We start from the raw sequence: 57,671 nt of genomic DNA, 5'->3' as shown, positions 1-57,671 counted from the left end.
ACCGCAGGAGGTCCTCTCGGCGCTCAGGAGCCGCCGGGCGCGGTCGACTCCGGCACGCGCACCCGGAACCCCACCCCGCGCACCGACTGGATCCACTCCCGGTGGCCGAGCTTCGAGCGCAGCGTCCCCACGTGCACGTCGAGCGTCCGGGTCGAGCCGTGCCAGTGGGTGTCCCACACCTCGTCGAACAGCTCCTCCCGCGACCGCACCGCCCCCGGGTCGGTCATCAGGGCGGCCAGCAGGTCGAACTCGCGGCGGGTCAGCTCGACGGGCGAGCCCGCCACCCGCACCTGCCGGGTCCGCAGGTCCACCCGCAGCGGCCCGGCGCTGCGGACGTCCGGCGGGGTGGTGTCGGCGGGCGGCTCCTGCGCGGCGGCCAGGCCGTGCGTGCGGCGGCTGACGGCGTCGATGCGCGCGATCAGCTCCCGCGTGCTGTACGGCTTGGCGAGGTAGTCGTCGGCCCCCGACTGCAACAGCACTACCCGGTCGACCTCCTCGGACCGGGCGGTCACCACCATGATCGGCACCTGCGAGGCGGCCCGGACCCGCCGGCACACCTCCTGCCCGTCCAGGTCGGGCAGACCCAGGTCGAGCAACACGAAATCGGCGTCGGCCGCCGCTTCGACGGCCCGCTTGCCGGTGGCCACGTGGTCCACCGCGTGCCCGAACCGCTCCAACGCCTCGGATAACGCGCCCGCGACGTGGGCGTCGTCCTCCACCAGCAGGATTCGCACTCCAGACTCCCCACAGCCGTCGCGCCCCCAGGTGGGATCCCCCCACAAGAACGATCTTAGACGATTTCATCGTCGGAACCTGATGATTACTGGCCGGTAACCGCTGTCGGGTGGTGGGGGGAGCCCTTTGTGGAAGACATCGTCATGAGGTGGTTATTGGTTTCACCACTCATGGCGATCGGGTGTTGCCGCTGGTGGGCGGGGTGGTGTTTGTTGCGGCGGGTGGTCCGGTTGTCCGGGTGAGTGCGGAGGTCGACTGCGGATGTTCGGTGAGTGGTCGACCTTCTCCGCAGTCGCCTGCGGAGGCTCATCGACTCGTCGGCTCATCGACTCAGCGGAAGACTTTTCGGACCTTTGCGGACTTGTCGGACTGGGTGCTGCGGTTCGGGCAGAGGGTCACTGCGTTGCCGGTGGCGGTCAACACCCGTTCGGCGGAGGCCAGCAACTCCAGCAGTTCGGGCCGTGCCAAGCTGTAGAAGACCTGCCGCCCTTCCGGACGGCCCACGACGAGGTCGCAATCGCGCAGGCACGCCACGTGCGCGGACACCGTGGACTGGGCCAGCCCGAGTTCGGCGACCAGGTCGACCACCCGGGCCTCACCCCCGGCCAACCGCTGCACGATGGCCAACCTCGTGCCGTCGGACAAGCTGTGGAACAACGCCACCGCCGGAGCCAGCACGTCACCGGCGGACACCAGCCAACCGTCAGGGCTCATCGGCATCCAGCGATGATAGCCGGCAGTGGTCGATGAATCGATAGCGAGAACCTCTCGACTTCGCTGATTTGTGTGGTGGGGGAGCGGCTTTCGTACGGCGGGGTGTGAAGTCGGCGCGTTGGCTCGGACGGCCCTGCACACCCCCGCTTGAGCGGGGAGGGCCCACCGTCATCGGCGTCCCAAGGCTTAGCCCGTGGACCACTCCCGCTCACGCGGGGAAAATGCCGCGTCCCTCAGGAGGCACTACCTCACGCCGGGACCACCCCCGCTCGCGCGGGGAAGACGGTCAGCGCATCCTACGGACCACGGTGTCCAGCGATCACCCCCGCTCGCGTGGGGAAGAGGTGATGGCGATCCACGAACGCGCGCCGCGACTGGGGCCCCCGCTCGCGCGGGGAAGACCGCCCTGGTCCTCGTCGTCCGCGCGCCGCGCGGCCGGACCACCCCCGCTCGCGGGGAAGACAGCATCTGGGCCGCCCGCTCGTTGTGCCTGCGCGGACCACCCCCGCTCGCGCGGGGAAGACACCGGCCGGGCGCTTGGCGATCGTCCGGGCGTCGGACCACCCCCGCTCGCGCGGGGAAGACCCAACCGCCTCCCCATCACAGCCGAGGAGGCTCCGGACCACCCCCGCTCGCGCGGGGAAGACACTCCTTGGCCTGGGAGTTTATCGGGCGGCGGACCAGTTCTCATTCGGTGCACGTCGGTCCCGGTCCGAGTCGTGCCGCTTGAGCCGAACACGAACCGCCCCTTGACCGCATCAGGTTTGCGGTGCAAACCTGTCTGCACCACAGACGCTGGGGGAGAGCAACGATGTCCGACGCGGCGACCGCCGGTCTGATCGATGAGATGAGCAGCCTGCGCAAGCGGACCAGGCGGGTGCGGCGGGGGTATTGGTTTCCGTTACTCGTGTTCGGGTTGCTGACCCTCGGGGCGCTTCCGCTCATGCGCCCCTTCGACTGGGAGAACTCGCCCGACACCCGGTGCGAGTACAACCCCGACGGCTCCATGAGCATTTGCCGGGTCTTCCACCCGAACACCGCGTTCGACGTCCCCGGGCTCGGGCGGGTCGATCCGCTCCGCGTCTTCAACAGCGGGTTCGTGGAGCCGGTTGCCCACCCGCTCGCGCTCGGGCTCTACTGGCTCGCCGTCCTGGTCTTCGGGTTTCTCGCCACGGTCTGGTGGTACCGGTGGCGGGCGTCGCGGGTGGGGGTGGAGACGTCGACCAGGGCGTACGCCCAAGTCACGTACTGCGGCCTGGCCGTGTTGCTGCTGGTGCCGCTGATCAGTGCCGTCTCCGGCCGCGCGCTGAGCCTGCACCACTGGGCGCACCGCTTCGGTAGCCTGGCGCTGATCGTCATCTCGCTCGGCGCGGTGCTGGTCGCGATACGCCTGTCGCGGGCCGAACACCCGCCGACGCGACGGCAGCGCGTGCTCCGGGCCGTGGGTGTCGTGGTCACCGTGCTGGTCGTCGCCACCCTCGCCACCGCCACGATCGACAAGACCGGGGGCCTGCTGCTGATCGCCGTCGGCCTGCTGACGCTCGCCGTGCTGGAGCGCAGTGCGTGGTGCACGGTCGTGGCCGTCGCGTTCACCGGGGTCGCGCTGCTGGCCAACATCTCCTACATGGGTACGATCTTCTACCGCCTGGGCTGGGAGATCGGCCCGAGGGAGACCAACCTCCTGTTCAACGGCAAGGACGTGGTGCTGCCCGGTGCGGTGCTGGTCATCGGAGGTGTGGTGGCGCTGGTCGGGCAGTGGCGGACGACCCGGGCCGGGCGGGCGGGGTGAGCGGGCAGCACCCGACCACCGGGCTCGACGACGTCGTCCACCAGCGCCACCGGCTCGGAATCCTGACCATCGCGGCCGAGGCGAAGCGGGTCGAGTTCGGCTACCTGCGGTCCACGCTGGACCTCACGGCCGGCAACCTCTCCCGCCACATCACCGTGCTGGAGGAGGCGGGCCTGGTCCGGGTGGACAAGGGGTACGACGGTCGCCGGCCGAAGACCTGGGTGAGCATCACCGGGCCCGGCCGCACCGCGCTGACCAACGAGATGGCCGCCCTGCGCGCGCTGCTCACCCGCCACGACGGCAGTCCGCCGGGCTGAGCCGAGGGGGCCGGGGCCGGCCCCCTCGTGCCGGTGCCTCAGCCGCACAGGGCCTTGGCGACGACCTTGTACTCGGCGGCCCTGATCTTCAGGTTGGCCGCCTGCTCCACGAAGTCGTACACGCCGTGGTTCTCCGACATCACCACGCGCCGGCCGCCGTCCACCGAGCTGTACATGTAGGTGGTGTAGCCCTGGGTGCCCCCGGTGTGGCCGATGCCGAAGCAGCCCGGCGCGAACTCGTGCAGCTCCAACCCCAGCCCGTACCCGTCGTTGCCGCCCGTGGGCGTCGTCTTGCGCATCTCGGCCAGCAGGTGCGGCGGGAGGAGCCTGCCGCCCAGCAGGGCGCCCAGGAAGCGGTCGAGGTCCTCGGTGGTGGAGATGATCTCGCCGGCGGGCCCGGCCCACGACATGTTCTGCCGGGTCACGTCGACCGTCTTGAGCCGGCCGCCGTCCGGGTAGCTGTGGTAGCCGTGCGCGTGCCGGCCGGGGATGGTCGCGCGGGTGCCCGGCAGGCTGGTGTCGTTCAGCCGCAACGGCTTGAGGATGCGCCGCTCGACCTGGCTCGCGTACGGCGTGCCGGTCGCCTTCTCGATCAGCATCCCGGCGAGCAGGTAGTTGGTGTTGGAGTAGGAGAACTTCTCGCCCGGCGGGAACAGCGCGGGCTTGGCCAGTGAGAACTTGATCAGGTCGTCGGTCCGGTAGGTGCGGAAGCGGTCCTGCGCCCACTCCTCGCCGAACGCCGGGATGCCGACGTCGATCGTCCCGTCCGCGCGCGGCGAGCCGGTGTAGTTGTAGAGGCCGCTGGTGTGCTGCAACAACATCCGGACGGTGATCCGCCGGTCGAGGCCGTACCGGGGGAGGTGGCGGGCCACCGGGTCGTCGAGCCGCACCCTGCCCTCGTGCACCAGTTGCAGGACCACGGTGGCGACGAACGCCTTGGTGGTGCTGCCGGCGCGGAACCGGCCGCTGGTGGACGGCTTGCCGGGCTCGCCCAGCTCTCGGACGCCCGCGCTGCCGGTCCAGCCGCCCGGCCGGTCGTGCACCCGCAGCTGCGCACCCGCGATGCCGGTCGTCACCAGCTCCGCGACGGCCTGCTTCAGCGGCTCGCGGGACGGGGTGGCGTGCGCCGCCCCGACCGCGCTCGTGCCGACCAGTCCGACCAGCAGCGCGGCCGACACGACCACCGCTGCGGCACGGCCGTTCTTCGATCCCACAGGAATGTCCCCTCATCGGTAAAGACCTGATCAGCCTTGCCGTGAGGACATTAGGGGCGGTTCGGGCGGAGCGGACATGACGCAGACGCCCGACCCGGGGTAGCGCCTGCACCACCGTTCGCCGCCACGGTTTCCGGGTCGGGTGCGACGCCAGGAGTGGTCGGGGGCGGTCAGCGCTTCCGGCGGCGCAGCAGGTAGGTGTCCATGATCCAGCCCTTGCGCTCGCGGGCCTGGTCGCGCAGCGGCGGGATGCCGGCCGCGACCTCGGCCAGCGGTCCGGCGACCGTCAGCTCGTCGGGCGTGCCGAGGTACGCGCCCCAGTAGATGTCCAGGTCGGGGTCGTCCAGGCCGGCGAACGCGCAGTGCGCGTCGAGCATCACCACCACGTCGTCCACGTCGTCCGGGAAGCCGTCCGCCGCCAACCGGCGCCCGGTCGTCACCAGCACCGGTCTGCCGATCTGGTTCAGGCTGATCCGGTGCGCCGCGACCAGCGCGGACACGCTGCTCACGCCGGGCACGACGGTGTAGTCGAACCCGACCCGCCCGCGCCGCCGCACCTCCTCGACCACGGCGATCGTGTTGTCGTACAACGTCGGGTCGCCCCAGCACAGGATCGCGCCGACCTGCCCGTCCGCCAGCTCGTCGCGGAACAGCCCCTCGTACAGGTCCGCCCGCCGCCCGTGCCACTCGGCCACCGTCTCCCGGTAGTTCTCCGGCGTCCGGTCCCGGTCCACGTCGACCGCCCGCACCACCCGGTAGGCCGGGTCCGGGACGTACCGCTCCAGGATCGCGAGCCGCGCGTCCACGAGGTCGCGCTTCGCCTCCCCCTTGTCCAGCAGGAAGAACACGTCGACCTCGGTCAACCGCCCGACCGCCTGGACGGTGACGTGCTCGGGGTCCCCGGCACCGATGCCGATGAGGTGGATGGTCCGCATGGCCGCAGTCTCCCACGCACCCGGCCCGGCACCGCCGTCCACTGTGGAGGTGGCGACCGGGATCACCCGCGCGCGAGCCGTCCGACCGGCGCGGACGGCGTGGTCGGCGGTGGTCGCGGGCGGCTTCGGGACGGCGCACCCCGGGCCGTGTGGGGCTGGTCACCGACCTTTGTCGGTGGTGTCTGGTCTACTGCGGGTGGACCGACCACAGTGGAGGAACCGATGGGTGTGCTGACCGACTACTTCCGGGCGACCGACGCCGGAGCCGTGGCGCGGACCATGGGCGAGGGGGACTCCGGGCCGTTGGAGCTGGAGGGTGCGCCCTTCGACGGCTTCGCGGACAAGGGGCTCGACCCGGCCGTGCGGCTCGGGGTGCTCGTGGCCGTGGTCCGGGGCGTGGAGTGGCGGCCGGACCTGGTCGGCTCGCGCCCGGTGTGGCCGGCCGTGCCGGAGGAGGCGGACTCGTGGGTGTTCGAGCTCGACGCCGGGGTGCGGGACGTGCTGGCCGCCGTGCCCGACGCGGCGGTGGCGGGGCTGGCGGCCGAGGTGGTCCTGACGGAGGACTGGGCCGGCACACCGGTCGAGGACGTGCGGGCGACGCTGGAGGACCTCATCGCCCTGTCCCGACGAGCCCGCGACGCCGGTGACCTCCTGTACTGCTGGTGCACGGTGTAGCCGGGCCGGTGCGGCGGGCCTGGCGGTCGAGCCGCACCGCTGCCCCGCCGGAGCCTCGTCCGGCGGGGCAGCGGTCGCGGTCGGCCCGGCCGGGTGGTCAGGCGTCGTGGTCGGGCATCTGGATCACCGGGCGGGCCGGGGCGTTCGGGTTGGCCGGGTCGGTGACGGTGAGGGTGTTCCAGTGGGCGCGGGCGGCCTGGAACTCCGGGGTGAGGCCGGTCCGGTCGGCCAGGGCGGCGATGTCGCGGAGCTTGACCCGGCTCGCGCCGGCGTCCCGCGACCAGCCCCACGACACCACGGCGAGGTACTTGTTCTTCCGGACGCCGGCGGTCGTCTGGTACTGCAGCAGCACCGCCGTCTGGAAGTCCATGCCCAGCAGGTCGGAGCCGAGCGGCACGTTCGGGTTGTCCCGGAGCGTGGCGCGGTTCTGCTTGGGGCCCGCCGTCTTCCAGTCGGTCGCGAACAGGGCGTTGCCGCCGGTCTGCTCCTCCTGGGTGGTGAACAGCGGGATGGTCTCGGTCAGCCGCTGCTGCGCGTAGCGGAAGTCCAGGCTCGCCAGCACCCCGTTCTGCGGCACCGGGCCGTTGACGAGGGTGTCGTCGGCGGTCTGCTGGGCCTGGTAGTCGGCGGCGTGGTTCGCCGGGTTGGCCAGTTCGGCCCGGCGGGCGGCGGCGATCTTGCGGAAGGACTCCAGGACCGGCCTCTTGGTGATCAGGTCGACGTCGAGCGCCCAGCCGGCGTGCGGCGAGTTGGCCGGCACGCACCGCTCGGCGTAGCCGATGTTGCCCTGCACCGGCTGCGGCCCGGCGTTGTGGCCGGGCTGCTGGACCTCGCGCGCGATCTGGACGAGGTGGAACTCCACCCGCGTGCCCGGCTGGTAGTCGGCGAACTTGTCCTTGATCTTGAAGGTCGCGGGCTGGTACTCCATCGAGACCTTCGCGCCCACCTGCCCGTCCTCGCCGTAGGGGTCGAAGCGCGCGGCGTAGAAGGTTCCGGTGCTGAGTTCGAGCGGAGCCAAGGCTTTCCTGTTCCTGACGCGTCGGCGGAGTCGGTCATCCGGGTGATCTCCCCCCGAGGGGGTCGCGTTACGCGCCCCGCGCCCGACGGGTTCGTGGTCGCGCAGGCGGCCGATCGGCGGACGGTCGCCGGGTCCGCGCGCCGCGACCCGGTGCGCCGGGTGGTCGTCGCGGTCAAGAACGCGCTCCTGTTAACGCGCGCGGGGTGCTGCCGGCGGCCTGCGCGAGCCGGCACGCTTGACCTGCTCCCGGAATCCGGGCACCGCCGTCCCGGACACCGCCCCCGCACCGCGCAACCCCTGCTCAGCCGGGTGGCGCACGGGGGGTGAGCCGGTCGGACCAGTCGGGTCGACAGCTTGACCCGGGACGATGATGACGTCTATGGTCTAGACCACTTGCCGGTGGTGTCCGCCCTCTCCCGGGCGGGCGCACCCGGTCGATCCGGTCGCCGCGGATTTGGACCCTGCCCAGGGAAACCCCCCTCGGGGTTCCTCCGAAGGAGCTGGACAATGAGTCTGAAACGGAAGCTCGCGGCGGTCCTCGCCGGCGTGGGCATCGCCCCGTTCATCGTCGTGGTGTCGGCGGGCCCGGCCAACGCCCACGGGTACATCACCTCCCCGCCCAGCCGGCAGGCGAACTGCGCGGCGGGCAAGGTCTCCAACTGCGGCGACATCATCTACGAGCCGCCGAGCGTGGAAGGCCCGAAGGGCCAGCAGAACTGCCACGGCGGCGACGCCCGCTGGGCGCCCCTGAACGACGACCGCAAGGCGTGGCCCGCCGCCTCGGTGGGCGACAACGTCACGTTCAACTGGCTGATCACCGCCAACCACGCCACCTCCACGTGGCAGTACTGGGTCGGCGGCAGCAAGATCGCCGAGTTCAACGACCACGGCCGCCAGCCGGGCCGCACGGTCCAACACGCCGTCAGCCTGGGTGGCCGCACCGGCCGCATCAAGCTGCTGGCGATCTGGAACATCGCGGACACGGCGATGGCGTTCTACAACTGCGTCGACCTCCAGGTCGGCCCCGGTGGCCCCGGCCCGACGACCACCCCGACGACGACCACGACCACCACCACGCAGCCGACCACGACGACCACCACGACCCCGCCCGTGACGGGTCCGTGGGCGACCGGCGTGACCTACCCGGCCGGCTCGCAGGTGACCTACGGCGGCTCGTCGTACCGCTGCATCCAGTCCCACACCTCGCTGTCCGGCTGGGAGCCGCCGAACGTGGCGTCCCTCTGGCAGCGGCTGTAGGTCGCCTGCCGGTGCGGGAGTGCGGCACCGGTGACCGACCGAGCGGAGGGCGCCCCCGGCACGCGCCGGGGGCGTCCTCCCGTCTCCGGGGCGGTCGGCCCACGCGGGCCGACGTCGCCGTAGCCGAGCGGTCAGCCCACGCGGCCGACGCCGCCGTAGCCGAGGGGGCGGGCCACGCTGTCGGCGTCCTCGACGCGGCCGTCGGTGGTCCAGTCCGGCAGGCACACCAGGCCCGGCTCCACCAGGGTCATGCCGTCGAACCAGGCGAGGATCTCCTCGTGCGTGCGGACGTGCACGTACTCGTCGGCCGCCGCGTAGGCTTCGACCAGCCGCGCCACCTCGGCCTGCAACTCCGGCGGGGCCTGCTCGCTGGCGATGTGCGACAGGGCGACCAGGCTGCCGGGCGCGAGCCGCCGCCGGTAGGCGTCGACCAGCTCGCCGGGCCGGTCCTCGTCGGAGATGAACAGCAGCACGCCGACCATCAGCAGGGCGACCGGCTCGGAGAAGTCGATCAGCCGCTTGGTCTCCGGGTGCTCCAGGATCGCGTCCGGCTCCCGGATGTCGGCCTGGATGATCGCCGCGAACGGGTTGCCCGACAGGAGCTGCTTGGCGTGCGCGTAGGCCACCGGCTCGTAGTCCACGTACACCACGCGCGAGGCCGGGTCGACCTGCTGGGCGATCTCGTGCACGTTGCCCACGGTCGGGATGCCCGACCCGAGGTCGAGGAACTGGCGGATGCCCTGGTCGAGGCAGTACTGGACGACCCGGCGCAGGAAGGCCCGGTTGAGCAGGGTCACGGCGGGCACGGAGGGCGCGATCCGGAGCACCTGGTCGGCGAACGCGCGGTCGACCGCGAAGTTGTGCGCGCCGCCGAGGAAGTAGTCGTAGGCGCGGGCCGCGGACGGCACGCTCAGGTCCACATCGCTGCGCGGCTCGAAGGAGGTCATGCGCCGGCCTTCCTGGGGTGGGGGTGACTGCGGGGACCCGCAGCTTAAGCCGCCGGGAGCGATTCCGGTCAGTTCATGGCGACCAAGATCATGCTGTTCCACCAGTAGCCGAGTTTGTCCAGTTCGTCCGGACCGGTCGCGGAGGTGGACAGCAGGCCGCCGACGGTCGACGTCCGGGTGTCCACCCACCACACCTGGCCCACGCCGTCCTTGACGAAGCACGTGGTGAACTCGCCGGGCAGCGGCCCGCTGGTGTCCCGGTAGTACAGCGCGTAGTGCGCCGGCTGGGTCTTGGGCCGGCAGCCGCCCCAGTCGTCGTCGCGCGGGATGCCGTTCGCCTGGACGATGGCCAGGAAGAACGCGTCCTGCGCGGCCCGGTCGGGGAACAGGTGGAACACCGCGCGCTGGGGCGGCGCGAACAGCGGGTGCGCGGAGTTGGCCTCGGTGCACACGACGCTCGCACTGGCACCCGCGCCCCGGTCCGGTTCGGACTTGCAGGACCGGTTGTCCCGGTAGACGCCCGGCAGGCGCTGCCGCAGCGCCACCTCGTTCGGATCGGGCTGCGTCGTGGTGGTCGACGTGGTGGTGGTCGTGGTCCGGCCGCTGGTGGTCGTCGCCGTGCTGGTGGACGCCGTGGTGCTGGTGCTCGCGGCAGCCTGACCCCCGGTCGACCAGTACTGCGACGACCACACCACCAGGCCCGCGACCAGCACGATCGCCACGCCGGCCACGATCAGCGGTGCGCGTCTGCGCCGGGCGGCGGTCGGCCTGGGCTGGTTCGGCGGCGGGAACGGGCCGGGTGGGTGGCGGTGCGGCGGTGGTGGGAAGTGCGGGCGGCCGGGGAGGCTCGCCGGGCCGAGGCGGGTGCCGGTCGGGCCGGACAGCCCCTGCGGTGGAGATGGCGTGGTGGACTGCCGGACCGCCGGGCCGGGCGGGGTGGCGGCAGCGAAGGGGCCCACCGGGGTCGCAGGCGGGGAAGCGGCTGAGGGGCCCGCTGGGGGCGCAGGCGGGGAAGCGGTGGTGGAGGGGCTTGCCGGGCTGGCGGGTGGGGCGGCGGCGGCGGTGAGGGCCGCTGTGGCGGCGGCGGCGAAGGCCCCGGCCGTCTGGTGGCGGTCGGCCGGGTTCTTCGCCATGCCCCGCCGGATCACCTCGTCCACGGCGGCCGGGACCGCCGGGTTGAGCAGCGCGGCGGAGGGCGGCACCTGGTGCAGGTGCGCCCAGATCTGGGCCGCCACCCCGTCCGCCGCGAACGGCCGCTGCCCGGTCACGCACGCGTAGAGCACGCAGGCCAGCGCGTACACGTCGGCCCGGCCGTCCACGGCCCCGCTCCCGAAGCGCTCGGGCGCCATGTAGTCCAGCGTGCCCACGAGCACCCCGGACGCCGTCGCGTCGGCCCCGCGCGGCAGCAGGTCGCGGGCGATGCCGAAGTCGACCAGGTACGCGAAGTCGTCCGGCGTGACCAGCACGTTCGACGGCTTCACGTCCCGGTGCACGACCCCGTCCGCGTGCGCCGCGTCGAGCGCGCCCGCCACCTGCGCGACGATCCGCACCGCGCGTTCCGGCGACAGCGGCCCGGCCGCCGCCAATTCGCCGAGGTCCTGCCCCTCGACCAGCCGCATGTCCAGGTAGAGCCGCCCGTCGATCTCGCCGTACGCGTGGATCGGGATGACGTGCGGTTCGCGCAGCCGCGCCACGATCCGGGCTTCCCGGCGGAACCGGGCGCGGTACTCCTCGTCGTCCAGCGCAGGGGACAGCCGCTTCAACGCCACCACCCGGTCGTGCGCGGTGTCGTGGGCGCGGTGCACCTCGCCCATGCCGCCGCGCCCCAGCAGCTCGCCGATCAGGTAGTGGCCGAACGACTCTCCCATGACTCCCTCGCGTCCGCCGGTGGCTCCGTTCCGAGTCGACGTGCGAACCCGGCTCCCGGTTCCCCCGATCGGCGGTGGGACCGGGTGCGCCGGCGGCGACCGGCTCCGGGCACGGCCGGTCGCACGGCGGGAATGCCGGTCTCAACCTGTTAAACCTGAAGGAACGCGCGGCCGGCGACGGGGGAGTCCACTGTGGATGTCCGAACGGGCCGGCGACCACGTGCGATTACCCGTCATATCGGACAAACCGTTGTGCAGCAGTGCAACTACCGCCGAGGTGGACTCGGAATTCGAAGCCGCGCACAGCGTTGCCGTCAACACCCCACCCGGTCGCACCCGACTTTGGTAGGTGGTCCACCACTGCGCGCCTACTTACAGTGCGTAAGGCCGGGTATCCAGACCGCGACGAACCGGCAGTGCGAGGTAACGCACATGAGTCATGAGGTCCACGTGCTCGCAGGAGACCAGTCGGCCCCCGTGCCGCCGGGCGAGCTCGCCCAGGCGCTGCGCTACGGGCCGTTCGACCGCGCACTGGCGACGGCCATCCGCCGGCGCGGGCTGTCGCTGTCCCGGCTGCGGGCCCACCTCAGATCCCACGACGTCACCATCGCCCAGTCCACGCTGAGCTACTGGCAGCGCGGGCTGCGGCACCCCACCGTGCCGCGCGCGCTGGACACCGTGCGGGCGCTGGAGCGGGTGCTCCAACTCCCCGAGGACAGCCTCGTCGTGCTGATCGGGCCGCACCAGCGCGGGCCGGAGGTCGACCAGCGCGTGCCGTCGATCCCCGACCTGACCGAGAGCTGGGCGGGCACCGGGGCGCTGCTGGCCGAGTTCGACGGCGTGTCCGGCAGCCCGTGCAACACCGACCTCGACATCGCCACGGTGTTCGACGACGTCCGGCTGACCGCCGCCGGGGAGATCGCCGAGATCTCCTCGACCATGGCGGTCCGCGCCCGCCGGTCCGGCCCGGACGGCTTCGTGGTCACCCACCAGAGCGAGCCCGACGCCGACATCGACACCGCCCGGGTGCTGGCCGGCGACGGCTGCCGGATCGGCCGGGTGCGCAAGCGGCCGTCCTCGGCGGGCATGGTGTTCGAGGTCCTGTTCGACCGCAGGCTCACCGAGGGCGACGTGCACATCTTCAGCTTCTTCCTGGCGTTCAGCACACCGGTCCGCGCGCCGACGTTCTACCGGGTGGTCCGGGGCCGGATGCAGAGCTACCTGATCCGGCTGTACTTCGACCCGTCGATGCTGCCGGTCCGCTGCACCAGGGTGGAGCGGGCGCACGAGGGGCTTCCACCCTCCGTCAGCGAAGCGCTGCTGTGCGCGCCCAACGGCTTCGCGTGCGCCTACTTCGAGGGGCTGGACTCCTCGCTGGCCGGCGTCGACTTCCTCTGGGAGTAGCGCCGCCGCACGACCAGCGCGAACGCGAGCACCACCAGGGCCGCCGCGCCGGCGATCGCCCACCCGGGCCACGCCGACCCGGGCGGCGCGGGTGCCGCCGGCGGGGCGGCGTCCTGCTGGGGGAACCCGATCCCCTGGTCCTTCTCGTAGTCCGAGCCGGGCAGCTTGTCGCCGTAGCGGGCCCGGACCTGCGCCTGGTAGTCGGCGATCGGGACGAACGCGCCGACCGGCGTCTGCGGCAGGCTCGCCTGGAGCAGCACCACGCCGGTCGGCGTCAGCTCGTACCAGCCGTTGATCTGCGGTTCGTTGAGCAGCACCGAGCCGTCCGGCAGCCGCCGGCCCAGCGTCTCCTCGTCGTCGCCGGAGAATACGCTGCCCACGGTCCAGCCGCCGGCACCCTGCGGGTCGGCGCGCAGGGTCGCGCGCTTCCCGTCGTCCGCCGTCGCGGTGACCGCGATGTACTGGAGCACCCCGGCCGGCGCGTCCGGGACGCCCCGGACGAAGTCGGGGTTCAGCACGTACGCCGCGACCCCGTGGTCGGCGACCGTCACGGTGGCCGGCTCGGTGCCGTGGACCTGCCGGAAGTTGGTCTTGGCGAAGCTGATCGCGGACGGTGCCCGCGCGGCGTCGAGCGCGGCGGCGAAGTCCTCCGGAGAGGGTGGAGGAACCGCCCCGCGCACCGACACCGCGCCGGGCACCGCCCCGCGCCCCGACGCGGTGTGGGCCGCCAGGCCCACGCGCACCGCGCCACCCGTCGCCGCCTGGCCCGCCGCCGCACCGGAGGCCGCCGGGCCCGCCGGTCCCGCGCCGGTGGCAGCCTCGCGGCCCGGTGCCGCGCCGAAGGCCGCCGGCCCCGCGCTGCTCGACGCCACGCCCACCGGCCTCGTGTCGGCCGACGCGGTGCCGACCGGTGCCGTGGCGAGCAGTGCCGTGGCGAGCAGTGCCGTGGCGAGGGCGGGGGAGGACCACTTCCGGCAGATCACGACCTCGACCCCTTACCGCGCCTTGGCGATGTTGACGATGGTGTCGTTCCAGCGGAACTTGGCGTTGCTCCGGTACTGGTTGTACGACCACGTCTGGTAGCGCTGGTAGGTCGGCCACGGGTCGCCGACCAGGATCGACTGGTTCGCCGAGTCGTAGCCGTAGATGACCTCGGCGTGGCCGCCGCCGGAGGTCCAGTAGATACCGGTCAGGTTCGGGATGCCGGCGTCGATCTGCTGGGTGATCGAGGCGAAGCTGATCGGGCCGCGCGCGTCCTGGGCGCTGAAGCCGGTGCCCCGGAAGCCGCGCACGATCTCCGGGATCTGCGCCGGCTGGTTCGGGCAGTAGCCGGGCGACGAGCCCTTGCCGGCGGCGCAGAACGCCGTCTGGCTGACCGTCACGCCGAGGGTCTGCTCGATGCTCGCCCCGGTCGCCGCCCAGCACCACTGGTTCTGCTGCTGGACCTGCTGGGTGTAGTTGAGCCGCTTCGCCGCCTGCGCGGTGAAGCCGCCCTTCGGGGTGACCACCGGGGCGATCTCGCGGACCTGGGTGTGGTCCTCGGTCTTGATCAGGCCGTGCGGCGTGCCCTGGTCGGCGGGCGCGGCCGTCGCCGGGGACGGGAGCGCGACCGACGCGCTGAACGCGGCGGCGACGGCGAGCAGGCAGGGCAGCCCGCGTCGGGTGGTTTTGCGGTCCACGGGTGTTCTCCTCGCAGGGGAAGAAGACGGGTGCGGTTCGCCGGCCGGGGCGGGACGGCCGACTGGCCACTACCGTGCGCGGAGTTCCACCCCCGGACAACTGCCCCGGGTTTCCTCGCGGGCCGTGCTGTGATCGTTCACCGGCGGCCGGCGGCGGCGCGAACGAGCGGCAACTGCCCCTGCGGACCGCGCCGGTCACGGGGGCGCGGCCCGGTCGAGAACATTCACCGGCCGTTCACCCCGCTGTGAACGCCACGCGCCGGCGGGACCCCTCGCCCCGCGCCGCCGGCGGTGCCGCGCGAGGATGGCCGTCGACCGCCCGACCAGCCGAGAGGACCCCCATGCGCGCCATCGAGTTCGCCGAGTACGGCGGTTCCGACGTCCTGCGCCCGCTGGACGTCGACCTGCCCGACCCCGGTCCCGGCCAGGTGCGGGTCGCCGTGCGCGTGGCCGGCGTGAACCCGTTCGACTGGAAGCTGCGCAGCGGCGCGATGGTCGGCGTCGTGGAGCTGTCGCTGCCGCACCGGCCCGGTCTGGAGCTGGCGGGCGTGGTGGACGCGGTCGGCGCGGGCGCGGGGTTCGCGGTCGGCGACGAGGTGTTCGGCTGGGCGCTGACCGGTTCCTACGCCGAGTTCGCGCTGGCCTCCGTCGTCGCCGCCAAACCGCCCGCGCTGACCTGGCACGACGCCGCCGCGCTGCCCTCGGCGGGCGAGGCCGCGCTGCGCGGCCTGCGGCTGCTCGACGTCGCCGAGGGGGACGTGCTGCTCGTCCACGGCGCGGCCGGCGCGGTGGGCGGGTCGGCCACCCAGCTCGCCGTCGCGCGCGGCGCGACCGTCATCGGGACCGGGGCCGACCGCAGTGCCGACACCATCCGCTCGTACGGCGGCACCCCGGTCCGCTACGGCGACGGCCTGGTCGACCGGGTGCGCGCGGTCAGCCCCCGGGTGGACGCCGTGCTCGACGCCGCCGGCAAGGGCGCGTTGCCCGACTCGGTCGAGCTGCGCGGTGGCGTGGACCGGATCGTCACCCTCGCCGACCCGGCCGCGTTCGAGCTGGGCATCACGTTCTCCGGCGGCGAACCCGGCGACCAGAACGCGGGCGTGCTCGCCGAGCTGGCCGAGCTGACGGTCACCGGGCGGCTGGTGGTGCGCCACGCGCGCTCGTACCCGCTGGCCGAGGCCGCCCGCGCGCAGGACGACAGCGCCACCGGCCACAGCGGCGGGAAGATCACGCTCGACGTGCGCGGCTGAGGACTGCCCGTCGTCCGGCCCCGGCGCGCGGTGCCCCGTGCGGGGAGGGCCTGCCGGGCGCGGGGCCCGGCAGGCGGGGCGCTACCAGCAGATGCTGCCCTTGCTGCTGGTCGTGAGCACGGTGCAGAACTCGTCCTCCTGCGCCACCTCAGCTTGCAGTTGCAGGGCTTCCTCCATGTCGGCCACTCCTTTCCCGTGGTGGTGGGACCTCTCCCGGCGCGGCGTCGAGCAGCCGGCGCAGGGCGAGCAGGATGCCGGCGGAGCCGGACCACAGGTCGGCGGACAGGCGGTGGCCGGGCTCGCCCAACCAGGCCACGCCGCGACCGTGCGGGATCGCGTGCCGGAACAGGCCGCGCGCGGAGGTGAGCGCCGCGTCCACCAGCTCCGGGCGGTCCAGTCGCCGGCCGACGTCGGCCAGGGCGCAGGCCAGTCCCGCCAGGCCCGGGAACAGCCCCGGGAGCACCGTGAACCGCACCTGGCAGGCGCGCAGGCACCGCCGCAGCACGTCGTCGGCGTCGAACCCGAAGTCGGTGTCCGGCCGGTGCGCGAGGTAGCGGGCGAGCACGGCCGCGTAGCCCGCGCTGCCCGCGTACAGGTAGGGGTAGACCCGGCCGTCCCGCAGCGCGACCCGGAAGCCCAGCCCGTCCACCGGTAGCGGCTCGGCGAAGGCGAGTTCCTCGCGCAGCATCCGCACGCCGCGCGCGAACGGCCGGGCGTCACCCGTCGCGCGGTGCAGCCGGTACAGCGCCAGCGCCACCCCGGTCCGCCCGCCGGCCAGGCCCGACCGGTTCACCGGGCTCAGCCGCGCGGTCAGCTCGTCGCCGTCCGGGACGCGGTCGAGCAGCCCGCACGCCAGGTCCAGGTGGCGCTGCTCTCCCGTGCGCCGGTACGCGGACAGCAGCCCGAACGCGGTCCCGGCCGCGCCGCCGCCCAGCGCCGCCGCCGTGTCGTTGAGCGGGTGCGCCGCCGCTGCGGTGAGCAGGGTTCCGGCCGCGTCGCCCTCGCCGAGATCCGCGAGCACGCACGCGATCCCGGCGGTGCCGTGCAGCAGGCCGGGGGCGCTCGTGCCGGCGTTCGCCAGGGCCTCGTCGCGCAGCCTCCGGACCACCTCCGGGTCGCACGCGCGTCCGGCGCGGTGCAGGGCGTGCAGCACGCCGGCGGTACCGGCGGCCACCGCGCGGGTGTCGGTCCGGTAGCCCAGCGGGGTGGTGGGGAAGACGCGGTCGGGGTGGTCCGGGTCGGCCATCGCCTCCAGCGCGTCGGCGGTCCGCTCGGCCAGCAGGCGCAGGGCGGCGATCGGCGCGGCGCGGACCTCCTGCGGCGTGGGGACCACACCGGGCGGGGGCGGGTGGTCGGCGGGCGGCCCGGGGCGCGGGTGGCCCCGGGTGGCCCGGTCCCACAGGCGGGGCTCCACCGGGGCGGTCTCGGACAGGTCCGCGTGCAGGTGGTCCAGCGCGCCGGGGTGCCGCTCGGCGGTCTCGTGCAGCGGGAACACCAGCATGAGCGCCAGCGCGGCCAGCCCGTACCGGTCCAGCGCCACGGGGTCGCGCTCGGCCACCGCGAGCGGGTCGGGGTGCTGGTAGCCGGGGGTGCCCATGATCCGCCGGACGTCCTCGACGCGTTGCACCGCCTCGAAGTCGACCAGCCGGACCCGGTCGTCGTCGTCCACCAGGACGTTGGTCGGGCTCAGGTCGACGAAGACGTGACCGCTCGCGTGCAGGCGGTCGAGCTGCTCGGCCAGCTGGTCGAGCAGCGCCAGGCCGCGCCGGTGGTACTCGGCGTGCTCCGCCGGGCCCGCCCCGACCCGGATCGCCGGGTGGTGGGTGACCATCCACCGGTACAGCGAGACGCCCGGCACCACCTCGGTGACCAGGTAGCTGTGCTCCCAGTGGTGGAACAGCTCGACGGGGCGCGGGCACAGGCCGGGCTCGCGGGCGTGGACGGCGCGCAGGACGAGGTACTCGGCGTCGAGCCGGGTCTTGGCGTCGGTGCCGTCGACCGTGTAGCCGTTGTGCGCCTTGGCCTCCTTGACGAACACCGGCTCGCCTTCGGCGGAGCGGAACCGGTACGCGCCGCCCGCGTTGCTGTGCTGCACGACCGACTCGAAGGTGTAGCCGTGCAGCGTGACCGGTCCCCGCGCGGGCTCGGCGGCCGGTGCGCGGAACGGGTCCGCGACGCCGGGCGGCAGCCGGAACTCCGGGCGGCGGTCGTCGTCGACCTCGCGGCCGTCCGGGCCGGTCATGGTGGGCACGGTGCCGCCCTCGGCGTCGACCCTGGTCCGGCCGGCGAACGCCCCGTAGCGGTAGGAGACGCACGTGCTCGCGCCGAAGCGGCGGTCGGTGAGCACGAACGGGCCGCTGATCCCGGCCAGCGCCGACTCCAACCGGCGCAGCACCCGCTCCGCGCACTCCGCGCCGGGCGGGTAGAGGGTGCAGAACTTGCCGCTCTGCACCCGGGCCGCGTGCTTTTCGTGCGCCAGCAGGAACGTCCGGCGGCCGGCCAGGTGCTTGAACGGCACGCCCGATTCCGCGCACACCGCCGAAACGACCGCCAGCACCGGGCGTGCATTGTCCAGGGAACTGGAGACGTGCACTTTCCAGCCCTGTTCGGGCAGCGCGCACCCCTCGGGCCCCCAGTGCGTCCACGCGCCGGCGTCGTGGCAGGCCCAGCCCGCCGGCAGCGGTCCGGCCCGGTAGCGGGGGCCGGGATCGGCGCTGTCCCACGGCTCGTAGAAGTCGTCGTCGGCGATGAGGAACGACATGTCCACTGCCATCCGGTCACCCCTCCCCGGTGGTGGGGCGATAGCGGCGCGCGGTCGGTGCGACGTTCTCAAATGATCTCGACGGCGGTCAAGAACCGCTTCCCGGCGGTCCGCCCCGGCCGAACGGGGTAATTGGTAGGAACGGTGGAGTGAATTCGGCGGGAATCGCGCCGAACGTCGGACGCGGGTTGTCCGGAGGGTGCGCGAAATCGTTCCAGTGCGGCCGGCCGGGCGTTCGTCGCCGACGTGCTCGTTCTACGGGGAGCCGAAGCCGACGCCCGGAGGACCCGGCCCGCCCGGCAAGTGCGCAAGGTGCTGTTCCCGTCGCGCAACGTAACACCAGTCCTCGGGCGGCGATGCACATCGGCAGACGCCCTCGTCGCGGCGAGGTTTCCGCTTTCGCCGTGGCGGAGGGCCTCTCCGGGCCACAATGGGTGATCGGGCGAGTACTCGGAGGTGCGGGTGCCGGACAGGTTGTCGAAGCTGCGCGTGTCGTCCAGGAGGACCGAGCACCGGCTGTCCACGTTCGCCGCCCTGGTCGTGGTGCTGGGGCTGCTCACCGGGCTCGTCGGGTGGGTGACCTTCGGTTTCCGCCAGGACCGGGTGGCCGAGGCGGCGGACCGGCGCACCGAGCTGACCACCCGGGCGCTGGACGTGTACCGGGCCATGGCCGACGCGGACGCCGCCTCGCTCAACGCCGTGCTGGTCGACCCCGAACGCGCGGTGCCGCTGCGCGACGGGTTCCGCGCGAACATCCGCGCCGCGACGGAGGCCCTGCGGGTCGCGTCGGCGCGCAACGCCGACACCGAGGACCGCGCCGCCGGGCTGATCCGCGACCTGTTCGACCTGCTGCCCCGGTACGAGGCGCTGGTCGAGGTCGGCTGGGTGGAGAGCCGCGCCGGGCACCCGGTCGGCACCTCCTACCTGTCCAACGCGTCCTTCCTGGTGCGGGAGAAGATCCTGCGCCGGGCCAAGGAGCTGCACGCCGACCAGGTCGACGCGCTGGTGCTCGCCCAGCGGGACGCCGGGGCACCGCCCTGGGCGGTGGTCGTCGCCGGGGCGGCGCTGCTGGCCGTGCTGGTCGTGGCGCAGCGGTTCGTGCGGCGGCGCACCCGCCGGCGGGTGAACCCCGGCCTCGCCCTGGCCACGGCCCTCACCGCGGCGGCGCTGCTGGGCGGGGTGGTCGTCACGGTGGTCGCCGCGAGCCGGGGCGACGAGGCCGGGCGGGAGATCGCGGTCGTGCAGGGCTTCGCCGAGGCGCGCAACCTCGGCCGCGAGGCGGACGAGGCCGAGGCCCGGATCATGATCTTCCCGAAGGAGGGCGACGTCGCCGCGCTCGGCCGGACCTTCGGCCGGATCGGCGAGGCGATCCAGGCCGCCGGCGGTGACGCGGAGGCGTCGGCCGCCCTCCAGTCGTGGGTCGACCACGACGCGGCGCTGCTGGCCCAGGCCAACGGCGCCAAGCCACTCGCCTTCACGGTGGTGGTGAAGACGATCACCGACCCGCCGGCGGGCCGGGCGCAGACCCACGGGGAGCTGCTGGACGCCCGGCTGAGCGCGCTGGTCGACCAGCACGCCGGGGCCGCCGCCGACGCCACCCGCGCGGCCAAGTCCGCGCTGGCCGGGTGGGACGTGCTCGTCCTGCTGCTCATGGCCGCCGCCGTGGTGTCGGGCGTGTTCGGCCTCGGCGTCCGGATCAGGGAGTACTACACGTGACCAGGTACCTCGCGCTCGTCGCCGTGCTGGCCTGCCTCGCCGGCTGCACCGCGCCCCCCGCCACGGACGGCCGCGCCGCCACGTCGACCCTCGCCCCCGACCTGCCGGAGGGGTACACCGAGGCGCCGGAGCCCAGCCCGCCCTGCACGAAGGCGCCGGGCGGCACCCTCGACCCGGCCGGGGGACCGCTCGGGCCCGACGGCCTGCCGGACGGGCCCACCGTGCGGAAGATCCGGGAGAAGGGCCTCACCGTCGGCGTCAGCCAGACCGCCCAGTTCCTCAGCAAGCGCGACTTGGCGACCGGCGAGCTGTCCGGGTTCGAGGTCGAGGTCGCCCGCGCGATCGCCGCCGCGCTGGGCCTGCCCCGGGGCGACGCGCCCGTCACCCTGGTCAGCCTGCCCACCGGTCGCCGCCTGCTCGCGCTGCGGACGGGGGTCAATGCGGCCAAGCGGTCGCTGGAGGTCCCCGAAGTGGACCTGGTGATCGCCAGCGTCAGCGTCACGTGCGGGCGCGAGCAGGAGTACGGCCTGAGGTACAGCCGGGCCTACCGGGCCACCAGCAGCGCCCTGCTGGTCCGCGCGGGCCTGCCGGACGTGGCTGGGCCGGACGACCTGGCGGGCCGCAAGGTGTGCTCGGGCGCCAAGACCACGAACGGCGACGAGCTGATCGCCATCCGGGACGAGCAGCGCCGGCGTGGACCCGACCGGGCCCTGACGGTGGTGACGGTGTCGGACACCAGCGACTGCCTGATGCTGTTGCAGCGCGGCGTGGTCGACGCGGTCTACTCGGACGCGGTGATCCTGCTCGGCTACCTGTACCAGACCCCGGGCTCGGTCCTGCTGGACTACCGGCACCCGAACTCGGTCAAGACGGCGGTCGCGGTGAGCGGCGACGAGGAAGACCTGGTCCGCTTGGTCAACCGCGTGCTGGACGACCTGCGCGGCGGCCGGTTGCAGGCCCTGTACGACGAGCAGTTCGCCGCGTCCCCGAAGAAGATCCCGCTCTCCGTTCCCGACGAGCCGTACGTGCGGTAGGCGAACGGAACGCGGGGCCGCGCCTGCGCAGGGGTCTCCCGACCCTGATCCTTCCGGACTCCCCGCCCGGACACCGGCTTCGGTCGGGGAAACCCGGAACGGGGGTGCCGCGCCGTACACTCCGCAGGTACCAGGACCGTTCACGCCCGGTGGACACGGGGAGCGCGATGACCGGCGGATTCGCCCCGCTCACCCCCGACGACCCGCGCGAGGTCGGGGGCCATGTCCTGCGCGCCCGGCTCGGCGTCGGCGGGATGGGCCGGGTCTACCTCGGGTTCAGCGCCGGCGGGCAGGCGCTCGCGGTCAAGGTGATCCGGTCCGAGCACGCCGAGGACGAGGAGTTCCGGCGGCGCTTCGCGCGCGAGGTCGCGGCGGCCCGGCGGGTCCGGGGCGCCCGCACCGCGCCCGTGGTGGACGCCGACCCGGACGCCGCGCTCCCGTGGCTGGCCACCGCGCACGTGCCCGGCCCGTCGCTGCGCCGCGCCGTGGGCGAGCACGGGCCGTTCCCGGCGGCGGCCGTGCTGCGGCTGGTCGCCGGGGTCGCCGAGGGGCTGGCGGCGGTGCACGCGTGCGGCGTCGTGCACCGCGACCTGACCCCGGCCAACGTGCTGCTGGCCGGGGACGGCCCGCGCGTCATCGACTTCGGCATCGCCCACGCCGCCGCCGCGACGTCGCTCACCCGGACCGGGATCACCGTGGGCACGCCCGCGTTCATGGCGCCGGAGCAGGTGCGGGGACGGCCGGTGACGCCCGCCGTGGACGTGTTCGCGCTGGGGAACCTGGCGGTCTTCGCGGCCACCGGCCGGCCCGCGTTCGGCGAGGGCAACCGGGAGGCGATGTTCTTCCGGATCCTGTCCGAACCCCCGGACCTGGACGGCTGCCCGGAGGAGGTCGCGGCCCTCGCCCTGCGCTGCCTGGCCAAGGAGCCCGCCGAGCGGCCGTCACCGGCCGAGGTCGTGGCGCTCGCCGGCGGGCCGCTGCCCCCGGGCCGGTGGCTGCCGCCGGCGGTCGCCGCGTCCCTGGACGCCTACGAGCCGTCCACGTACCGGTCCACCTCGCCGTCGACCACCCGTGTACTCGACACCCGAGCGCTCGACACCCGCGTCTTCGGCACGCAGGTCGACCACGGTGCCGAGGTGCCCGCGGGCGACGCCCGGCCGGGCGTCTCGGCGACGCGCACCCCCGGGTCCCGCCCGCCCGGCGTCCGGACCGGGTACCGGCCGCCCCGCCGGGGCGGTCGCGGCGCGCTGGTCGCAGGACTGGTGATCGTCGCGGCGGCCGTCCTGGTCCTCGTCACCGGTCCGCGCGAGGCGTGGGACACCGCGACCGGGCTCCTCGGCGAACCGGGGGAGGCCGCGACCACGACGACCGCCCCGCCGACCACGACCGAAGCCCCGGCGCAGACGTTGGCCGAGGGCTGCGCGGAGGCCATCGCGAGCATCACCGCGTTCCAGGAGCTGCCCCGCAGCGGCGACTGGACGTCCGGCGTGGCCGGGCTGCAGCACCTGGCGACCGGGATCGCGGCGGCCGGCCGGGCGGCGACCAACCCCGAGGTGCGCGCGGCCGTGGAGACCCTGGCGACCGACCTCACCGCTGCCCTCGGCCACGGCCTCACCGGCGGCGGCGACGAGTTCCTGGCCGCCCTCGACAAGATCGCCACCGACGGCGACGCCCTGATCAGCGCCTGCCAGGGCACCCGCTGACCGCCCGGGGCGGATAGGCTCGACCTCGGCCGGGAGGGGGAGCCGTGACCGACGAGGAGCTGCTGGTCGAGTTCGCCCTCGCCCGCCTCGACCACCCCGACGTCGACCTGGACGAGGTGGCCGCGATCGTGGTCCGGCGGATGGGGCCGGACCGCGCGGTGGAGTTCGCCTCCCGCACCCTGGCCGCCCGGGGTGAGCTGCGCGGCGCGCTGTTCCCGGCCGCCGTCGAGCACGTGCTGCGGGTCGTGCTGACCATGCGCGGCCCGGCGGACTGACCGCCCTGCCGGTCGCGCGGGCGGGTCGGATCGCGCCCTTGTGCTGGAGTGCGCTCCAGCTCCTAGGCTGCGGGGGTGCGCCTGGGAATCCACGTCATCGAGTTCACCGTCCCGTCCGGCCCGGCCGGCATCGCGCCCGAGCTGGCGGCGGTCGCCAGGGCGGCGGACGCCGCCGGGGCCGCCCGGCTGTCCGTGATGGACCACTTCTTCCAGATGGAGGGGTTCAAACCGGCGACCGACCCCATGCTGGAGGGCTACACCACCCTCGGCTTCCTCGCCGCCCACACCACCGACGTGCAGCTCGGCCTGCTCGTCACGGGCGTCACCTACCGGCACCCCGGCCTGCTCGCCAAGATCGTGGCCACGGTCGACGTGCTGTCCGGTGGCCGCGCCGAACTGGGCATCGGGGCCGCCTGGTACGAGCGCGAGCACCTCGGGCTCGGCGTCCCGTACCCGCCGGTGGCGGAGCGGTTCGAGAGGCTGGAGGAGGCGCTGCGGATCTGCCGGCAGATGTGGGACCCGGCCGACGACGGGCCCTTCGAGGGCAAGCACTACCGGCTCGCCGAGACGCTGTGCTCGCCCCAGCCGATCCGCCGGCCGCCGATCCTGATCGGCGGCGGTGGCGAGAAGAAGACGCTGCGGATGGTCGCCCAGTACGCCGACGCGTGCAACCTGTTCGCCGGCGACAAGGACCAGGTGCGGCACAAGCTCGACGTGCTGCGCGGGCACTGCGACGCGCTCGGGCGCGACTTCGCCGCGATCGACAAGACGTTGACCTACCGGCCCTCGCCGGAGGCCGGCACGACCGACGAGTTCCTGCGCGACGTCGCCGACTACGCCGCGCTCGGCATCGACACCGTGATCGTGGTGCCGCCGGGCGACGCCCCGGCCCGGTGGGTCGAGCAGGTCGCCGCCCCGCTCGTGCCGCGCCTCGCGGACCTGTAGCACCGCACGCGCCGCCCCGCCGCGACCACCGGGCGGGGCGGCGTGCGTCCGGAGTGGAGGATTTCCGGTCCCGGCAACGGGTTCCGGTGTACGTTGCGGCGGTGATCATGCGCTGTGCGACGTGGGACGAGGCTACCGGGCTGTTCGCGGAGCGGGGTCTGCCCGAATCCGTCTGGGAGAACCTGTACGAGGGCGAGTACGTCCTGCACTCCGGCAACGCCACCGTGACGGGCAACTTCCCGCTCAACAGCGGGGAAGAGCACCCGTGGGACGCGGAGCACGCGGAGTGGGACATCGGGTACGTGGTGGACGGCGACCTGACCGTGACGGGATCGCTCTACGACGTCGACGACGGTGCGGCGGCGTTGGTGGTGCTCGGCGACCTCAAGGTGGTCGGCCTGCACACGACGTGCGACCCGAAGATCGTGGTCGCCGGCAACACCACCGCCGAGGTCGTGTTCGGCCGGTACACCGACAAGTACCTGTCGTTCGGCGGCGACCTGCGCGCGGTCGTGCAGCGGTGGGTGGACGAGTGCGCGCCCGACTTCGTGGGCGGCACGCTGGCGGGCAGCCTGTTCCTCCCCGACTACCTGAAGGAGTCCGACCTCGGCGCGGCGCACGTCGAGAACAGCGGCGTCCCGGCGGCCGACCTGCTCGTGCCCGAGGTGCTCGACGCCTCCGGCGCGGTGGACGGCGAGGCCCTGCACGTCCGGCTCGTCGCGGGCCGGCCCGTGCTGCTCGACGGCGTCCGGTAGTCCCGGCTCAGGGGCGGGCGTGCCACGGGTCTCCCGGTGTCACGACCCGCCCTTCCGGAAGTGCCACACGAGCAGCGCCGGCCCCGCTGCGGCGGCGCGTGCCGCGTCGGGCACCAGGCGGGCCAGGGCCCACGGCCACAGCTCCCACGGGCCCGCCTCCCACGGCTGCGCCGCGTTCTCGGCGTCCGGACGTCCGACGGCCGGCAGGGGAGGTTCCTCGCAGCGGCGCACGTGCAGCCCCACCGGCAGGGCCGCGCGCAGGTAGTCGCCGACCAGGTGGCGGTGGGCGCTCAACCGCCCGGGTCGGCCGTCGTCGCCGCGCACGGGCGGCACCCCGCCCTGCGCCACCCGGTCGGGGTGCACGTCGGCGGTCACCAGGTGCCCGCCCGGCCGCAGGACCCGGGCGAACTCCGTCAGCACCGGTCCCAGCGCCGGGACGTGGGTCAGGGCCAAGGCGCACACGATCAGGTCGACCGAGGCGTCGGCCACCGGGAGCCGGTGCAGGTCACCGAGCAGGAACCCGCCCTGCGGCACCCGCTCGCGCGCCCGGGCGAGCATGTCGGGCGAGCTGTCCACCCCGATCACCCGGTGGCCGCGCCCGGCCAGCAACTCCGCGTGCCGACCGGTGCCGCACGCGGCGTCGAGGGCGACACCCACCGGCAGCGCGCCCACGATCTCCCGGACCACGGGCTCGTCGAGGTCGAACGCCGAGTTGGGCCGGTCGTACGTCGCGGACCACAGGCGGTAGCCCGTGACCGTGTCGACCCGGTCGACCTCCACGGCCGCGCCCGCCAACGCCTCGTCGGCGAGCACCCTGCGGACCTCCGCGATCCGGGCCTCCACGAAGTCGCGGTCGAACTCCCCGGTGAACGCGCGCATCAGGGCGATGCCCTCAAGCCCGAGCAGGTACGCCCTGGGGTCCTCGCAGATCACCCGACGGAGGCTAGCGACGGGCTTGCGGGCAGGCCACCGACTTACGGGTCCGCAGCGCCGCGAACGCGTCGGGCCGTGTCCGGGACAGACGTCGCACCGGGGAGAGAACGTGGCGGGCCCCGCGCCGGTAGGTGGCGCGGGGCCCGCAGGAGTCCGGTCGGCAGGAAGCGGGGGGAGCCTCCCGCCGACCGGTGGGCTAGCTCGTCGTGAAGACCACGTCGACCCAGTAGTGGTTGCCCTGGTAACCGGCGTTCGGGAAGCCCGCCCCGACCCGGTACAGGCCGTTGAGGGAGCCCTCGACCGTCGCGGGCGAGGTCAGCGGCGGCGACGTCACGGAACGACCCGCGAAGTAGCCCTCGTTGACCGCGTAGTGCCCGTTGGGCGCGAGGTAGGACGCGATGTACTGCGTCCCCGCCGTGACCGCCAGCGGCGTGTCGAACGTCAGGGTCTGCCACCCCTTGTCCGTGCCCGTGCCGAACGTGCCGGTCTTGAGCAACGTCCCGTCGAGCGCCCACACCGAGCCCGTGTGCTGCCCGGAGTTGCCGGTGCCCTTGTAGAACTTCACGCCCGTGACGAACCCGTTGACCGACGGCGTGAACCGCACGCCCAGCTCGTAGGCCGCGGTCTCCGACACGGCCGGGATCGTCGGCAGGGTCGCCTCGCTGAACAGCGAGCACGGGCACCCGGCGGACTCGACCGTGGTGAACGACCACGACACCGGGGTCACCATCACGTTGCCGCCGGCGTCGGCCGCCACCACCGTCACCGAGTACTTGGTGGACGCCGCGAGCGGCGCGGCCGGCTTCCACACCGCCGTCTGCTGGTCGGCCGACCGCTCCAGGGAGCCCTGGATGGTCGCGCCGCCCGGGTCGGTGACCGCGAACGTGGTGTTGTTCAGGTCGATCGGCTCGTCGAACGACGCCGTCACCTGGCTGGTCGGTCCCACCGCCACCGCGTCGCTGAGCGGCGTGTGGCCGGTGTGCGCGGGCGGCGAGGTGTCGCTGCTGGGCACGTAGTCGACGTCGACCCAGTAGTTGTTGCCCTGGTGGCTCAGGTTCGGGAAGCCACCGCCGACCATGAACACGCCGTTCGGGTTGTCGAAACCGGTCTGCGACGCCTTCAACGGCGGCGAGTCCACGTCCGTCGTCTGGAAGTACCCGGAGTTGATCGCGTACCGGCCGGTGGGCGCGGTGTACGACGCGACGTAGGTCAGGCCCGGCGCCACCACCACCGGCTGGGCGAAGGTGAGCGTCTGCCACCCGCTCGCGGTCTCCCCGGTGAACGTCCCGGTGGCCAGCAGCGCGCCGTTGCGGGTCCACAGCGTGCCCGTGTGCGTGCCGGTGTTCTCCAAGCCCTTGTAGAACTTGACGCCGGTGATCCGGCCGCTGCGCGTCGGCGTGAACCGGACGCCCAGCTCGTACAGGCCGGTGTCCTGGGCCGCCGTCACGTCCGGCACGGTCGCCGTGCTGAACAGCGAGCACGGGCACGACGGCGTGGGCGTCGTGGTGAACGTCCAGGCGACCGTGCTCGCCATCGCGTTGCCGTTGACGTCCGCGACGAGCACGAACGCCTTGTACGTCGTGTTCGGCTTCAACGCCCCGGTGGGCGTCCACGTCACGGTCTTCTGGTCGCCGGACAGCGCGACCGTGCCGTCGAGCCGGGCGCGACCCGGGTCCTCCAGCCAGATCTGCGTGGACGCCGGGTCCATCGCCTCGGAGAACCCGAGCGACAGCACGGACCCGAGGGGCACGCCCGTCGCGTTCTCCGAGGGCGTCCGGGTGTCCAGCGTCGGCGGCGTGGTGTCGCCGTTGAGGCTGCTGCGGTAGATCGCGTCGACCCAGTAGTTCGTCGCGTTGTGGCTCGACGTCGGGAAGCCGGTGCTGTTGTACCGGTACAGGCCGTTGGGCCCGTCGACTCCGCTGGCCAGTGCGCGCAGCGCGTTGTACGACCGGCTCTCGCTCAGGTGCCCCGGTGTCGCCGAGTAGTGGCCCTGCGGCGCGAAGTACGACACGACGTAGGTGGTGTTCGCCTGCACGACCACCGGAGCGGTGAAGGTGAGCGTCTGCCAGCCGCTCGCGGTCTCGCCGGTGAACGTCCCGGTCGCCAGCAGCAGGCCGTCGGACGACCACAGCGACCCGGTGTGCGTGCCGCCGTTGCCCGGTCCCTTGTAGAACCGGACGCCCAGCACCTCGCCCTTGCCGTCGAACCGGATCTTCGCGCCCAGCTCGACCGGTGTGCTCTCCGGCGCGCTGAGCACCGACGGGTCGACGAAGTCGTCCCACACCGTGCACGGGCAGGAAGCCGGGCGCAGCGCGCCCGTGGTGAACGACCAGGTGTGCGCGGCCGTCTGGTTGCCCGCCGCGTCGCGCACCCGCACCGACGCGGTGTAGCCGGTGCCCGGGGTCAGCGGGTCGTTCGCCTTGAACTGCGCGGTCAGGCCGTTGGGCGTCACCGACGACGTGCCGGCGACGGCGGCCCCGCCGGGCCCGGTGAGGGTGAACTGGAGGCTGCCGGGGTTGACCGCCTCGTCGTAGGTCGCGGTCAGCGTCGGGGACAGCGCCACGCTCGCCGCGTTGGCCTGCGGCGTGGTGCCGGTCAGCTCGGGGGCCCGCGTGTCGGGGCCGGGGTCGGGTGCCCACAGCACGTCGACCCAGTAGTTGCTGTCGTCCGAGGACTCCCGGTCGGGGTAGCCCGCGCCGGCGCGGAAGACGCCGTTGCGGCCGGCGACACCGCTCTGCAGGCCGGTCAGCGGTTCGAGGTACTTCGAGGTGCGGCTGAAGTACTCGGTATCGGCCGAGAAGTGCCCGGTGGGGGACAGGTACGACACCACGTAGGTGGTGCCGCCGCTCACCGCGACCGGTATCGGGAACAGCAGGGTCTGCCAGCCCGACGCGGTCTCGTTGACGAACGTGCCGGTGGCGAGCTGCCGCTGGTCGGGACCCCACAGGGTGCCGGTGTGCGTGCCGGTGTTGTTGGGGCCCTTGTAGAAGCGGACGCCGCGCACGTAGCCGTCGGTGGAGGCCCGCCACTTCACGCCCAGCTCCAGCGCCGAGCCGTCCACGTTGTCCGGCGTCTTCGGGGACTCGTGGTCGGCGAAGATGCCGCACGGGCACGTGCGCGCCCCGACCCCCGGCGACGCGGGCACCGGCGCGGACAGGTTCACCGAGTCGTCCACCGCGCGCACCCGAAGCTGCGCCGGGCCGGACACCGAGGGTGTGTAGGTGTACTGCCACGTGGTCTGGCCGGCCTGCCACGCGGCCGGGTGCCAGCGCACGCCGCCGTCGGTGGACACCTCGACGCCCGCGACCTGGCCGTGCGCGTCGGTGACCGAGCCCTTGAACGTGTACTGCCCGCCCACGGTCGACAGCGTCGGCACGTCGGTGTAGGTGACGACCGGCGCCGTGGTGTCGGTGATCCCGTTGTCCTGGGTGAGGCCGGGCATCAGCGAGCCGGCCTGGACGCCCATGTCGGCCAGGACGTTGACCGTCGCCTGCTGCATCCGGATGTCGGAGGTCGGCGTGTTGGTCAGGAACGCGTGCTCGTCGTCCAGGCCCCACGCCCACTGCACCGTGCCCGCGCCGAACACCAGCGAACCGGACGGGTGCTTGTAGTAGGTGATCGCGTGGGTCTCGGTGCCGGGCGCGTACAGGTCGCCGTGGTTCTGGAGGATGAACGGGCCGTCGTGCATGTCCACGGTGGTGCGCGAGAGCTGCGCGACGCCGGCCGGCTGCTCGCCGTTGTCCGGCACCTTGTTCCACTCGTAGCCCAGCGTGCCCGGTTGGAAGACGTGGCTGGTGCCGGCGGCCAGGTCCTTGAGGTCGGTGTGCCGCCACAGCCGCATCTTGCCGTGCGCGGCCGGGACGGTGAGCGCGTCGTCGCGCCGGCCGTTGACCGAGAAGATGTTGCCCAGCAACGCGTTCTCCGGGCGACCGCCGTCCTGGTCGGGGTAGCGGGGGTCGCGCCAGGTGCCGGTCCAGTCGCTCAGGCCGTCGCTCTGGGTGCCCTTGGTCTCCTTGAACGACGCCAGCGTCCGCCAGTCGGTCTCGGAGCCGTCGATGCTCTTCTCCCAGCGGGTCTTCCAGAAGATCTCGTTGCCGGTCAGGAACGCCAGGTGCACCCCCGCCTCGCGCGCCGCCTCGACGTTGGCGCGCTGCTCGTTCGACCAGTACTCGTCGTGCCCGACCGCCATGAACACCTGGTGGTTCTTGATCAGGTGGCCCCGGCGCGCGGTGTCGACGTCGGTGGTGTAGCTCAGGTCGTAGCCGTTGCGCTCCAGGAACTTCAGCATCGGGAACTCGGCGTTGAAGATGAAGTTCTCGTCGCCGTCGCCACCGGTGTACGGGCGGTTGTAGCTCACCTTGTACGCCTGGCCGCCCTGACCGGGGCCGTCACCGAAGTACAGCGAGTTGCCGCCGTAGCGGTTGTAGGCCGCCCACGTCGAGTCCGAGGTCTGGAACAGGACCTTCGAGCGGCTGGTGTCGTCGCGGACGATGAACACGATCTCGTTCTGGAGGCCGTTGTCGTCGCGGGTCACGCGGGCGTAGTAGATGCCCGACACCGCGTCGGCCGGCACGGTCCAGGTGACCGACACCGCCCAGTTGCCGCAGTCGTTCAGCGCGGTCGGCCCGTCGCGCAGGCACGGCGGCTGGGTCTGCGAGGTGGTCCGCCGCACGGTGTCGACGTACCGGGCGCCCCGGTTGCCGTAGTAGCCGAGGCGGAAGATGTCGAGGGTGTAGGCCGGTGCGTTCGTGAGCATCTTGAACTGCACCTGCTCGCCCGGGGTGGCGCTGATGTCCGTGGTGAAACCGAGGATGGAGTCGTCGCGGGACGGGACCTGCCAGTCCAGCGCGCCTTCCTTCAAGTTTTCACAGAGGACCTTGTTGACCACGGGCGGGTCGCACGGGGCGGCCACCGCGACGGGAGCGAACACGACGGGTGGCGCGACGACGGCGGCGGCGAAGACGACGAGTGCCAGCACCCTCGTCCACACCGCGCGGGATCTGTGACGGGCACTGCCCGGTAATGACATGGTCTCGCCTCTCCCCCTCCGGGGCGGGGGCCCCGGGTACACGGCGGGAATCGGCCGGGGGACACCGGCCGTTACGGTGACGTTCGATCACCCCACCATTCGGCCGGTCCCCGGGAACGTGTGCAGCGCAACGGGAACCGCCGATGTGCGGAAGTCGCGCCCGACCGGCCGCGCCCACCGGCGCTGCTCCCGACGGCCGCCGCGCTGCCCGGTGCGGGGGATACCCGCCGGCAGCACCCCGGCCGACCTCTCCGCCCGCCACCGAGCCGGACTCCCGCGCGACCGCCGCCCTACTGCTGGGACTGCGCCAGCAGGAGCAGCGCCAGGCGCTGGAGCTCGGGACCGGCCTTGTCCGGGCTGCCGGTGTCGAAAGGCGGTTGCGGGTCGTACTCCAGGGCGAGCTGGACGGCCTGCGCCGTCGTGTCGTCGGTCAGCGCGGCGGCCAGCCAGATGCCCATGTCGATCCCCGCCGACACGCCCGCCGCCGTGACGTACTTGCCCGAGCGGACCCAGCGCTGCGGCACGTAGACCGCGCCCTTGGTGGCCAGCACGTCCTTCGCCGACCAGTAGGTGGTCGCCTCGCGCCCGCGCAGCAGCCCCGCGTAGGCCAGGATCAACGACCCGGTGCACACCGACGTCGTCCACGTGCTGCGCGCGTCGATGTGCCGGATCCAGCGCATGGTCGGCTCGTGCTCGACCACCGCCGTCGCGCCCGCGCCGCTGCCGCCGGGCACCAGCAGCACGTCCAGCCGGTCCACGTCGTCCGTCCGCAGGTCCGCAACCAGCGCGCCGTGCCCGGTGTCCCCGCGCACCGGGCCGCGCCGGCGCCCGATCAGGCTGACCGACGTGCCCGGCAGGCGGGACAGCACCTCCGCCGGTCCGACCGCGTCCAGCAGCGTCATCCGGTCGTACACCAGGATCCCGATCCGCCGGGCCGGTGCCGCGCCCCGGTCCTCCTCCGCGCCCACGCGCGGGTCCTCCGCGCCTTCGGCCGTTGCGGTGCCGGCGGTGACCGCCGTGGCGACCACGCCGGCGACCGCCGCCCGGAGAACCTGTCTGCGTCCCTGCATCCCGCACCCCCGTGTGTGTTCCCAGGTGGTCGGGTGGAGGGCCGCCGTGGTTCCCGGCGTCAGGAACGCGCCCGCAGCAGGGTGATCCGGTTCGCGCCCAGCTCCGTCACGTACAGGTGCCCGTTGGCCGGGTGCTGGGTGACGTCCAGCGGCTGGTTGAAGCCGGTCAGGCCGGTGATCCCGGTGGTCCGGTTGGACAGCGCGCCGCCCGGTGCCACGTCGAAGGTCTGGATGTCCTGCCCGGAGGAGTAGCGCACGACCAGCAGCTTGCCGTCCAGCCGGCCGCCGAACGCGCCGCCCCGGTACTCGATCACGCCGTTGGCCGACGCGTGCAGCCCGGCGTCGTAGGTGCCCGCCAGGTCGAAGTTGCGGTCCGGCCGGGTGCCGACCGGGTAGGCGGAGTCCTGGAACGGGTCGGTGCCGGCGGTCGGGTTGCCGCCCGCGAGCACCCACTCGCACCGGACCGGCGCGGGGTGGCCGTAGTAGCGGCCCGGCTTGACGTCGAAGACGTAGTCGGTCTCGGCGGTGGGGTTGTCGGTGATCGCGGGGACGGTGGGGCCGGTGTACGGGCCGTCCGGGCGGTTCGCGCACGACGCGGGCAGCGGTGCCGGGGTCGCGGGGGTGTTGCCGCCGGCCGCCGAACCGTTCGTCGGCGCGTACAGGTGGCCGTTGCGGTGCCAGACCAGGTCGTAGGCGTTGCGCACGCCGGTCGCGTGGATGGTCAGCGGAGCCGTTGCCGCGTACGGGTTGTAGCTGCCGCCGGCTTCGGTGCGGACGTTCACCGGCAGCGTCGCGGGCAGGCGGGCCGGGCGCAGCCGCAGCACCGCCGCGCTGAGCAGGTGCTCTGACCGGTTGCCCCAGGTCGGGTCGGCCGCGCCCATGGCGTTCATCGACCCCTGCGACAGGTACAGGTCGCCGTCCGGGCCGAACGCCAGCGAGTTCGTCTCGTGGTCCTTGACCGAGCGCGGCAGGTCGGTGACGACCTCGGTGTAGGTGCCCAGGTCCGGCCCGCTGAGCCGGGCGACCTTGCCGGACCAGTCGGGCGCGTTCGCGGTGCCGCCGAAGTTGTCGGTGATCCACAGCACCGGCTGGGTGGAGCGCGGGTCGAACGCCATCCCGATCACCGTCCGATTCGGCGCACCGGGCAGCCCGGCGGCCGTGGCGTGCGCGCGGACGGTGTCGATCACCGTCGCCGCGCCCAGCGTCCCGTCCGGGTCGACGGGGAAGCGGTGGATCTGCCCGGTGGAGGTCGCCGCGTACAGCCGGCCGTCCGGCCCGACCGCGACGCTGGTGAACGGCGCACCGCCCGCCACCCCGACGACCTTGTCGAACGCGATCGGGCCGCCGCCGGCTCCGGCTCCGGTGGTGAACACCGACGACCACGGCAGGAACCGGTTGCCCGCCACGTCCCGCACCCCGTCGGTCACGTCGAACCGGTAGAGGGTCTGCGGCGCGAGCGGCGCGGTGGGGGAGAGGTTGACGACGTCCCCGCCGCCGCTGGTGATCACGTTGGCGGGCACCGCGCCGCCGTCCGCGACCCGGGTCAACCGCACCGAGGACGAGGTGAGCGACGACGGGTCCACCGCGCCCGCCGGCAGGCGGAGGTCGGCCACGACGCCGGACGTGGGCGGCACGCCGGTCGCCAGGTTCGCGGGCGTGACCGTGCGGACCGAGGGCCGGGCCGCCGCGCCGGCGACCTCGGCCACGTCGACGTAGTGGAACTTGGTGTTGGTGCCGGCGCGCGGGCTCAGCGTGAGCCGGCCGTCGGCCACCACGACCACCCGGGTGGCCAGGGCGTGCTTGGCCGTCGCGGTCGGCTTGAACGCGGCGACCGCGTTCTGGTCCTCGACGCTGAGGTAGTGGACGCTGTCGGTGGCCGTCCCGGCGTCGCCGACCGCGACCGACACCGAGTAGACCCCGTCGGGCACGGCCAGTTCCCAGCTGCCCGGTGCCGACACGCCCGCCGACCCGGCCGGGAGCTGGGCGTGCACCAGCGTGGCGAGCCGGACGTCCGGCCCGCCCCGGTTGCGCCCGTTGCCGACCAGGCCGAGCGGGGTGGTCGTGCCGAGTGCCACCCAGCCGTAGGTGTGGCCGCCGGCCCGGGGGCCGTACGCCTCGCCGAAGTCGCGCGCGTACCCCGCCGGGGGTGTCGTCGCCTGGTCCGAGAAGTTCACCTTCAGGCTGAACGCCGCGTTCGCGTGAGCCGGGATTCCGGCCCACAGCAGGGCGACGACGACCACCAGCGCGCGCATTCCGCTACTCCTCCGGGGTTTTCCGGGCGACGATGAGCGATTGTCCGGGCGCGGACTCGAGGGGGTGGGTCGTGGGGTCGGCGAAACCCGCGCCGGTCAACCAGGTCCCGATCTCTTCGGCGGAGTAGACCTGCCCGCCCTGGCCGTGGAACAGGTTCAGGCTGAACACCCGGGCGAACGCGTCGGACGCCGGGTCCGCGCAGTGCTCGTCGTGCTCCAGCAGCACGACCGCCCCGCCCGGTGCCAGCGCCGTTGCGACCCGCTCCAGCAGCGCGCGGTTCGCCTCGACCGGGCGGCCGTGCACCACGTTGAACAGCAGCGCGGTGTCGTAGTCGCCGCCCAGGTCCAGGTCGTCGTAGTCGCCCGCCCGCAACGTGATCCGGTCGGCCAGGCCCGCCTCCGCCACGGTCCGCCCGCCGACCGCCAGCGCGTCGGCCAGGTCGACCACGGTCGCCCGGAGGTCGGGGTGGGCGGCGCACAGCCGGGTTGCGTACTTGGCGTGCCCGCCGCCCAGGTCGAGCAGCCGCCGGCCCACCGGGACGACCTCGGCCACCTCCGGGCCGATGTGGTCCGCGTGGCCGGACAGCATCCCCTGGAAGCGGGCCAGGGTCTCCGGCCGCGCGGACAGCCAGGCGTAGAAGTCCAGCGCCGGCCGGCCGGTGCGGACCGACTCCTCCAGGTCGTCCCAGGACTCGAACAGCACGGTCGCCCAGAACCGGTCGACGGTGCTGTACCCGTCGTCGGACAGCCACTTCGTGGTCATCGCGGTGTTGCGGTAGCCGTCCTCGCCGTGCTCCAGGTAGCCGAAGGCCACCAGCGCCTCGGCGAGGAGCCCGGTGCCGCGAGGGTCGGTGCGGAGTTCGGCGGCGAGGTCCGGGGCGGTCAGCGGGCCGTTGGCCAGCGCGGCGAACGCACCCAGCCGCAGCGCCGCCGCCATGGCCCGGTACCCGGCCGTGGCGATCAGGTCCGGGAACGACGGCGGGCCCTCGCCCGGTGGCAGGTTCAGTGGCATGTCAGGACCTCTCCGGCATGACGCCCGCGCGGGCCAGGTACTCGATGTGACGGGTGATCATCGCGGCGTCGGCGGGTGGGAACTCGACGCCGCACTCGGCCGCCGCCCGCCGGGTCGCGGTGGTGTCGAACCGGGGCGTCGGCCGGCCGGTCGTGGTCAGGCCGAACGCCAGCGGGCCGAACGCGCTGTCCGGGGTCTCCATCATCAGCGCCCGCCACTCGGGGTACTCCAGCACCTCGCACGGCCAGCCCAGGGAGGTGAGCACGTCGCCGAGGTCCGGGTAGCCGAACCCGTCCGCCTGGTAGTAGTGGTAGTCGCGGCCGTACAGCTCGGGGCGCAGCGAGACGCCCGCGATGGCGGCGGCCAGCCGGTCCACCGGCAGCATGTCGATCAGGTCGGTGGTGCGCGGCACCGCCCCGGTGGCGGCGCAGGTGGCGATCTGCCTGCTCAGGTAGGACTCGGTCTTCGCCGTGCCGGTGCGCACGTCGCCGACGATCGCCGCCATCCGGTGGATGGACACCGGCAGGCCCCGGTCGCGGGCCAGCACGCCCATCATGTCGGCCACCCACTTGGTGGTGTGGTAGCCGGTGTCCAGGCCGGTCGGGTCCTCCGCGCGGTCGGTCTCGAACACCAGCCGCTTGTCGTAGTTCGTGCCGAGGAACACGCCCAGCGTCGAGGTGAGGTGCAGCGGCTTGGTGGCGTACTTGGTCGACATCCGCAGGATGTCCACCGTGCTGCCCACGTGCGGCGGCATCATCCACTGGTAGGTCAGCACGAAGTTCATCAGCGCGCCGTTGTGGTAGATCGCGTCCATGCTCTCGGCCAGCTCGTCGAACCCGCGCTCGCCCAGGCCCAGCAGCGGCTGGGACATGTCGCCGACCACCGGCACGATCCGCGCCAGGTGCTCCTCCGGCACGTCCAGGTGCGCGCGCCGCAGGTTGGCCCGGATGCGCGCGTCGGCCACGGCCGGCGTCTCCGCCCGCACCAGGCAGTGCACCTCCAGGTCGGACCGGTCCAGCAGCTCGGCCAGCAGGTGCGCGCCGAGGAACCCGGTCGCCCCGGTGAGCAGCGCCCGCTGCGGCGGGCCGGTCCGCCGGGGGTGCTCGGCCACGATGTCGTCCGGCGGCTGGGCGTCGGCCCACATCTGCTCGACCGACGGCAGGCCGGAGCGGTACCGCTTGGCGAACGTGTGGTCCGACGCGGCGGCCTCCTCCACCACCTCGGCCAGCTCCGCCAGGTCGGCGGTGGCGAACAGCGCGCGCAGCGGCACGGCCACGCCCAGCAGCGCGCGGACCTTCGCCAGCACCGCCGCGGCGACCAGGGAGTGCCCGCCCAGCCCGAAGAACGAGTCCCTCCGGCCGACCAGGGGCGCGTCGAGCACCTCGGCCCAGATCTCGGCGAGCACCCGCTCCACGGGCGTCTGCGGCGGCTCGTACGGCGCGGCCTCCAGTGTCGGGTCCGGCAGCTTCGCCACGTCGACCTTGCTGTGCGCGGTCAGCGGCAGCTCGTCGAGCACGACCCGGGCGCCGGGCAGCATCGCCTCCGGCAGGTGCTCCGCGCAGAACGCGCGCAGCACGTCCAGCTCCGGCGCGGTCCCCTCGGGCCGGGGCACGACGTAGGCGACCAGGGTGTCGGACCGCACGGCCACCGCCGCGTCGGCCACCGCCGGGTGCTTGAGCAGCGCCGCGCGCACCTCGCCCGGCTCGATCCGGTGGCCGCGCAGCTTCACCTGGTCGTCCACCCGGCCCAGGAACTCCAGCGTCCCGTCCGGCAGCAGCCGCACCAGGTCGCCCGTGCCGTACATGCGCCCGCCCGGCACGGTCGGGTCCGGCAGGTACGCCGACGCGGTGCGCGCCGGGTCGTTGCGGTAGCCCCGCGCGGGCGCGGTGCCGCCGACGTGCAGCTGACCGGGCACGCCCACCGGCGAGGGCCGCAGGTCGGGGTCGAGCACGTAGCAGCGCACGCCGTCCAGCGGCCGGCCGATCGGCAGCGTCGCCGCCCGGCGGTCGACCTCCGAGCCGTCGACCGTGCGGTGGGCGGTGGCGCACACCGTGGTCTCGGTCGGCCCGTAGTGGTTGACCAGCTCGACACCGGTCGCCTTCGCCCAGTCCGCGACGGCCTGCGGCGGCACCGCCTCGCCGCCGATCATCATCACCCGCAGCGGGGTGTCGGTCTCGGTCACGCCCTCCAGGTCGGCCACCCACCGCTTCCACAGCGGCGCGGGGCCGTCCACGGCGGTCAGCCGGTGCTCGGTGCACAGCCGCAGCAGGTCCGGGCCGCTCACCGTCGCGGGCTCCGGGTGCACGACCACGGCCGCGCCCGCGCACCACGCCGGGAACACGTCGCCCACCGACGCGTCGAAGCTCAGCGGCGGCACCATCAGGATGCGGTCGCCGGCGGTGAAGTCGTGCAGGTCCACGAACGCGCGGGTCAGGTTGGCCAGCGTGTCGTGCTGCACCTGCACGCCCTTGGGCACGCCGGTCGAGCCCGACGTGTAGATCACGTAGGCCAGGCCACCGGCCGGCACGTCCACGGCGGGCGGCTCGGCGGCCTGCCCGGTGAAGGCGTCGTCCGAGGTGTCCAGCAGCGCGCCGTGGAAGTCCCCGAAGCGGTCCCGGCTGCCCGGCGCGGTGATCACGACCGGTGCCGCGCAGTCGGCCAGCAGGCCCGCCAGCCGCGCCGGCGGGTGCGCCGGGTCCAGCGGTACGTACGCGCCGCCCGCCTTGAGCACCGCGAGCAGCGCCACGAGGGCGTCCGGGCCCGCCGTGAGGGCCAGGCCCACCGGCACCTCGGGGCCGACGCCCCAGCCCGCCAGGACGTGCGCCACGCCGTTCGCGCGGCGGTCCAGCTCGGCGAAGCTCAGCTCCGCGACCGCCCGGCCGTCGTGGTCCAGGGCGAGCACGGCCGGGGTGGTCGGGTGCGCGGCGACCTGCTCCGCGATCCGGGCCAGCACGCCGGTCGCCGGCTCGACCGGCCCGCCGTTGAGCGCCCGCGCCGCGACCAGGTCGGCCGGTGCCGTGGTGTCCAGCTCGGACAGCCGGGCGCCGGGGTGGGCGACCAGCGCCGCCAGCACGGCCGCGAGGTGGTCGGCCATCCGCGCCACGGTGTCCGGCTCGAACAGGTCCGTGCTGTAGTCGAGCTGGGCCTCCCACGGGCCCTCGGTCTCCCGCACGTGCAGGGTGATGTCGAACCGGCTGGTAGCCCGGTCGACGGCCACCGCGCCCGCCGGGTACCCGGCCCACGTGCCCCGGCCGCCGCCCCGGTTGAGCACCAGCATCACCTGGAACAGCGGGTGGTGGGCCAGGTCGCGGCGCGGCGCGACCCGCGCGGCCACCTCGTCGAAGCTCACCTCCGCGTGGTCGAGCGCGTCGACGGCGGTGGCCCTGGCGCGCTGGAGCAGCTCGCCGACGGTCGGGTCGCCCGACAGGTCCACCCGCAGCGCGGTCGTGGTGACGTACATGCCGACCGAGCGCTCCAGCTCCGGGAACGGCCGGTGCGTGGTCGGGGAGCCGACGACCAGGTCGTCCACGCCCGCGCGGCGGCCCAGCAGCAGCGAGAACGCGGCGAGCAGCCCCGCGAACGTGGTGCACCCGTGCGCGCGGGCCAGGTCGGCCAGGCCGGTGGTCAGCTCGGCGGGCAGCACGAACCGGTGGGTGCCTCCCGCGACCGTCCGGTTGCGGGTGCGCGGCCGGTCGGCCGCCAGGTCGAGCACGTCCGGTGCGCCTGCCAGCCGCTGCGCCCAGTGGTCGAGCTGCCGCTGCCGCTCGCCCTCGGCGAGCCGGCCGGACTGCCAGTGCGCGTAGTCCGGGAACTGCGCGCCCACCGGGCCGAGGTCGACGCCCTCGTAGGCGTCGCCGATCTCGCGGGCCACCAGGGTGAGCGACAGGTCGTCGCAGACGATGTGGTGGCCGATCACCAGCACCGCGCAGTCGCCCGGCGCGACCCGGATGAGCCGGACCCGCAGCAGCGGGCCGGCCTCCAGGTCGAACGGGTCGTCCACCTCGGCCGCGATCACGTCGGGCAGGTCGCGGCCGGCGAGGTCCACGACCGCCAGGTCGGGCACCGGGTCCGGCGACACGACCTGCTCGGGCACGCCGTCCTGCTCGGCGATCCGGGTGCGCAGCGCCTCGTGCCGGGCGAGCACGGTCGCCGTGGCGGCCCGCAGCCGGTCCTCGTCCAGGTCGGCACCGACCCGCACGGCGGCGAACATGGCGTACGCGCCGGCGTCCAGCCCCAGCCTGCTGGTCAGCCACAGGCCGCGCTGGTTGCCCGACAGCGGGACGGTCGCGCCCTCGGGCCGGCGGGTGACCTCGTGCTTCTCGGCGGCCAGGCCGCGCTGGGCGAGCAGGCGCTCCAGCAACTTCTCGCGGTGGTCGGACAGGTCGGTCACTGGAGGGTCCTTTCCGGGGTCTCGGCCACCGCGTCGGGGAGGTCGTCCACGGCCCGCAGCCGGGGGCGCGACCAGGCGTAGGCGGTCAGCGCGAACATCAGCACGCCGACCACGAGGAAGACCAGGGCGATGCCCCGGCCCTCGCCGGTGCCGATCACCGCGCCGACCGTGGAGGCCAGCGCGCCGTCCGGCGCCATCAGCGGTTCGGCGACGCCGTCGGACAGCGGACCGATCAGCAGGTAGGCGATCGGCATCGCGGCGGTGCTGAGCATCCGCACCACCGCCAGGACCCGGCCCAGCACCGCCGGGTCCACCTTCGTCTGGAGCAGCGTCACGCAGCAGGTGTTCATCAGCGGCAGCGTGAACAGGAACGCGGGCGCGGCCAGGCCGATCAGCCACGGCGAGGGCGCGAGGCTGTGCAGCACCAGGAACACCCCGCCCAGGCCGAGCCCGAGGTAGATGCCCTGGACCCGGCGCTTCGGCCCGCCCCACGCGCCCATCACCAGCCCGCCGACGAACAGCCCGCTGCCGCCGGCCGCCATCAGCACGCCCAGCGTGGCCGGGCTGGAGAACGACAGGATCAGCGGCTGCACCAGCCCGCCCGCGATGGCGAACAGGAAGTTCCACACGCCGAACACCGCGCACAGCGTGAAGATGCCGGGTGCGCCGCGCAGCCAGCGCAGCCCGGCCCCGATGCCCTCCCGGCCGCCGGCCTTCGCCGCGCCCCCGGTCACCACCGGGAGCCGGGCGGCGAGCAGCGCGCCGACCGCGAACACCATCGTCACCACGTCGATCACCAGCACGCCGCGCAGCCCCACCAGGCCCAGCAGCGCGCCCGCCACCAGCGGCGCGGCGATCTGCACGCCCTGGGTGATCTGCATCAGGCCGTTGATCCGGCCCAGGTGCTCCTTCGGCACCAGCGCGGGCACCAGCGCCTGGTAGGCGATGATGTGGAAGGTGTTCAGCGTCGCGGTGAGCGCCGAGGCCAGGTAGACCTGCCAGACCGCCAGCGAGTCGGTGCTCACCGCGACGAGCAGGAACACCGTGACCAGGCCGGCGGCGGAGTCCGCGCAGAGCATGATCTTCTTGCGGTCGTACCGGTCGGCGAACGCGCCCGCGTAGGGGGCGAGCAGGATGCCCGGCAGCACCGCGCAGAACTGGATGAGCACGAACTGCGTGACCGATCCCGTGCCGAGGTAGACCCACACCCCCAGCACGAACGCGGTCAGCGCCGACCCGATGACCGAGACGAGCTGTCCCGCCCAGACCACGGCGAACCGCTTCACGGTGCCTCCCCGAGCATGGCTTCGATCTCCTCGTCGGTCATGCCGGCGAGCTGCACGCGCAGCTCGGCGACGGCGGTGATGCGCCCCGGTTCGTCCAGCGCCACCAGCGCGGTGGCCAGGCCGGCGACGGTGGGCGCGGCGAACATCCGGCCGATCGGCACCGTCACCGCGAACGTGCCGTGCACCCTGGCCAGGGCCTTCGCGGCGAGCAGCGAGTGCCCGCCCAGCGCGAAGAAGTCGTCGTGCACGCCGATGTCCGGCAGGCCCAGCACCTCGCGCCAGATCCCCGCCAGCACCTCCTCCACGGCGTCGCGCGGCCCGACCCGCTCGCCGTCCGCCGCCCAGGTGGGTTCCGGCAGGGCGTTGCGGTCGGTCTTGCCGTTGGGCGTCAGCGGGAGGGCGTCGAGCAGCACGGCGGTCGCGGGCACCATGTACTCGGGCAGCCGCAGCGCCAGTTCCGCCCGCAGCCGGGCCCACAGGTCCTCGGAGCGCTTCGCCGGCACCAGGTAGGCGACCAGGCGGGAGTCCCGGGGGACCACCACCGCCTCGCGCACCTCGCCGGAGGTCAGCAGCGCCGCCTCCACCTCGCCCAGCTCGATCCGGAAGCCGCGCACCTTCACCTGGTGGTCGGCCCGGCCGAGGAACTCCAGCGTCCCGTCCGCGCGGTGCCGCACCAGGTCGCCGGTCGCGTAGAGCCGGCCGCCCGGCACGCGCCCGAACGGGTCGGGCACGAACCGGCTCGCGGTCAGGCCCGGCCGGTCGTGGTAGCCGCGCGCCACGCCCAGCCCGCCGACGTGCAGCTCGCCGACCACGCCGGGCGGCACCGGCTCCAGCCGGTCGTCCAGCACGTAGAGCCGGGTGTTGCCGATCGGCGGCCCGATCACGACCGGCGCGGGCGGCGGGTCGACCAGGCCGGCGGCCGACCACACGGTGGTCTCCGTGGGGCCGTAGACGTTCCACAGCAGCGACTCGTCGGTCAGCAGGTCGTCGGCGAGGTCGCGGGGCAGCGCCTCGCCGCCGCAGATCCGGGTGGTGACGCCCGCCGGGACGTCGCCTGCCGCGTGCAGCAGCCGCCAGGTCGCCGGGGTCGCCTGAAGCGCCGACACCCGCCGGTCGGCCAGCAGCCGGCCCAGCGCGACGCCGTCGCCGGCGGTGTCGCCCGGCACGACCAGCACCTCCGCGCCCGCCACCAGCGGCAGCAGCAGCTCCAGCACCGAGATGTCGAACGACAGCGTCGTCACGGCCGCCAGCCGGTCGCCCGGGGCGAGCGAGAACAGCTGCTGGAACGACGTCAGCAGGTTCACCACCGCGCGGTGCGGCACCTCGACGCCCTTGGGCGTGCCGGTCGACCCGGACGTGTAGATGACGTACGCGAGGTCCTCGCCCGCCACCGGGGTCGGTCGCGGCACAGCTGGTTCGGCGTCCGTCAACGCCAGCACGGGCCCGTCGAACGCCAACGGGTCCAGCGCCGGGTCGGTGAGCAGGACGGCCGCGCCCGAGTCGGCCAGCATCAGCGCGAGCCGGTCGCCCGGCCAGCCGGGGTCCAGCGGCACGTACGCCGCGCCCGCCTTCCACACCCCCAGCACCGAGGCGACCAGCTCCGGGGTGCGCGGCAGGTGCAGCGCCACCAGCGAGCCCCGGCGCACGCCGTGCCGCTGGAGCAGCGCCGCGACGTGGTCGGCCAGCCGGTCCAGCTCGGCGTAGGTCAGCGCTCCCGAGCCGGTGCCCGACACAGCGACCGCGTCCCCGTCGCGCGCGACGAGGTTGAGCGCGGTGGTCGCGGCGGGCAGCGGCAGGTCGGTGTCGTTGAAGCCCTCCAGCACCTCCCAGCGCCGGACGCCGGTCAGCGCGTCCAGCTCGGAGATCCGCTTCTCCGGGTGCGCCGCCGCCGCCACGAGCAGCGCGACCAGCCGGTCGGTGAAGTCGGTGACGGTGGCCTCGTCGAACAGGTCGGTGCTGTACTCGACGCCGAGCGCGAGCCCGTCGTCCCGGTGCTCGACGGCCAGCGTCAGGTCGAACTTGGACACGCCCGGGTCGGGGGTCAGCGACGACAGCCGCAACCCGGGCAGGGCGAACTCCAGCGGCGGCGTGTTCTGCAGGATGAGCTGGGCCTGGAACAGCGGCGCGTGCCCCAGGCTGCGCTGCGGGCTCAGGTGCTCCACCAGCCGTTCGAACGGCAGGTCGGCGTGCGCCAGGCCGTCGACCGCCGACTCGCGGACGCGGCCCAGCAGCTCGCTGAACGTCGGGTCGCCGCCCACGTGCGCGCGCAGCGCCAGCGTGTTGACGAAGAACCCGATCAGGCCCTCCAGGTCGGCGTGCGAGCGGCCCGCGACGGGCGTGCCCACCACGACGTCCTCCTGGCCCGCCAGCCGGCCCAGGCGGGCTGCGAAACCGGCCAGCAGCACCATGAACAGCGTCGCGCCGTGCGCGCGGGCCAGGCCCTCCAGCGCGGCCAGGTCGGCGGCGGGCACGTCCGCCGGGTGCAGCGCGCCCCGGTAGGAGGCCACCGCCGGCCGGGGACGGTCGGTCGGCAGGGTCAGCAGCTCGGGCGTGCCCGCCAGGTGCCCGGCCCAGTACTCCAGGTGGCCGGCGGCGGTCTCGTCGCCCATCCGGTCGCGCTGCCACACCGCGAAGTCCGGGTACTGGAGGCGCAGCGCGGGCAGCACCGGCTCCCGGCCCTCCACGGCCGCCGCGTAGCCCTCGCCGACCTCGGCCAGCAGCACCGACAGCGACCAGGCGTCGGACACGATGTGGTGCAGGCTCAGCACCAGCACGTGGTCGTCGTCGGCGAAGCGGCCCAGGGACGTCCGGAACAGCGGCCCCCGGTGCAGGTCGAACCCGTCCGCGCCGCGCTGGTCGGCGTACGCCTGGGCCACCGCGTCCCGGTCGCCGTCGGGCAGGTCGTGCTCGACCAGTTCGGCGGTCCCGGTCGGGGCCACCAGTTGCACCGGCTCGCCGCCGGAGTCGGGGAACGTGGTGCGCAGCGCGGCGTGCCGGGCGACGACGCCGTCCAGCGCGCGCCGCAGCGCGTCCCGGTCCAGCGCCCCGCGCACGCGCAGCGCCAGCGGGATGTTGTAGACCGCGCCTCCGGGTGCGAACTTGTCCAGGAACCACAGCCGCTGCTGGCCGAACGAGAGCGGGTAGGCGGCCGGTTTCGCCGCGCGCTCGCGCAGCCTGCGCGCCAGCAGTTCCCGCTTGCGCGCGGCGGACCCGGCATCGGGGTCGGTCATGTCAGCTCCCGGACGTGGCAAGTCGGTCGGCGGCGGCCCGCACGTCCTGCCGCAGGTACGTGGGCACCCGGTCGCCGAACAGGCGCAGGTAGACGGACAGCGTGGCGTCGTCCCCCCGCACGAAGGGGAAGTCGGTCGGCACCATGTGCCGCATCCCGAGCAGCGCCACCGGGCTGACCAGCGGCCGGAACTCGGGGTTCCACAGGCCCGCCTTGTCGGGCGGGCCGGGGTGGAACTCGCCCAGCATCAGGCCCTCGGCGGCGTACTCGACCTTGAGCAGCTCCTGGGTCCGGTCGACCACGGCGAAGTCGGCGGGCCCGACCAGATCCGGGAACAGCACCAGGATGGTCTTGAACTGCGCGCCCGCCCCGCCGGTCGGCTCCAGCTCGGGGAACCACTCGCGGTAGTGCCGCAGCAGCTCGGCGAGTTCGGCCGGGTCGGTCGGCTTGCCGGGGTGCACGGTGAGGAAGAACAGGTTCTTCTGCAACGAGGTCCCGGTGTACGGGCACACGTCGCCGCGCCGGCCGAGGTCGGCGTGCGGCTCGCACAGGTACTCCCACGCCCAGCGGTGCACCACGCGCAGCGCGTCCTCGTGGGCGGCGACGGCGTCCGGGAGCCGGTCGGCGGCGAAGTCCGCCGGTTCGACCAGCGGGTGGACGGGTCGGGTCGGGTGGACCAGCATCACTTCACCTGCCTTGTGCCGCGACGGCGGGACCGGCGGGCGAGCCCGGCCAGCGCCGCACCGACCAGCGCGGCGGTGGCGCCGCCGAGCAGGCGGTCCTGGCGGCGGGCGCGGGCCAGCGCCTCGCCGTAGGGCACCGTGGTGTGCGTGATCAGCGTGTAGAGCGGCACCCAGGAGCGCGGGAAAGCCCGGTGCAGCACCAGGTCCGCCTTCCGACGGGCCAGGAACAGCGGGGAGCGCACCTTCTCCCGCAGCTCCACGAAGTTCCGCTTGGACAGCTCGGCCAGCACGTCGGTGTGCGGGCGGCGGGCCCGCTCGAACTCGGCCAGCGCGCCCCGCAGGTCGTGCGGGTGGGCGGCCAGGCACCGGTCGAGCACCGAGCAGTCCTCGAACGCGGCGTTCATGCCCTGCCCGAAGAACGGGTACACCGCGTGCGAGGCGTCGCCCAGCAGCACCGTCCCGCGCCCCTCGCCGGCGGGCACGTGCCACGGCTCGGTGCGGATGGTGACCAGGCTGGCCACGTCGCGCGCGAGGAACTGCTCGACCAGGTCGGGCACCAGGGTCAGGGTGTCGGGGAAGGCGCGGGCGAAGAAGTCCCGCACCCGGGAGGGCGTGGTCAGGCCTGCGAACCCGCCCGGACCCTCGAACGGCAGGAACACCGTGGCGGTGAGCGAGCCGTCCACGTTGGGGTGGGCCACGATCAGCCCGTCGTCACCCGGCCACACGTGCAGCGCGCGCAGCTCGGTGCGCGGCTGCCCGTCCTCGCCGACCGGGATCAGCAGCTCCTTGTAGCCCCACTCCAGGAACTCCTGGTGCAGGGTCGTCCGCGCGCCCCGGGCGAGCTGGGCGCGCACCGCCGAGAACGCGCCGTCCGCGCCGACCACCAGGTCGGCGGCGTGCTCGACCACCCCCTGCGGGCCGACGGTCGTCACCGACGGGACGTCCCGGTCGACGGCGGTGACCTTGTGGCCCCACGAGAACTCCACGCCGTGCTTCTCGGCCTCGTCGACCAGCGCCACGTTCAGGTCGTGCCGCAGCACGGAGTGCAGGACCTGGTCCTCCTCCGTGCCGTACGCCTGGAACCGCTGCGAGCCGTCCGCCAGGTGCACGACCCGGCCGCGCATCGGCACGGTCGCGGGCGCGAGCGCCTCGAACAGGCCGATCTCGCGCAGCGCCACGACCGCCCGCTGCGACATGCCGAGGTTGAACGACCGCCCGGACTCCCGGACGCCGGGCGTGCGCGGGTCCTCGCGCCGCTCCAGCACCCGCACGGTGAACCCGCGCCGCGCCAGGTACACCGAGGCCAGCGAGCCCGCCAGGCCCGCGCCCACCACGACCGCGCCGGTCATCGCCGGTCCCGGTGCGCAGGCCGGTCGACTGCGTTGTCCTGCATAGCTTCCCCCGTAGAGTGGTGCGCCTGGTTCACAGGTCGTCGTCGCTCAACGTGCCGAGCAGCCGGTCGATCTCGGCGTCGGACAGGTCGTCCAGCTGGTCCAGCAGCGGCACCGGGCCGCGCAGCCCCTCGGCCGCCCCGGCCAGCGCGGTGCACAGGCCCGCGATGGTCGGCGCGGAGAACAGGGCCGCCAGTGGCAGGTCCGCACCCAGCGCGGTGCGCACCCTGGCCAGCATCTGGGTCGCGGTCAGCGAGTGGCCGCCCAGCGCGAAGAAGTTGTCGTGCACGCCGAGCTGCCCGGTGACCGGGATGCTCAGCACGTCCCGCCAGATCTCGGCCATCCGCGCCTCGGTGCCGTCGCGCGGCGCGACGTGCTCGGCGGTCGAGGTCGACCACTCGGGCTCCGGCAGCGCGTCGCGGTCGGTCTTGCCGGTGCCGGTGCGCGGCAGCTCGTCGAGCACCACGATCGCGGCCGGGATCATGTAGTCCGGCAGCTTCGCCGCGAGGTGCGGGCGCACCGCGTCGAGCGAGCCGCCGGGGTGCAGCACGGCGTAGGCGACCAGCCGCACGTCGGCCGCGCTCGCCGACCACGTGGTGACCGCCGCGTCCGCGACGTCGGGGTGGCCGCGCAGCACGGCCTCCACCTCGCCCGGCTCGATCCGGAAGCCCCGGATCTTGACCTGCCGGTCGGCCCGGCCGAGGAACTCCAGCCGCCCGTCGGCGCGCAGCCGCACCAGGTCGCCGGTCGCGTACAGCCTGCCCTCGCCGAACGGGTCGGGCCGGAACCGGTCGGCGGTCAGCGCGGGCTGCCCGTGGTAGCCCCGGGCCACGCCCGCGCCACCGATGTGCAGCTCGCCGATCAGCCCGCGCGCCACCGGCCGCATCAGCGGGTCCAGCACGTGCAACGTCGTGCCGGCCACCGCCGCGCCCAGCCGGATCGGGGCCGGGCCGCGCGGCACCACGCCCGCCGCCGAGTACACCGTGGTCTCGGTGGGGCCGTAGCCGTCGACCAGGGTCGCGCCGTCGGACTGGAGCTCGTCGGCCAGGTCGCGGGTCAGCGCCTCGCCGCCGGTCACCCGCAGCCGCACGTGCGCGGGCACGCCGCCCGCCGCGACCACCATCCGCCAGCTCGCCGGGCCGCCCTGCACGACCGTCGCGCCGGACTCGGCGATCCGCTGCCGCAGCAGCGCGCCGTCCGCCACGTCGGCGGCGGCGACCGAGGTGAACCGCGCGCCGGCCAGCAGCGGCACCAGCATCTCCACCGTGGAGACGTCGAACGCCGGGGTGCTGATCGAGGCCAGCCGGTCGGCGGGGGACAGGCCGAGCATCGCGTCCATCGCGGACAGCAGCGCGGCCAGGCCGCCCTGCGTCACCCGCACGCCCTTCGGCCGCCCGGTCGACCCGGAGGTGTAGATGACGTAGGCCAGGCTGCCCGGGATGGGCGGGACGGCGTCCGGTCGGGTGTCCGGGCCCGTCACGCCGTCCAGGTCGACGTGCTGCCACGGCCCGTCGAACCCGCCGAGCACCGCCCGCGACGCCGCGTCGGTGACCACGACCGGGACCTCCGCGTCGGCCGCCATCGCGGCCAGCCGCTCCGCCGGCCACGACGGGTCCAGCGGCAGGTAGCCCGCGCCGGCCTTCCACGCGGCGAGGATGCCGGTGATGGTCGGCTCGCCCCGGCCCAGGCACAGCGCCACCGGCTGGTCGGGCCGCGCGCCCGCCGCGAGCAGCGCGTGCGCCAGGCGGTTCGAGGCGAGGTCGATCTCGTGGCACGTGGAGGTCTCCACGACGGAACCGGGGTGCGCCGCCAGCGCGGCGGCGACCAGCCCGAGCGCGGTGCCCGCGCCGGGTGCGGCCTCCTGCCGCGCCGGGGTCTCGCCGGTCAGCGGCAGCTCGGCGACCGGCACCGCGCGGTCGGCGTGCCCGGCCAGCGCGGCGAACACGTCGTGCAGCGCCGCGATCGTGGCCTCGTCGAACAGCTCCGCGTCGTACTGCCAGCGGCCGAACCACCGGTCGCCGTCGCGTTCCACGGTCAGCGACAGGTCGAACTTCGCGCCGCCGTTGGCGACCGGTTCCGGCCGCATCGACACCGCGCCCGCCCGGCGTGCGGGCGGCAGCGGCTCGACCGCGAACATCACCTGCACCAGCGGGGCGTGCGCCAGCGTCCGCTGCGGCGCGACGATGTCCACCACCTGCTCGAACGGCAGTTCCTGGTGGGCCAGCGCCGACACGGTCGCCGCCTCGGCGGCCTCGACCACCTCGCCGAACGTCGTCCCCGGCGCGAACCGGGCACGCAGCGGCAGCGTGTTGGCGACGAACCCCACCAGGCCCTCGGTCTCCGGCCGGGTGCGCGCGGAGACCGGCGTCGCCACCAGGAAGTCCGCCTGCCCGGTCACCCGGTGCAGCACGCACTGGAACGCCGCCAGCAGCACGGCGAACGAGCCGTCGCCGACCGCCAGCTCCCGGCGCAGCTCCGCGCCGCGCCCGCCGGGCGCGTCCGGCCGGGGCCGGTCGCCGGGCAGCGGCAGCACGGTCGGCGCGTCCCGCAGCGCCTCCCGCCAGTACCGGGCATCGGCGGCGAACGCGTCGCCCTCGACCTGCTCCCGCTGCCACACCGCGTAGTCCGGGTACTGCACCGGCAGCTCCGGCAGCGCGCCGCCGTCGCCGGCGTAGCACCGGGCCAGCTCGTCGAACAGCACCGCGCACGACCAGCCGTCGGCGATGCTGTGGTGCAGCACCAGGACCAGCACGTGCCGGTCCGGCAGCCGCAGCAGGTCCGCCCGCAGCAGCGGCCCGGCGTGCAGGTCGAACGGCCGCCCGACCAGCTCGCGGACCAGCCCGTCCAGCTCGTCGTCGGCCACCTCGCGCACCGGCAGGTCCACCGGCTGCGCCGCCGACACCACCTGCACCGGCACGCCGTCCTCGGCCGCGAACCGGGTGCGCAGCGCCTCGTGCCGCGCCACCACCGCGTTCAGCGCGCCGTGCAGCGCCTCCGCGTCGACCGGGCCGTCCAGCGCCACCCGCCAGCCGATGTTGTACACCGGGCCGGGCATCAACTGGTCCAGCAGCCACAGCCGGCGCTGGCCGGACGAGGCGGGGAACCGGAAGACCTCGCGTCCGTCGGGGATCACCGTGCTCACCGCGCTCCTCCCTTGCGCCAACCCCGGCGGTCCACCGCGACGAACCGGAGTTCGGCGGTGTGCCGGTTGCCCTCGGCGTCGGTCAGCCACAGCCGGTCGGGGCCGGGCAGCATCTCGCCGACACCCATCGGCGCGTCCGGCCGCTCCCGCTCCAACGCGCGCACCGCGTGCGCGAACAGCTCGACCGACGGACCGCTCTCCAGGTCCACGTAGAACGGCTTGTGCTCGACGGGGCTCTTCACGAACACGAACCGGGGTATGCCGTGCTCGCGCCGCCACGCCTGCGCGCCCAGGAAACGCCCCGGCTCGTCGGCGGCGAACGCGAACCGGCTGCGCGCGGCGGGCAGCTGCCAGCTCTCCCGCGCCACCACCAGCCGGTCCAGGCTCACCCTCGGCGTGTGCTCGCCCGAGGGCAGCAGCCGGAACTTCTGCACCAACTGCGCCATGATCTGCTCGCTGAGCAGCTCCACCAGCTCCAGGTCGACCCGGCCGTCCCGGCTGCGCGCGCGCAGCCGGCCGTTGTCGTCGACCACCTCGCAGTCGCCGATCGGCACCGCGCCGTGGATGTCGGAGCCGCACGAGTCGTGCCCGAACGCGATCCGCAGGTCCTCCGGCAGCACCAGCGCGTCCGCCAGCCGCTGCGGCGTGCCGCCCTGCTCACGGGTCGTGGTCAGCACCACCCGGGGCCCGCCCATGTCGCGCCGCATCGCCTCGTGCAACTGGGTCGGGTCCGGGTGCTGCGACACGAACAGCGCCGAGCGCATGGTGTTCACGCCGGGGTGCACCTCGCCCAGCACCCAGTCGAAGTCGCCCGCCCGCACCGCCTCCGCGTCGCGCGCGGCGATCAGCACGTCGGGGCTGTGCTGCACCGCGCCGCGCCACCCGGGCCGGGGTGCGGCGAACAGCCGCAGCACCGCCTCCCGGGCGTCGGCGACCGAGTGCCGGACGTGCCGCGCGGCCGGGTCCTGCGGCCCGAGCGCGGTCGCCCACCGGTCCTGCAGCGCGGTCACCAGGCGGCCGACCATCCGGTCGTCCAAACGGAAGATGGTGTCGTTGGCCCACATCCAGAAGTCGGCCAGCCGCACCGAGGTCCGCCCGCCCGCGTGCTCGCGGAACACCTCCTTGAGCGCCCGCGCGTAGAGGGCCGAACCGGCGCAGGTGAACCAGCGCGCCGCCTCCAGCACCAGCTCCAGCGACGGCCACAGGGTGTCCAGCAGCGCGGGGGAGAGGTCGACCTCCAGGTCGCGGCGGCACTCCTCGTGCACCAGCGTCCGGCCCGCGTAGAACAGGCCCGGCCGGCGGACCGCCTCGCTGCCGGTGATCGCGGTGAACCGCTCCTGGAGGTCGGCGATGGCGTGGACCAGCCGGTCCGGGTCGCCCACGGCGGCGGCGACCCGGTCGCGACCGGCCACGACCTCGTCCACGGCGGCGGTGACCCGCTGCCGGACCTGCGGGTCGTCGATCCCGTCGACCTGGGCCCGCAGCGCCGTCTCCGGCACCAGCGCGGACGGCGGCACCTCCAGCGTCCAGGCGATGCGGCGGGCGTGGTGCAGCCGTTCCAGCGCGGTCAGCACCTCGGCGCGGTCCGCGCCGAGGTGGTCGGCGACGTCGTGCGCGCGCCGGCGGCCGTCGCAGGCGGCCAGCACGGCGGCGTCCAGGGGCGGCAGGCGGATCGGCTCGGTCAGCGGGACGTGCAGCACGTCCCCGACGACCCGCACGTACGGCATCGGCCGGGGAACCGCCCACGGGCGCACGTCGGGCGTGGTCAGCGCCTCGGCGAGCTGCTGCACGGCCCAGTTCTCCAGGTAGGTGGTGCGCCGGTCGACCAGGTGCGGGCCGGGGCGGGTCACCAGCGGCGCGGCGGCGTCGTCCCGGACCCGGGCCCAGCCGACGGGGCCGAAGAACCCGATGGTGTCGTTCTTGGCGCAGTAGCGCTGGAGGTAGCTGACGACGGTGTGCTCCCACCGCCGGTAGTCGACGTTGCGGCCGGCGCTGCGCTGCCCGCTCAACGCCTTGTGCAGCGCGTCCACGGCGGTCTGCAACGCGCGCGGGTTCTGCCACGCCACGGCTTCCCGGAACTTCGGGTCGCCGCTGACCGCGTGCAGCACCCCCGCCGCCTCGCGCCGGCCCTGTTCGAAGCGCCTCGCGTAGTCGGCGAGCGCCGCCTCGTGGTCGCGCGCGGCCTGCGCGGCGTCCGCCAGCGCCCCCGCCACTTCCGACGAGTGCTCCAGCGCGTCGCGCGCCTCGGCGAACCGGCCCTTGCGCACCAGCCTGCCGACCTTGCGCAGCGCCGCGCGCTGCTCGCCCCCGGCCTGGTCCTCCACGGCCCGCAGCACCTGGAACGCCGCCCAGCGGGCGTTGCCGAGCGCGTCCTCGGCGGCGAGCACGGCGTCCGCCGCGCGGGCCGCGTCGGGGCTCGCCACGGCGAGCAGCGGCTCGATGCCGAAGCCGGTGCCGCGCAGTTCGACCCACCGCCACGACGCCCAGTTGCCGGTCCCGCGCGGCAGCACGAGGTGGTCCGGGAAGGACCCGGCAGTGCTGCCGGCGGCGCGCTCGGGCGCCGTGGCGGACTCGCCGGCCTGCTCGGGCGTGCGCTGCGCGGGCACCAGGTAGGCGGTCCGGTCGCGCCGGGTGATGCCCCGGTCCGGCGTCGTGGTCCGGGCGCGGTCGACCACCTCGGCGCACGCCGCCAGCGTCCGGGCCCGGTGCAGCTCGGCCACCGGCACGTCCACGCCGAACTCCTCGCGCACCCGGAACGCCAGCCGCACGGCCAGCAGCGAGTTGCCGCCCACGGCGAAGAAGTCGTCCTCGGCGCGCACGTCGTCGGTACCGAGCAGGCGGTGCCACAGCCCGGCCAGCCGCGCCTGCGTCCCGTCCAGCGGCCGGGTCCGGGCGGCGGCCCTGGCCCCGTCCGGGCGCACCGCGCGCAGCGCGGCCCGGTCCACCTTCCCGCTGCGGTTGAGCGGCAGCGCCTCGACCACCGCGTACCGCGCCGGGCACAGGTAGGCGGGCAGCCGCTCGGCCACGTGCCGGCGCAGGTCGTCCTCGTCGGCGTCGCCGACCAGGTAGGCCACCAGGTGGCGGGCGTCGCCGTCGCCGACCGGCAGCACGACGGCCTGCGCGACGCCGTCGTGCTCGCGCAGCACCGCCTCCACCTCGGCCGGCTCGACCAGGAAGCCGCGCACCTTCACCTGCTGGTCCGCGCGGCCCAGGAACTCCAGCACGCCGTCCGGCCGCCAGCGGGCCAGGTCGCCGGTCCGGTACAGCCGCGCGCCCGGCTCGCCGCCGAACGGGTCGGGCACGAACCGCGCGGCGGTCAGCGCCGGGTTCGCCCAGTAGCCCCGGGCCAGGCCCGCGCCGCCGGTGTACAGCTCGCCCGGCACGCCTACCGGGACCGGCCGCAGCCGCTCGTCCAGCACGTAGACCGTGCTGCGCTGCACCGGGGTGCCGATCGGGACGGTGGTGCCGACCCGGCGGGGGTCGGTGAGCACGTGGCAGGTGGTGAACGTGGTGTTCTCGGTCGGGCCGTACCCGTTGACGACGGGCTTGCCGCCGCGCACCGCCAGCGCCGCGCGCACCGCGTCGGGCGCGAGCACGTCACCGCCGGCCAGCAGCGCGTCGACCTCCGCCAGCACCTCCGGTGCGTGCGCGACGAGCTGGTGGAAGAACCCGGCGGTCAGCCACAGCACGTCCACCCGGTGCTCGCGCAGCAGCCCGGCCAGCACGGCCGGGTCCGGCGGGCCCTCGGGCGCGGCGACCACCCGGCCGCCGGTCAGCAGCGCGCCCCAGACCTCCAGCGTGGTCAGGTCGAACGCGGTCGCGGACTGGTGCAGGAACGTCCGGCCCGGCCCGAACCGCGCGAAGGTCGGGTTGGTCACCAGCCGCACCACGCCCCGGTGCGGCACCGCCACGCCCTTGGGCCGGCCGGTCGAGCCGGAGGTGTAGTTCAGGTAGGCCACGCCGAGCGGGTGCGCGCGCGGCGGCAGCGGCGTGACCGGACCGTCCACACCGGACAGCAGGACGGCGGTGACGCCGTCGGGCAGCGGGCGCTCCCCGTCCGTGACGACCAGCGCGGTGCCGGACTCGGCCAGCGCCGAGGCGTCCCGGGCGGCCGGGTTGCCGGGGTCCAGCGGCAGGTAGGCGGCACCGGTCTTGACCACCGCGAGCATCGCGGTCACCAGGTCCGCGCCGCGCGGCAGCGCCAGGCCCACCGGGTGGTCCGGCCGCGCGCCGCGCGCCACCAGCGCGTGCGCCAGGCGGTTGGACCGCGCGTCCAGCTCGGCGTAGCTCAGCCAGCGGGTGCCGTCGTGCACGGCGTCGGCGTCCGGGCGCAGCCGCACCTGCTCGGCGAACAGGTCGGGCACCGTCGCGTCCGCCGGGTACTCCACGGCGGTGTCGTTCCACTTCTCCACCACGCGCACCCGCTCCGCGCCGCGCGGCTCGGTCAGCTCGCGCACCGGCCGGGTCGGCGCCTCGGCCATGCCCGCGAGCAGCTCGCGGAACTGCGCCAGCAGCGCGTCCGGTGCCCACTCCGGGAACCGGGTGGTGTCGTGGATCAGCCGCAGGCTCAGGTGCGGTTCGGCGAACGCGTAGAGCGTCATGGCGTAGCTCGGGCTGCGCAAGATCTCCACGTGCCGCCCCGCCGGCGCGGACGGCCGCGCGGACAGCACGGTGTTGATCTCGCGGTGCTCGAACAGCACCAGGCTGCGCATCAGCGCGTCGTGGCCGGCCGCGCGCTGGATGTCGGGCAGCGGGCACAACTGGTGGTCGCGCGCGGCGACCGAGCGCTGCCGCACCTCGCGCAGCCAGTCGGCGACCGGCAGGTCGAGGTCCACCGGCAACCGCAGCGGGACGGTGGCCAGCAGCAGTCCGACCATGTCCTGCGCGCCGGGCACCGAGCCGTGGCGGGCCGCGCGGGTCACCCCGAACACCGCTTCGCCGCCGCCGGAGTGCGTGGTGAGCAGCAGGCCCCACGCGGCGAGCACGGCGGTGTTCACCGTGACGCCCGCCGCATCGGCCAGCGCGCGCACCGCCGAGGTCTCGGCGTCGGACAGGTCCAGCGCGGCCGTGCCCATCTCGGGCGTGGCGGAACCGCTGTGCTCCAGCGGCAGCAGCACGGGTTCCGGCAGCCCCGCCAGCTCCCCGGCCCAGAACCGGCGGTCCGCGTCGGCCTGCGGGTGCCCCGGCGCGGTGCGCTCGGCGTACCAGCGGGCGTAGTCGGCGAACTCCGGTCGTGCCGGGAACTCCGCCGTGCCGCCGGAGGCATAGGCGTCGTCTATCTCGGAGAGCAGGATCGCCAGCGACCGGCCGTCCAGGATGGCGTGGTGGAAGGTCGCCACGACCACGTTGCCGGGCAGCGCGCGCACCCGCAGCGGCGGACCGCCGACCGGGTCGACCCCGGCCCGCCGGTCGGCCGCCAGGAACGCGGCCAGGTCGGTGACCGAGTCGTCCACCACCAGCGGCACGTCGTCGGCGGGGCCGGGGAGCTGCTCGGCGTCCCCGTCCGGCCGCCAGCGGAACCGGGTGCGCAGGATCGGGTGCCGTTCCACCGCCGCCCGCCACGCCGCCAGGTACTCCCCGGCGTCGAACGGCCCGGTGAACCGCTGCACGCACTGGATCACGTCCGTGCCCGCCTCCGGGTCGCGCAGGCCGGCCGCGATCATTCCGCGTTGCAACGGCAGTGCCGGGGTGGTCCGGACAACCGGATCCGTGTACACCAAAGCCTCCCCCATGAATGTGCCGGTCGGTACGCGCGCGGAATTGGCAGTTATTCCGGGCAGCGTCGGGCCACCCGGAAACACCGGGTGGCAGAATTGAGCCGGCCGGCTCAGCCGCCGTGCGCGGCGAGGTGTTCGAGCACGCTGCGCGGGCGCAGGTCGGTCCAGACCCGCGCAATGTGGTCCAAGCATTCCTGCCTGGTCCCGGTGGTGCCCTCGGCACGCCAGCCGAGAGGGAGCTCGCGGTCGGCGAACCAGACCGAGTACTGCTCCTCGGTGTTCACCACGACCAGGAATTCACGTGAATCCACGTTCTCGACGCCCATGTCGTTCGTTCTCCTGCCCTCCGTCGGCGGACGGGTTGCCGTGGCGTCAAAGCTACGCGCCGGCCGGACATTCCTGGAATCCACTAAACGGTCGAACCGGCCATTTGTCGATCGGGCCTCGAACTATTTGAATAGGCTATAGCTCGTCACGCGGTGTGGTCGTGCGGTAGCGGAAATGCGCGGCGGCGCGGCAGTCGGAATGGCCCTGACCCGCCGGGGTGAGGTCGGGCGGCGCTGTTCGCCGCGCCGCGCGCTCCACAAAGGACGCCGAACGGGCGCACGGCGGGCGGACGGCCCGCCGGCCCGGCGGTGCGGCGGTCAGCGCGAGCGCAGGGTCAGCAGCGAGATCTCGTTCGGCGCGAACACGCGGAACGGCGGCCCCCAGAACCCCGCGCCCCGGCTGGTCCACAGTTGCGTGCGCCCGCCGTGCGCGCTCAGCCCCTGCACCACCGGCTGCTGCAACCGGACCAGGAGGTGGAACGGCCAGATCTGGCCGCCGTGCGTGTGCCCGGACAGTTGGAGGTCGACGCCGGCCGCCGCTGCTTTGCGGATCTCGCTGGGCTGGTGCGCCAGGAGCACCACCGGGTCCTCCGGCCGCACGCCGGCCAGCGCCGCGTCGAGGTCGGCCGCGTGGCCGTGCTCGCCGGAGTGCGCGGCGGTGATGTCGTCGGTGCCCGCGAACACCAGCCGCGCGCCGCCGCGCTCCAGCACCCGGTGCCGGTTGTGCAGGCTGGTCCAGCCCAGCTCATCCATGTGGTCCATCCACGCCTGGGCGTTGCTCAGGTACTCGTGGTTGCCCGACACGTAGAACCGGTGCGCCGCCTCGACCCCGCCCAGGGGCGTGGACTGGCCGCGCCGCTGCTCGACCGTGCCGTCGGCGATGTCGCCCACGTGCACCACGACGTCCGCGCGCAGCTCGTTCACCGCCGCGACCAAGCCCTGTGACCACCGCGTGCGGTCGATCGGCCCGTAGTGGGTGTCGGCCAGCACGGCGATGGTCAGCCCGTCGAACGCCGGGTCCAGCCGGGGCAGCACGACGTCGGCCCGCCGGACCGGGGGCACGCGCATCGCCACGTGGTGGCCGTAGGCGGCGAGCCCGACCACGACCACGGCGAGCAGCACGGCGACCAACCGCGCCCGGAACGGGTTCTCCACGCCCGCGACCGCCAGCACGAGCCGCAGCACGTGGGTCACCAGCGTCCAAGCGAACGCGATCCACACGACGCCCAGCAGCGGCAGGGCGACCCGGGCGGCCCGGTCGGAGTGCCGGCGGCCGAGGGAGCGGACGAGCAGCACCGGGAACGCGAGGTAGCCGACGGCGAACACCGCCGTGCCGACCACCACGACCGGAGTCGGCCACTGGGCGCTCGGCGCGAACAACGCCGCCCACGGCGCCGCGAACAGCAGCGTGGTGATGGCGAACAGCACCAGCCCGAACACCACCCGGCGCCGGGTCGCCCTCGGTGGGGCCGAGGCGGCGGCCGTGGTCGGTGCGTCGGTGTCGGCCATGGGTGTCTCCGTAGCGGCGTGGTTTTAGAGACCGGTGGTCTCTCCAGCGTACGCGGGTCAGCTCGCCCGGACGACGAGACCGATGAGCTGGTCCACCAGGCACTCGGTGAGCGCCGCCGCGAACGCCTCGCCGGGCGGCGGGTGGCCCAGGGCGGCGACGGCCCCGGCGACCGCCTCGGTGGGGTGCGCGCGCGGCCACAGCCCGGCGGTGACGGCGAGGACCGCGACCGCGAAGTGCCGGGCGGCGGCGGCGTCGAGCTGCGGCACGGCGGCCCGGACCAGGTCGGCGAGCCGGGCGGTGTGGGCCTCGGCGCGGGCCGCGCACTCGCGTGCCGCGTCGGGCCCGATGTTGCGCTCCAGCACGCCGGCCGCGTTCGCCACCAGCTCGCACAGCACCGGGTGCCGGGGCAGCGAGGCCGCGACGGCGGTGGCGACGGCGATCGCCCGCCCGTAGGGGACCGGCTCCGGCCGGACCGCGCGGACCAGCGGGTCGACCTCGTCCAGCCACGCCGACCGGCGGCGGTCGAGCACGTCGAGGAAGACCGCCTCCCGGCTGTCGAAGTAGCGCAGCACGTTCGACTTGGCCAGCCCGACCCGGCAGCTCAGCTCGCGCAGGCTGATCCCGGCGAGCGGTCGCTCGGCGAGCATCGCCTCGGCGGCGTCCAGGATCGAGGCCCGCCGGACCTCGACCTGCTCCGGGCGCCGGGCCCG

38 protein-coding genes (2 of these 38 cut by a window edge) are annotated in these 57,671 nt (G+C 74.3%); 12 read left to right on the top strand and 26 right to left on the bottom strand.

The features are described from left to right. The 3 genes from AB0I60_RS21490 to AB0I60_RS21480 all read right to left on the bottom strand — a co-directional run. Positions 1–2, bottom strand: a 2-nt sliver of a protein-coding gene (locus AB0I60_RS21490) for a HAMP domain-containing sensor histidine kinase (RefSeq protein ID WP_360732276.1). The gene continues 1,414 nt to the left of window position 1, outside the view; a 2-nt sliver of its 1,416-nt coding sequence is all that appears in the window; its start codon straddles the left edge of the window (only 2 of its three bases are visible, at positions 1–2); its stop codon lies beyond the left edge, outside the window. A 21-nt stretch (positions 3–23) separates the two neighbouring features. Next, on the bottom strand, positions 24–734 hold the full coding sequence (locus AB0I60_RS21485; protein WP_360732274.1) for a response regulator transcription factor: 711 nt from the start codon (positions 732–734) through the stop codon (positions 24–26). Between the two features lie 331 nt (positions 735–1,065). Continuing rightward, positions 1,066–1,455: a metalloregulator ArsR/SmtB family transcription factor gene (locus AB0I60_RS21480; protein WP_360732273.1), complete on the bottom strand. Its 390-nt coding sequence runs from the start codon at positions 1,453–1,455 to the stop codon at positions 1,066–1,068. An 805-nt stretch (positions 1,456–2,260) separates the two neighbouring features. Between AB0I60_RS21480 and AB0I60_RS21475 the strand changes: the two genes are divergently transcribed. Together AB0I60_RS21475 and AB0I60_RS21470 are read left to right on the top strand one after the other, a co-directional pair. Next, on the top strand, positions 2,261–3,238 hold the full coding sequence (locus AB0I60_RS21475; protein WP_360732272.1) for a hypothetical protein: 978 nt from the start codon (positions 2,261–2,263) through the stop codon (positions 3,236–3,238). Beyond that, positions 3,205–3,555, top strand: a complete 351-nt coding sequence (locus AB0I60_RS21470; RefSeq protein ID WP_360732270.1) for a transcriptional regulator — start codon at positions 3,205–3,207, stop codon at positions 3,553–3,555. Before AB0I60_RS21475 ends, AB0I60_RS21470 begins: the two co-directional genes overlap by 34 nt. Positions 3,556–3,593: 38 nt before the next feature. Here AB0I60_RS21470 and AB0I60_RS21465 read toward each other — a convergent pair whose 3' ends face one another. Then, positions 3,594–4,769, bottom strand: coding sequence for a serine hydrolase domain-containing protein (locus AB0I60_RS21465; protein ID WP_360732268.1), 1,176 nt, complete (start codon positions 4,767–4,769; stop codon positions 3,594–3,596). Between the two features lie 170 nt (positions 4,770–4,939). Beyond that, on the bottom strand, positions 4,940–5,704 hold the full coding sequence (gene cobF, locus AB0I60_RS21460) for a precorrin-6A synthase (deacetylating) (protein ID WP_360732266.1): 765 nt from the start codon (positions 5,702–5,704) through the stop codon (positions 4,940–4,942). Between the two features lie 222 nt (positions 5,705–5,926). Here cobF and AB0I60_RS21455 point away from each other — a divergent pair, with 222 nt between their 5' ends. Continuing rightward, positions 5,927–6,379: a hypothetical protein gene (locus AB0I60_RS21455; RefSeq protein ID WP_360732265.1), complete on the top strand. Its 453-nt coding sequence runs from the start codon at positions 5,927–5,929 to the stop codon at positions 6,377–6,379. A gap of 97 nt (positions 6,380–6,476) precedes the next feature. Here AB0I60_RS21455 and AB0I60_RS21450 read toward each other — a convergent pair whose 3' ends face one another. Next, positions 6,477–7,397 (bottom strand): hypothetical protein, encoded by a 921-nt coding sequence (locus AB0I60_RS21450; protein WP_360732263.1) that lies wholly within the window; start codon positions 7,395–7,397, stop codon positions 6,477–6,479. 507 nt (positions 7,398–7,904) lie between these two features. On the opposite strand from AB0I60_RS21450, the gene AB0I60_RS21445 reads away from it, so the two are divergent. Then, positions 7,905–8,654 (top strand): lytic polysaccharide monooxygenase, encoded by a 750-nt coding sequence (locus AB0I60_RS21445; protein WP_360732261.1) that lies wholly within the window; start codon positions 7,905–7,907, stop codon positions 8,652–8,654. A 131-nt stretch (positions 8,655–8,785) separates the two neighbouring features. On the opposite strand, the gene AB0I60_RS21440 is transcribed toward AB0I60_RS21445, so the two are convergent. Together AB0I60_RS21440 and AB0I60_RS21435 are read right to left on the bottom strand one after the other, a co-directional pair. Further along, entirely contained in the window at positions 8,786–9,601 is an 816-nt protein-coding gene (locus AB0I60_RS21440; protein WP_360732260.1) for an SAM-dependent methyltransferase, read from the bottom strand. A gap of 68 nt (positions 9,602–9,669) precedes the next feature. Next, positions 9,670–11,469, bottom strand: a complete 1,800-nt coding sequence (locus tag AB0I60_RS21435; protein ID WP_360732258.1) for a serine/threonine-protein kinase — start codon at positions 11,467–11,469, stop codon at positions 9,670–9,672. Positions 11,470–11,901: 432 nt separating this feature from the next. Between AB0I60_RS21435 and AB0I60_RS21430 the strand changes: the two genes are divergently transcribed. Continuing rightward, positions 11,902–12,873, top strand: coding sequence for an XRE family transcriptional regulator (locus AB0I60_RS21430; protein ID WP_360732257.1), 972 nt, complete (start codon positions 11,902–11,904; stop codon positions 12,871–12,873). On the opposite strand, the gene AB0I60_RS21425 is transcribed toward AB0I60_RS21430, so the two are convergent. Beyond that, positions 12,819–13,856: a hypothetical protein gene (locus tag AB0I60_RS21425; protein WP_360732255.1), complete on the bottom strand. Its 1,038-nt coding sequence runs from the start codon at positions 13,854–13,856 to the stop codon at positions 12,819–12,821. The two genes, AB0I60_RS21430 and AB0I60_RS21425, sit on opposite strands and share 55 nt — an antisense overlap. A 12-nt stretch (positions 13,857–13,868) precedes the next feature. Further along, the gene (locus tag AB0I60_RS21420) at positions 13,869–14,525 is read right to left on the bottom strand and encodes a papain-like cysteine protease family protein (protein ID WP_360732329.1); all 657 of its coding nucleotides are present in this window, start codon (positions 14,523–14,525) and stop codon (positions 13,869–13,871) included. 368 nt (positions 14,526–14,893) lie between these two features. Here AB0I60_RS21420 and AB0I60_RS21415 point away from each other — a divergent pair, with 368 nt between their 5' ends. Next, a complete protein-coding gene (locus AB0I60_RS21415; protein WP_360732253.1) occupies positions 14,894–15,802 on the top strand; it encodes an NADP-dependent oxidoreductase in 909 nt (302 codons plus the stop codon). 148 nt (positions 15,803–15,950) lie between these two features. Here the strand turns inward: AB0I60_RS21415 and lanKC are convergent, their stop codons facing one another. Then, a complete protein-coding gene (gene lanKC, locus AB0I60_RS21410) occupies positions 15,951–18,575 on the bottom strand; it encodes a class III lanthionine synthetase LanKC (RefSeq protein ID WP_360732251.1) in 2,625 nt (874 codons plus the stop codon). Between the two features lie 450 nt (positions 18,576–19,025). Here lanKC and AB0I60_RS21405 point away from each other — a divergent pair, with 450 nt between their 5' ends. The 6 genes from AB0I60_RS21405 (at position 19,026) to AB0I60_RS21380 (ending at position 24,991) form a co-directional block, all read left to right on the top strand. Continuing rightward, positions 19,026–20,279, top strand: a complete 1,254-nt coding sequence (locus AB0I60_RS21405; protein ID WP_360732249.1) for a hypothetical protein — start codon at positions 19,026–19,028, stop codon at positions 20,277–20,279. Further along, the gene (locus AB0I60_RS21400) at positions 20,276–21,313 is read left to right on the top strand and encodes a transporter substrate-binding domain-containing protein (protein ID WP_360732247.1); all 1,038 of its coding nucleotides are present in this window, start codon (positions 20,276–20,278) and stop codon (positions 21,311–21,313) included. The genes AB0I60_RS21405 and AB0I60_RS21400 overlap by 4 nt, the downstream gene beginning before the upstream one ends. Before the next feature lie 167 nt (positions 21,314–21,480). Continuing rightward, on the top strand, positions 21,481–23,016 hold the full coding sequence (locus AB0I60_RS21395) for a serine/threonine-protein kinase (RefSeq protein ID WP_360732245.1): 1,536 nt from the start codon (positions 21,481–21,483) through the stop codon (positions 23,014–23,016). A gap of 44 nt (positions 23,017–23,060) precedes the next feature. Further along, on the top strand, positions 23,061–23,291 hold the full coding sequence (locus AB0I60_RS21390) for a hypothetical protein (RefSeq protein ID WP_360732243.1): 231 nt from the start codon (positions 23,061–23,063) through the stop codon (positions 23,289–23,291). A 75-nt stretch (positions 23,292–23,366) separates the two neighbouring features. Then, positions 23,367–24,236, top strand: a complete 870-nt coding sequence (locus tag AB0I60_RS21385) for an LLM class F420-dependent oxidoreductase (RefSeq protein WP_360732241.1) — start codon at positions 23,367–23,369, stop codon at positions 24,234–24,236. 101 nt (positions 24,237–24,337) lie between these two features. Beyond that, positions 24,338–24,991 (top strand): hypothetical protein, encoded by a 654-nt coding sequence (locus AB0I60_RS21380; protein WP_360732240.1) that lies wholly within the window; start codon positions 24,338–24,340, stop codon positions 24,989–24,991. Between the two features lie 39 nt (positions 24,992–25,030). On the opposite strand, the gene AB0I60_RS21375 is transcribed toward AB0I60_RS21380, so the two are convergent. The 15 genes from AB0I60_RS21375 to AB0I60_RS21305 form a co-directional block, all read right to left on the bottom strand. Next, entirely contained in the window at positions 25,031–25,924 is an 894-nt protein-coding gene (locus AB0I60_RS21375; protein ID WP_360732238.1) for a class I SAM-dependent methyltransferase, read from the bottom strand. A gap of 196 nt (positions 25,925–26,120) precedes the next feature. After that, positions 26,121–30,902, bottom strand: coding sequence for a DUF4082 domain-containing protein (locus AB0I60_RS21370; RefSeq protein ID WP_360732236.1), 4,782 nt, complete (start codon positions 30,900–30,902; stop codon positions 26,121–26,123). A gap of 341 nt (positions 30,903–31,243) precedes the next feature. Next, the gene (locus AB0I60_RS21365) at positions 31,244–32,023 is read right to left on the bottom strand and encodes a DJ-1/PfpI family protein (protein WP_360732234.1); all 780 of its coding nucleotides are present in this window, start codon (positions 32,021–32,023) and stop codon (positions 31,244–31,246) included. 59 nt (positions 32,024–32,082) lie between these two features. Next, positions 32,083–34,275 (bottom strand): Ig-like domain-containing protein, encoded by a 2,193-nt coding sequence (locus AB0I60_RS21360; RefSeq protein ID WP_360732232.1) that lies wholly within the window; start codon positions 34,273–34,275, stop codon positions 32,083–32,085. Between the two features lie 4 nt (positions 34,276–34,279). Beyond that, positions 34,280–35,287 carry a methyltransferase gene (locus AB0I60_RS21355; protein WP_360732230.1) on the bottom strand — a complete coding sequence of 336 codons (1,008 nt, stop codon included), beginning with the start codon at positions 35,285–35,287 and terminating at the stop codon, positions 34,280–34,282. Position 35,288: 1 nt separating this feature from the next. Beyond that, the gene (locus AB0I60_RS21350) at positions 35,289–39,677 is read right to left on the bottom strand and encodes an amino acid adenylation domain-containing protein (RefSeq protein ID WP_360732228.1); all 4,389 of its coding nucleotides are present in this window, start codon (positions 39,675–39,677) and stop codon (positions 35,289–35,291) included. Next, positions 39,674–40,963, bottom strand: a complete 1,290-nt coding sequence (locus AB0I60_RS21345) for an MFS transporter (RefSeq protein WP_360732226.1) — start codon at positions 40,961–40,963, stop codon at positions 39,674–39,676. The genes AB0I60_RS21350 and AB0I60_RS21345 overlap by 4 nt, the downstream gene beginning before the upstream one ends. After that, positions 40,960–44,193, bottom strand: a complete 3,234-nt coding sequence (locus AB0I60_RS21340; RefSeq protein WP_360732224.1) for an amino acid adenylation domain-containing protein — start codon at positions 44,191–44,193, stop codon at positions 40,960–40,962. The genes AB0I60_RS21345 and AB0I60_RS21340 overlap by 4 nt, the downstream gene beginning before the upstream one ends. 1 nt (position 44,194) lies before the next feature. Continuing rightward, complete coding sequence (locus AB0I60_RS21335; protein ID WP_360732222.1) at positions 44,195–44,875, bottom strand: DUF6875 domain-containing protein; 681 nt, start codon at positions 44,873–44,875, stop codon at positions 44,195–44,197. Then, complete coding sequence (locus AB0I60_RS21330) at positions 44,875–46,224, bottom strand: NAD(P)/FAD-dependent oxidoreductase (protein ID WP_360732221.1); 1,350 nt, start codon at positions 46,222–46,224, stop codon at positions 44,875–44,877. Before AB0I60_RS21330 ends, AB0I60_RS21335 begins: the two co-directional genes overlap by 1 nt. Positions 46,225–46,297: 73 nt before the next feature. Next, entirely contained in the window at positions 46,298–49,408 is a 3,111-nt protein-coding gene (locus tag AB0I60_RS21325; protein ID WP_360732219.1) for an amino acid adenylation domain-containing protein, read from the bottom strand. Next, positions 49,405–55,125 (bottom strand): amino acid adenylation domain-containing protein, encoded by a 5,721-nt coding sequence (locus AB0I60_RS21320; protein ID WP_360732217.1) that lies wholly within the window; start codon positions 55,123–55,125, stop codon positions 49,405–49,407. The genes AB0I60_RS21325 and AB0I60_RS21320 overlap by 4 nt, the downstream gene beginning before the upstream one ends. A gap of 110 nt (positions 55,126–55,235) precedes the next feature. Next, positions 55,236–55,451 carry an MbtH family protein gene (locus AB0I60_RS21315; protein ID WP_360732216.1) on the bottom strand — a complete coding sequence of 72 codons (216 nt, stop codon included), beginning with the start codon at positions 55,449–55,451 and terminating at the stop codon, positions 55,236–55,238. A 318-nt stretch (positions 55,452–55,769) separates the two neighbouring features. After that, the gene (locus tag AB0I60_RS21310; protein ID WP_360732215.1) at positions 55,770–56,960 is read right to left on the bottom strand and encodes a metallophosphoesterase; all 1,191 of its coding nucleotides are present in this window, start codon (positions 56,958–56,960) and stop codon (positions 55,770–55,772) included. Between the two features lie 57 nt (positions 56,961–57,017). After that, positions 57,018–57,671, bottom strand: partial view of a TetR family transcriptional regulator gene (locus AB0I60_RS21305; protein ID WP_360732214.1) — the 3' portion only. The gene runs 12 nt beyond the window's last position; 654 of the gene's 666 nt are visible here — the last part of the coding sequence; the start codon falls outside the window, past its right edge; the stop codon is at positions 57,018–57,020.

Source organism: Actinosynnema sp. NPDC050436, assembly GCF_040655415.1.
Classification (GTDB): Bacteria; Actinomycetota; Actinomycetes; order Mycobacteriales; family Pseudonocardiaceae; genus Actinosynnema.
The sequence above is the reverse complement of the archived record's forward strand: the minus strand, read 5'-3'. Positions and strand labels throughout refer to the sequence as shown.

Bases quoted from the DNA above. Each gene is read 5' to 3' on its own strand.
- AB0I60_RS21480 (WP_360732273.1), bottom strand. From the start codon at position 1,455: ATGCCGATGAGCCCTGACGGTTGGCTGGTGTCCGCCGGTGACGTGCTG.
- AB0I60_RS21475 (WP_360732272.1), top strand. From the start codon at position 2,261: ATGTCCGACGCGGCGACCGCCGGTCTGATCGATGAGATGAGCAGCCTG.
- cobF (WP_360732266.1), bottom strand. From the start codon at position 5,704: ATGCGGACCATCCACCTCATCGGCATCGGTGCCGGGGACCCCGAGCAC.
- AB0I60_RS21455 (WP_360732265.1), top strand. From the start codon at position 5,927: ATGGGTGTGCTGACCGACTACTTCCGGGCGACCGACGCCGGAGCCGTG.
- AB0I60_RS21445 (WP_360732261.1), top strand. From the start codon at position 7,905: ATGAGTCTGAAACGGAAGCTCGCGGCGGTCCTCGCCGGCGTGGGCATC.
- AB0I60_RS21440 (WP_360732260.1), bottom strand. From the start codon at position 9,601: ATGACCTCCTTCGAGCCGCGCAGCGATGTGGACCTGAGCGTGCCGTCC.
- AB0I60_RS21435 (WP_360732258.1), bottom strand. From the start codon at position 11,469: ATGGGAGAGTCGTTCGGCCACTACCTGATCGGCGAGCTGCTGGGGCGC.
- AB0I60_RS21430 (WP_360732257.1), top strand. From the start codon at position 11,902: ATGAGTCATGAGGTCCACGTGCTCGCAGGAGACCAGTCGGCCCCCGTG.
- AB0I60_RS21415 (WP_360732253.1), top strand. From the start codon at position 14,894: ATGCGCGCCATCGAGTTCGCCGAGTACGGCGGTTCCGACGTCCTGCGC.
- lanKC (WP_360732251.1), bottom strand. From the start codon at position 18,575: ATGGCAGTGGACATGTCGTTCCTCATCGCCGACGACGACTTCTACGAG.
- AB0I60_RS21395 (WP_360732245.1), top strand. From the start codon at position 21,481: ATGACCGGCGGATTCGCCCCGCTCACCCCCGACGACCCGCGCGAGGTC.
- AB0I60_RS21365 (WP_360732234.1), bottom strand. From the start codon at position 32,023: ATGCAGGGACGCAGACAGGTTCTCCGGGCGGCGGTCGCCGGCGTGGTC.
- AB0I60_RS21360 (WP_360732232.1), bottom strand. From the start codon at position 34,275: ATGCGCGCGCTGGTGGTCGTCGTCGCCCTGCTGTGGGCCGGAATCCCG.
- AB0I60_RS21355 (WP_360732230.1), bottom strand. From the start codon at position 35,287: ATGCCACTGAACCTGCCACCGGGCGAGGGCCCGCCGTCGTTCCCGGAC.
- AB0I60_RS21340 (WP_360732224.1), bottom strand. From the start codon at position 44,193: ATGACCGACCCCGATGCCGGGTCCGCCGCGCGCAAGCGGGAACTGCTG.
- AB0I60_RS21335 (WP_360732222.1), bottom strand. From the start codon at position 44,875: ATGCTGGTCCACCCGACCCGACCCGTCCACCCGCTGGTCGAACCGGCG.
- AB0I60_RS21330 (WP_360732221.1), bottom strand. From the start codon at position 46,224: ATGACCGGCGCGGTCGTGGTGGGCGCGGGCCTGGCGGGCTCGCTGGCC.
- AB0I60_RS21315 (WP_360732216.1), bottom strand. From the start codon at position 55,451: ATGGGCGTCGAGAACGTGGATTCACGTGAATTCCTGGTCGTGGTGAAC.
- AB0I60_RS21310 (WP_360732215.1), bottom strand. From the start codon at position 56,960: ATGGCCGACACCGACGCACCGACCACGGCCGCCGCCTCGGCCCCACCG.